This window comes from Acidimicrobiales bacterium (assembly GCA_035630295.1).
In the GTDB taxonomy this organism is placed as follows: domain Bacteria; phylum Actinomycetota; class Acidimicrobiia; order Acidimicrobiales; family Iamiaceae; genus Iamia.
In genome coordinates this window covers 56,011-112,696 of the sequence record DASQKY010000012.1, presented here as the reverse complement: position 1 = coordinate 112,696, position 56,686 = coordinate 56,011, and the positions used below count along the sequence as shown (strand labels likewise).

56 protein-coding genes (2 of these 56 running past the window's edge) are annotated in these 56,686 nt (G+C 75.1%); 44 read left to right on the top strand and 12 right to left on the bottom strand.

Annotated features, from left to right (window positions below):
- Positions 1-27 carry the start of a neutral/alkaline non-lysosomal ceramidase N-terminal domain-containing protein gene (locus VEW93_03645; protein HYI60882.1) on the bottom strand. 1,995 nt of this gene lie to the left of the window's left edge, so 27 of the gene's 2,022 nt are visible here — the first part of the coding sequence; its start codon is at positions 25-27; the stop codon falls past the left edge of the window.
- Positions 28-115: 88 nt separating this feature from the next.
- Here VEW93_03645 and npdG point away from each other — a divergent pair, with 88 nt between their 5' ends.
- From npdG to VEW93_03605, 8 genes are all read left to right on the top strand, one after another.
- Positions 116-817 carry an NADPH-dependent F420 reductase gene (gene npdG, locus VEW93_03640; GenBank protein HYI60881.1) on the top strand — a complete coding sequence of 234 codons (702 nt, stop codon included), beginning with the start codon at positions 116-118 and terminating at the stop codon, positions 815-817.
- Positions 818-834: 17 nt separating this feature from the next.
- Positions 835-1,956, top strand: a complete 1,122-nt coding sequence (locus VEW93_03635) for a cysteine--tRNA ligase (protein HYI60880.1) — start codon at positions 835-837, stop codon at positions 1,954-1,956.
- A gap of 92 nt (positions 1,957-2,048) precedes the next feature.
- Positions 2,049-2,894, top strand: coding sequence for a lysophospholipid acyltransferase family protein (locus VEW93_03630; protein ID HYI60879.1), 846 nt, complete (start codon positions 2,049-2,051; stop codon positions 2,892-2,894).
- Positions 2,895-2,943: 49 nt separating this feature from the next.
- Entirely contained in the window at positions 2,944-4,977 is a 2,034-nt protein-coding gene (gene thrS, locus VEW93_03625; GenBank protein ID HYI60878.1) for a threonine--tRNA ligase, read from the top strand.
- Positions 4,974-5,564, top strand: a complete 591-nt coding sequence (locus VEW93_03620) for an HIT domain-containing protein (protein HYI60877.1) — start codon at positions 4,974-4,976, stop codon at positions 5,562-5,564. The genes thrS and VEW93_03620 overlap by 4 nt, the downstream gene beginning before the upstream one ends.
- Positions 5,565-5,574: 10 nt before the next feature.
- A complete protein-coding gene (locus VEW93_03615) occupies positions 5,575-6,171 on the top strand; it encodes a hypothetical protein (GenBank protein HYI60876.1) in 597 nt (198 codons plus the stop codon).
- Positions 6,172-6,240: 69 nt separating this feature from the next.
- Positions 6,241-6,981, top strand: coding sequence for a CDP-alcohol phosphatidyltransferase family protein (locus VEW93_03610; GenBank protein HYI60875.1), 741 nt, complete (start codon positions 6,241-6,243; stop codon positions 6,979-6,981).
- Positions 6,978-7,889, top strand: coding sequence for a phosphatidylinositol mannoside acyltransferase (locus VEW93_03605; GenBank protein HYI60874.1), 912 nt, complete (start codon positions 6,978-6,980; stop codon positions 7,887-7,889). Before VEW93_03610 ends, VEW93_03605 begins: the two co-directional genes overlap by 4 nt.
- A gap of 35 nt (positions 7,890-7,924) precedes the next feature.
- On the opposite strand, the gene VEW93_03600 is transcribed toward VEW93_03605, so the two are convergent.
- Complete coding sequence (locus VEW93_03600; protein ID HYI60873.1) at positions 7,925-8,599, bottom strand: DUF4337 family protein; 675 nt, start codon at positions 8,597-8,599, stop codon at positions 7,925-7,927.
- Between the two features lie 124 nt (positions 8,600-8,723).
- On the opposite strand from VEW93_03600, the gene VEW93_03595 reads away from it, so the two are divergent.
- From VEW93_03595 to VEW93_03555, 9 genes are all read left to right on the top strand, one after another.
- Positions 8,724-9,797, top strand: a complete 1,074-nt coding sequence (locus VEW93_03595; GenBank protein ID HYI60872.1) for a glycosyltransferase family 4 protein — start codon at positions 8,724-8,726, stop codon at positions 9,795-9,797.
- A gap of 90 nt (positions 9,798-9,887) precedes the next feature.
- A complete protein-coding gene (locus VEW93_03590; GenBank protein ID HYI60871.1) occupies positions 9,888-10,445 on the top strand; it encodes a LemA family protein in 558 nt (185 codons plus the stop codon).
- Positions 10,446-10,452: 7 nt separating this feature from the next.
- A complete protein-coding gene (locus VEW93_03585) occupies positions 10,453-11,193 on the top strand; it encodes a M48 family metalloprotease (protein ID HYI60870.1) in 741 nt (246 codons plus the stop codon).
- A gap of 50 nt (positions 11,194-11,243) precedes the next feature.
- Positions 11,244-11,666 carry a hypothetical protein gene (locus VEW93_03580; GenBank protein ID HYI60869.1) on the top strand — a complete coding sequence of 141 codons (423 nt, stop codon included), beginning with the start codon at positions 11,244-11,246 and terminating at the stop codon, positions 11,664-11,666.
- Positions 11,666-12,088: a YbaN family protein gene (locus tag VEW93_03575; protein HYI60868.1), complete on the top strand. Its 423-nt coding sequence runs from the start codon at positions 11,666-11,668 to the stop codon at positions 12,086-12,088. The genes VEW93_03580 and VEW93_03575 overlap by 1 nt, the downstream gene beginning before the upstream one ends.
- A gap of 74 nt (positions 12,089-12,162) precedes the next feature.
- Positions 12,163-13,071 carry a pyridoxal 5'-phosphate synthase lyase subunit PdxS gene (gene pdxS, locus VEW93_03570; protein HYI60867.1) on the top strand — a complete coding sequence of 303 codons (909 nt, stop codon included), beginning with the start codon at positions 12,163-12,165 and terminating at the stop codon, positions 13,069-13,071.
- Positions 13,068-13,661, top strand: a complete 594-nt coding sequence (pdxT, locus tag VEW93_03565) for a pyridoxal 5'-phosphate synthase glutaminase subunit PdxT (GenBank protein HYI60866.1) — start codon at positions 13,068-13,070, stop codon at positions 13,659-13,661. The genes pdxS and pdxT overlap by 4 nt, the downstream gene beginning before the upstream one ends.
- Before the next feature lie 8 nt (positions 13,662-13,669).
- Entirely contained in the window at positions 13,670-14,422 is a 753-nt protein-coding gene (locus VEW93_03560; protein HYI60865.1) for a YebC/PmpR family DNA-binding transcriptional regulator, read from the top strand.
- A complete protein-coding gene (locus tag VEW93_03555) occupies positions 14,419-14,922 on the top strand; it encodes a peroxiredoxin (GenBank protein HYI60864.1) in 504 nt (167 codons plus the stop codon). Before VEW93_03560 ends, VEW93_03555 begins: the two co-directional genes overlap by 4 nt.
- A gap of 9 nt (positions 14,923-14,931) precedes the next feature.
- On the opposite strand, the gene VEW93_03550 is transcribed toward VEW93_03555, so the two are convergent.
- Together VEW93_03550 and VEW93_03545 are read right to left on the bottom strand one after the other, a co-directional pair.
- Entirely contained in the window at positions 14,932-15,756 is an 825-nt protein-coding gene (locus VEW93_03550; protein HYI60863.1) for an ABC transporter permease subunit, read from the bottom strand.
- Positions 15,753-16,817 (bottom strand): ABC transporter ATP-binding protein, encoded by a 1,065-nt coding sequence (locus VEW93_03545; protein ID HYI60862.1) that lies wholly within the window; start codon positions 16,815-16,817, stop codon positions 15,753-15,755. The genes VEW93_03550 and VEW93_03545 overlap by 4 nt, the downstream gene beginning before the upstream one ends.
- 76 nt (positions 16,818-16,893) lie before the next feature.
- Between VEW93_03545 and ruvC the strand changes: the two genes are divergently transcribed.
- The 15 genes from ruvC (at position 16,894) to VEW93_03470 (ending at position 34,912) form a co-directional block, all read left to right on the top strand.
- Entirely contained in the window at positions 16,894-17,394 is a 501-nt protein-coding gene (ruvC, locus tag VEW93_03540; GenBank protein ID HYI60861.1) for a crossover junction endodeoxyribonuclease RuvC, read from the top strand.
- A 17-nt stretch (positions 17,395-17,411) separates the two neighbouring features.
- Complete coding sequence (gene ruvA / locus VEW93_03535) at positions 17,412-18,029, top strand: Holliday junction branch migration protein RuvA (GenBank protein ID HYI60860.1); 618 nt, start codon at positions 17,412-17,414, stop codon at positions 18,027-18,029.
- On the top strand, positions 18,026-19,099 hold the full coding sequence (ruvB, locus tag VEW93_03530) for a Holliday junction branch migration DNA helicase RuvB (protein ID HYI60859.1): 1,074 nt from the start codon (positions 18,026-18,028) through the stop codon (positions 19,097-19,099). Before ruvA ends, ruvB begins: the two co-directional genes overlap by 4 nt.
- Before the next feature lie 9 nt (positions 19,100-19,108).
- On the top strand, positions 19,109-20,275 hold the full coding sequence (locus tag VEW93_03525) for a glutamate--cysteine ligase (protein HYI60858.1): 1,167 nt from the start codon (positions 19,109-19,111) through the stop codon (positions 20,273-20,275).
- The gene (locus VEW93_03520) at positions 20,272-21,519 is read left to right on the top strand and encodes an amidohydrolase (GenBank protein HYI60857.1); all 1,248 of its coding nucleotides are present in this window, start codon (positions 20,272-20,274) and stop codon (positions 21,517-21,519) included. Before VEW93_03525 ends, VEW93_03520 begins: the two co-directional genes overlap by 4 nt.
- The gene (queA, locus tag VEW93_03515) at positions 21,516-22,571 is read left to right on the top strand and encodes a tRNA preQ1(34) S-adenosylmethionine ribosyltransferase-isomerase QueA (GenBank protein HYI60856.1); all 1,056 of its coding nucleotides are present in this window, start codon (positions 21,516-21,518) and stop codon (positions 22,569-22,571) included. Before VEW93_03520 ends, queA begins: the two co-directional genes overlap by 4 nt.
- A complete protein-coding gene (gene tgt, locus VEW93_03510) occupies positions 22,568-23,692 on the top strand; it encodes a tRNA guanosine(34) transglycosylase Tgt (GenBank protein HYI60855.1) in 1,125 nt (374 codons plus the stop codon). Before queA ends, tgt begins: the two co-directional genes overlap by 4 nt.
- Before the next feature lie 162 nt (positions 23,693-23,854).
- Complete coding sequence (gene secD / locus VEW93_03505) at positions 23,855-25,867, top strand: protein translocase subunit SecD (GenBank protein ID HYI60854.1); 2,013 nt, start codon at positions 23,855-23,857, stop codon at positions 25,865-25,867.
- Positions 25,864-27,045: a protein translocase subunit SecF gene (secF, locus tag VEW93_03500; GenBank protein ID HYI60853.1), complete on the top strand. Its 1,182-nt coding sequence runs from the start codon at positions 25,864-25,866 to the stop codon at positions 27,043-27,045. The genes secD and secF overlap by 4 nt, the downstream gene beginning before the upstream one ends.
- A gap of 53 nt (positions 27,046-27,098) precedes the next feature.
- Positions 27,099-29,336 carry a bifunctional (p)ppGpp synthetase/guanosine-3',5'-bis(diphosphate) 3'-pyrophosphohydrolase gene (locus VEW93_03495; protein ID HYI60852.1) on the top strand — a complete coding sequence of 746 codons (2,238 nt, stop codon included), beginning with the start codon at positions 27,099-27,101 and terminating at the stop codon, positions 29,334-29,336.
- A 100-nt stretch (positions 29,337-29,436) separates the two neighbouring features.
- Positions 29,437-29,991, top strand: a complete 555-nt coding sequence (locus VEW93_03490; GenBank protein HYI60851.1) for a type 1 glutamine amidotransferase domain-containing protein — start codon at positions 29,437-29,439, stop codon at positions 29,989-29,991.
- Positions 29,992-30,139: 148 nt separating this feature from the next.
- Entirely contained in the window at positions 30,140-31,432 is a 1,293-nt protein-coding gene (hisS, locus tag VEW93_03485) for a histidine--tRNA ligase (protein HYI60850.1), read from the top strand.
- Positions 31,425-33,167, top strand: a complete 1,743-nt coding sequence (gene aspS / locus VEW93_03480) for an aspartate--tRNA ligase (protein HYI60849.1) — start codon at positions 31,425-31,427, stop codon at positions 33,165-33,167. The genes hisS and aspS overlap by 8 nt, the downstream gene beginning before the upstream one ends.
- Positions 33,168-33,206: 39 nt before the next feature.
- A complete protein-coding gene (locus tag VEW93_03475; GenBank protein ID HYI60848.1) occupies positions 33,207-34,538 on the top strand; it encodes a replication-associated recombination protein A in 1,332 nt (443 codons plus the stop codon).
- Complete coding sequence (locus tag VEW93_03470; GenBank protein ID HYI60847.1) at positions 34,535-34,912, top strand: hypothetical protein; 378 nt, start codon at positions 34,535-34,537, stop codon at positions 34,910-34,912. Before VEW93_03475 ends, VEW93_03470 begins: the two co-directional genes overlap by 4 nt.
- A gap of 178 nt (positions 34,913-35,090) precedes the next feature.
- On the opposite strand, the gene VEW93_03465 is transcribed toward VEW93_03470, so the two are convergent.
- A complete protein-coding gene (locus VEW93_03465) occupies positions 35,091-36,050 on the bottom strand; it encodes a hypothetical protein (protein HYI60846.1) in 960 nt (319 codons plus the stop codon).
- Positions 36,051-36,381: 331 nt separating this feature from the next.
- On the opposite strand from VEW93_03465, the gene VEW93_03460 reads away from it, so the two are divergent.
- The gene (locus tag VEW93_03460; protein HYI60845.1) at positions 36,382-36,771 is read left to right on the top strand and encodes a PadR family transcriptional regulator; all 390 of its coding nucleotides are present in this window, start codon (positions 36,382-36,384) and stop codon (positions 36,769-36,771) included.
- 181 nt (positions 36,772-36,952) lie between these two features.
- Here VEW93_03460 and VEW93_03455 read toward each other — a convergent pair whose 3' ends face one another.
- Positions 36,953-38,524 (bottom strand): DUF222 domain-containing protein, encoded by a 1,572-nt coding sequence (locus tag VEW93_03455; protein HYI60844.1) that lies wholly within the window; start codon positions 38,522-38,524, stop codon positions 36,953-36,955.
- 152 nt (positions 38,525-38,676) lie between these two features.
- Between VEW93_03455 and VEW93_03450 the strand changes: the two genes are divergently transcribed.
- The 8 genes from VEW93_03450 (at position 38,677) to VEW93_03415 (ending at position 47,204) form a co-directional block, all read left to right on the top strand.
- Entirely contained in the window at positions 38,677-38,988 is a 312-nt protein-coding gene (locus VEW93_03450) for a hypothetical protein (protein HYI60843.1), read from the top strand.
- A 94-nt stretch (positions 38,989-39,082) separates the two neighbouring features.
- Positions 39,083-41,701 carry an alanine--tRNA ligase gene (gene alaS / locus VEW93_03445; protein ID HYI60842.1) on the top strand — a complete coding sequence of 873 codons (2,619 nt, stop codon included), beginning with the start codon at positions 39,083-39,085 and terminating at the stop codon, positions 41,699-41,701.
- Between the two features lie 7 nt (positions 41,702-41,708).
- On the top strand, positions 41,709-42,164 hold the full coding sequence (ruvX, locus tag VEW93_03440; protein HYI60841.1) for a Holliday junction resolvase RuvX: 456 nt from the start codon (positions 41,709-41,711) through the stop codon (positions 42,162-42,164).
- 8 nt (positions 42,165-42,172) lie between these two features.
- Positions 42,173-43,249 carry an endolytic transglycosylase MltG gene (mltG, locus tag VEW93_03435; protein ID HYI60840.1) on the top strand — a complete coding sequence of 359 codons (1,077 nt, stop codon included), beginning with the start codon at positions 42,173-42,175 and terminating at the stop codon, positions 43,247-43,249.
- Positions 43,246-44,070, top strand: a complete 825-nt coding sequence (gene aroE, locus VEW93_03430; GenBank protein ID HYI60839.1) for a shikimate dehydrogenase — start codon at positions 43,246-43,248, stop codon at positions 44,068-44,070. Before mltG ends, aroE begins: the two co-directional genes overlap by 4 nt.
- Positions 44,071-44,143: 73 nt before the next feature.
- The gene (locus VEW93_03425) at positions 44,144-45,325 is read left to right on the top strand and encodes a DUF4388 domain-containing protein (protein HYI60838.1); all 1,182 of its coding nucleotides are present in this window, start codon (positions 44,144-44,146) and stop codon (positions 45,323-45,325) included.
- A 62-nt stretch (positions 45,326-45,387) separates the two neighbouring features.
- Positions 45,388-46,284, top strand: coding sequence for a 1,4-dihydroxy-2-naphthoyl-CoA synthase (menB, locus tag VEW93_03420; GenBank protein ID HYI60837.1), 897 nt, complete (start codon positions 45,388-45,390; stop codon positions 46,282-46,284).
- Positions 46,281-47,204, top strand: a complete 924-nt coding sequence (locus VEW93_03415) for a 1,4-dihydroxy-2-naphthoate polyprenyltransferase (GenBank protein ID HYI60836.1) — start codon at positions 46,281-46,283, stop codon at positions 47,202-47,204. The genes menB and VEW93_03415 overlap by 4 nt, the downstream gene beginning before the upstream one ends.
- A gap of 510 nt (positions 47,205-47,714) precedes the next feature.
- On the opposite strand, the gene VEW93_03410 is transcribed toward VEW93_03415, so the two are convergent.
- Positions 47,715-48,476: an alpha/beta fold hydrolase gene (locus VEW93_03410; GenBank protein HYI60835.1), complete on the bottom strand. Its 762-nt coding sequence runs from the start codon at positions 48,474-48,476 to the stop codon at positions 47,715-47,717.
- 47 nt (positions 48,477-48,523) lie between these two features.
- Between VEW93_03410 and menD the strand changes: the two genes are divergently transcribed.
- The gene (gene menD / locus VEW93_03405) at positions 48,524-50,311 is read left to right on the top strand and encodes a 2-succinyl-5-enolpyruvyl-6-hydroxy-3-cyclohexene-1-carboxylic-acid synthase (GenBank protein HYI60834.1); all 1,788 of its coding nucleotides are present in this window, start codon (positions 48,524-48,526) and stop codon (positions 50,309-50,311) included.
- A gap of 55 nt (positions 50,312-50,366) precedes the next feature.
- Positions 50,367-51,575, top strand: a complete 1,209-nt coding sequence (locus VEW93_03400; GenBank protein ID HYI60833.1) for an amidohydrolase family protein — start codon at positions 50,367-50,369, stop codon at positions 51,573-51,575.
- 67 nt (positions 51,576-51,642) lie between these two features.
- Here the strand turns inward: VEW93_03400 and VEW93_03395 are convergent, their stop codons facing one another.
- Together VEW93_03395 and VEW93_03390 are read right to left on the bottom strand one after the other, a co-directional pair.
- The gene (locus VEW93_03395; protein HYI60832.1) at positions 51,643-52,884 is read right to left on the bottom strand and encodes an isochorismate synthase; all 1,242 of its coding nucleotides are present in this window, start codon (positions 52,882-52,884) and stop codon (positions 51,643-51,645) included.
- On the bottom strand, positions 52,881-53,639 hold the full coding sequence (locus VEW93_03390) for a ubiquinone/menaquinone biosynthesis methyltransferase (protein HYI60831.1): 759 nt from the start codon (positions 53,637-53,639) through the stop codon (positions 52,881-52,883). Before VEW93_03390 ends, VEW93_03395 begins: the two co-directional genes overlap by 4 nt.
- Before the next feature lie 70 nt (positions 53,640-53,709).
- On the opposite strand from VEW93_03390, the gene yaaA reads away from it, so the two are divergent.
- A complete protein-coding gene (gene yaaA, locus VEW93_03385; GenBank protein HYI60830.1) occupies positions 53,710-54,429 on the top strand; it encodes a peroxide stress protein YaaA in 720 nt (239 codons plus the stop codon).
- Between the two features lie 7 nt (positions 54,430-54,436).
- Here yaaA and VEW93_03380 read toward each other — a convergent pair whose 3' ends face one another.
- The 3 genes in view from VEW93_03380 to VEW93_03370 are tightly spaced (at most 44 nt apart) and all read right to left on the bottom strand, a layout consistent with a single transcriptional unit that may run on beyond the window.
- Entirely contained in the window at positions 54,437-56,083 is a 1,647-nt protein-coding gene (locus VEW93_03380; GenBank protein HYI60829.1) for an AMP-binding protein, read from the bottom strand.
- 44 nt (positions 56,084-56,127) lie between these two features.
- Positions 56,128-56,586, bottom strand: coding sequence for a MaoC family dehydratase (locus VEW93_03375; protein HYI60828.1), 459 nt, complete (start codon positions 56,584-56,586; stop codon positions 56,128-56,130).
- Between the two features lie 27 nt (positions 56,587-56,613).
- Positions 56,614-56,686: the 3' portion of a hypothetical protein gene (locus VEW93_03370; protein HYI60827.1), read on the bottom strand. Its footprint extends 275 nt past the window's final position; 73 of the gene's 348 nt are visible here — the last part of the coding sequence; its start codon lies off the right edge, out of view — the gene reads right to left on this strand; the stop codon is at positions 56,614-56,616.

Genomic DNA, 56,686 nt, shown 5'->3' with positions numbered 1-56,686 from the left:
GAAGGGGGCGAGGATGTCGTCGGGCACGGGGGGAGTCTCGCGGCCGGCGCGCCCCCGGTCCGAAGCACCCGCGTCGCTTGACCGCGATCGCCGGCCGCCCAATAGGGTGCCGGCCATGCGCATCGGAGTCCTGGGAGCGACCGGCCCGGCGGGGAGCGGCCTGGCCGTCCGCCTGGCCTCGGTCGGCTACGACGTGGTGATCGGCTCGCGGTCCAAGTACCGGGCCATGGAGGTCGCCGACCGCCTGCTGAGCAAGTGGCCCGACCGCTCGCTGTCCATCGAGGCGGCCGACAACGAGGGGGCGGCGGCGGCCGACGTGGTCGTCATCGCCACCCCCTGGGACGCGGCGGGGGCCACCGCGGCCTCGGTGCAGGACGAGCTGGCCGGCAAGGTGGTCATCTCCATGGCCAACGCCCTGGCCAAGGTGGGCCACGAGTTCCAGCCCCTGGTCCCGCCCCGGGGCTCGGTGGCGGCGTCGGTCCAGGCCGCGGTGCCCCGCTCCAAGGTGGCCGCCGCCTTCCACCACGTGCCGGCCAAGGAGCTGGGCGACATCGCCCGCCCCATCGAGTCCGACGTGCTGGTCTGCTCGGACCACCCGAGCGCCACCGAGTGCGTGCTCGGCATCGTGTCCAGCATCCCGGACCTGCGGGGCCTGGACTCCGGCGAGCTGTCCAACGCCGCGCCCATCGAGGCCTTCGCCGCGGTGCTGCTCCAGGTCAACGTGCGCTACAAGACCAGGGTGGCGGTGCGCTTCACCGGCCTGGACGACGCCATCCCGCCACCGCCACCGGCACCGGCGCCCGCACCGGCGACGTGACCGGCGGCGGCCCGCCCATGCGGCTCTACGACACGGCCCGGCGGGAGGTCGTGCCGTTCACGCCCGGCGACGTCGTCACCATGTACACGTGCGGCATCACGCCGTACGACGCCACCCACGTCGGCCACGCCGCCGTCTACCTCACCTACGACGTGCTCCAGCGGCGCCTGCGGGACCGGGGCCACGACACCCGCTGCGTCCGCAACGTCACCGACGTGGACGACGACATCCTGCGCAAGGCCCGCGAGCTGGGTGTCCACTACCTCGACCTGGCTGCCGCCGAGGTGGCCCGCTTCGACGACGACATGGAGGCCCTGGACCTGCTCCCCGTGTTCAGCGAGCCCCGGGCCACCTCGGCCATCGCCGACATCCGGGGCTTCATCGGCATGGTCCTGGACCGGGACCACGCCTACGCCGCCGGGGGCGCCGTCTACTTCGACGTGTCGTCCTCGGAGCGGTTCGGCTCCCTGTCCGGCTTCGACCGGGACGAGATGCTGCGCCTGGCCGCCCTCCACGGCGGCAACCCCGACGACCCCCACAAGCGCGATCCCCTGGACTTCGTGCTGTGGCAGCCCTCGGCCCCCGACGAGCCGGCCTGGGACTCGCTGTGGGGGCCGGGCCGGCCGGGCTGGCACATCGAGTGCTCGGCCCTGGCCCTGCGGGAGCTGGGCACCACCATCGACCTGCACGGGGGCGGGGCCGACCTGGTCTTCCCCCACCACGAGTGCGAGGCGGCCCAGTCCGAGGCGGCCACCGGTGAGCCCTTCGTGCGCCACTGGATGCACCAGGCCATGGTCCGCATGGACGGCGAGAAGATGTCCAAGTCGCTGGGCAACCTGGTCTTCGTCAGCGAGCTGCGCAAGGTCGAGGACCCCCGGGCCATCCGCCTGGCCGTGGTGGCCCACCACTACCGCACGGAGTGGGAGTGGGACGGGTCCCTGATGCCCGAGGCCGGGACCCGGCTGGCGGCCTGGCAGGCCGCGGGGGCCGGCGATGCCGCCCTCGACGAGGTCCGGGCCGCCCTGGACGACGACCTGGACACCCCGGCCGCGGTGGCCGCCGTGGACACCGCCGCGGCCCGGGGCCGGGGCGTCTCCGACGCCGCCGCCCTGCTGGGCGTGGACCTCCTGCGACCCTGATCGCGCCACGCTCTGCGGTGGGTGTGGCAGCGGCCCGACACCGGGGTGTGACGGGCGCCCCGGGCGGGGATGGCTGTGGCAGCATGCGAGAGATGACGACCGGCCAGCGCGACGTGGGGCAGCTGTACCCCGTGGCCAAGGCCATCATCACGCCCACGTTCCGGTTCGCCTGGCGCTTTCACGTCCAGGGCCTGGAGAACGTCCCGACCGAGGGGCCGGCGCTCATCTGCCCCAACCACACCTCGGTGCTGGACTCGTTCTTCGTCCCCGTGGTGCTGCCCCGTCGCATCACCTACGTGGGCAAGTCCGAGTACATGGACTCGTGGACGACCAGGCACCTGTTCCCGGCCATGGGGATGATCCCCATCGACCGGGGGGGCGGCAGCGCCTCGGAGCGGGCGCTGGCCGCGGCCCAGCGGGTGCTGGAGCGGGGCGAGCTGTTCGGCATCTACCCGGAGGGCACCCGCAGCCGGGACGGGGTCCTGCACAAGGGCCACACCGGGCCGGCTCGCCTGGCCCTGCGCACCGGCGCCCCCATCATCCCGGTGGGCATCCGCGGCTCCCGGGAGGTCATGCCCCCCGACGCCCGGTTCCCGAGGCCGTTCCGGCCGGTGGTCATCCGCTTCGGCCCGCCGGTCCGGGTCGAGCGCTACCGGGACCGCGCCAACGACCGCCTGGTCCTGCGCCAGATCACCGACGAGGTCATGTTCGCCGTCCGGGAGCTGTCGGGCCAGGAGTACGTCAACGCCTACGCCACCAAGAAGGCCGAGGCGCTGCCCAGCGAGGTCACCCAGATCCCCTCGGCCCCGTCCGCCGCCGCCCCCCGGGCCACCCACCGCGGGGCCCCCGGCGCCGGTGCCGAGCAGCTCGACGGCGAGGCCCAAGAGCGCCCCAGCGCGGCGGCCGCCCTGGCCGGAGCCCGCCGCCGCAGCTCCTGACCTGAACCGACACGGGGGCGGCCCGGCCCCGCCGGTACTGTCGCGCCCCATGTCCGAGATCACCATCTCCCTCCCCGACGGCTCCTCGCGCCCGGTGGCGACGGGGACCACCGTCGGCGGCCTGGCCGCGTCCATCGGGCGTCGCCTGGCCAAGGACGCGGTGATCGGCGTGGTCAACGGCACCGAGCGGGACCTGTCCCACGAGCTGGCCGACGGCGACGCGGTGGAGATCGTCACCACCAGCAGCCCCCGGGGCCTCTTCACCATCCGCCACTCCACGGCCCACGTGCTGGCCCAAGCCGTGCTCGACCTGTTCCCGGGGGCCACCTTCGGCATCGGCCCCCCGGTGGAGGACGGCTTCTACTACGACTTCCAGCTCCCGGCCGGGGCCGACGGCGTGCCCGCCACCTTCGCCCTCGACGACCTCGAGCGCATCGAGGCCCGCATGCGCGAGATCATCGACGAGAGCCAGCCCTTCGTCCGCGACGACATCCCCAGCGACCGGGCCCGGGAGGTCTTCGCCGACCACCCGTTCAAGCTGGAGATCATCGACGGCGAGGCCGAGGACCCCACCTCGGTCACCGAGACGGGCGCGGCCCGCACCTACGAGAACCCGCCGCCGGCCCCCAAGGACCGGCCCCCGTTCCGCGGCTACCCCGGCTTCGTCGACCTGTGCCGCGGCCCCCACGTGCCCGACACCCGCACCCACCTGGGCCACTTCAAGCTGCTGCGCATCGCCGGGGCCTACTGGCGGGGCGACGAGGCCAAGCCCCAGCTCCAGCGGGTCTACGGCACGGCCTGGGCCTCGGCCGACGCCCTGGCCCAGCACCTGGAGCGCCTGGAGGAGGCGGCCAAGCGCGACCACCGCAAGCTGGGGGTGGGGCTCGACCTGTTCAGCTTCCCCGACGAGATCGGCTCCGGGCTCCCGGTCTTCCACCCCAAGGGTGGCCTGGTGCGGCGCCTGATGGAGGACTACTCGCGGCGTCGCCACGAGGCCGCCGGCTACGACTTCGTCTACACGCCCCACATCACCAAGGCGGACCTGTTCCAGATCTCGGGCCACCTCGACTGGTACGCGGACGGCATGTTCCCGCCCATGCACTTCGCCGACGAGGGCGGCCCGGAGGGCATCGACTACTACGTCAAGCCGATGAACTGCCCGTTCCACATCTTGGTCTACCGATCGAGCCTGCGGAGCTACCGGGAGCTGCCCATGCGGCTCTTCGAGTTCGGCAGCGTCTACCGCTACGAGAAGTCCGGCGTGGTCCACGGCCTGACCCGGGTGCGGGGCATGACCCAGGACGACGCCCACATCTTCTGCGCCAAGGAGCAGGCCCAGGCCGAGCTGGCCAGCGTGCTGGAGTTCGTGCTCGGCCTGCTGCGGGACTACGGGCTGGACGACTTCTACCTGGAGCTCTCCACCCGGGGGGACTCGGACAAGTTCATCGGTGCCGAGGAGGAGTGGGCCGAGGCCACCGCGGCCCTGGAGGCGGCGGCGGCCACCTCGGGGCTGGACCTGGTGGCCGACCCGGGGGGCGCCGCCTTCTACGGGCCCAAGATCTCGGTGCAGGCCCGCGACGCCATCGGGCGGACGTGGCAGATGTCCACCATCCAGGTCGACTTCCAGCTCCCCCAACGCTTCGGCCTGGAGTACGTGGGCTCCGACGGGGCCCGGCACCGGCCCATCATGATCCACCGGGCCCTGTTCGGCTCCGTGGAGCGCTTCTTCGGCGTGCTGCTGGAGCACTACGCCGGGGCCTTCCCCACCTGGCTGGCGCCGGTCCAGGTCCGGGTCCTGCCCGTGCGCGACGGCCACGACGCCTACGCCGTCCGCCTGGCCGACCGCATCCGGGCCGAGGGCTTCCGGGCCGACGTGGCCGAGGCCAGCGAGAAGCTGGGCAACCGCATCCGCAAGGCCAAGAGCGAGAAGGTGCCGTACGTCCTGGTGGTGGGGGACGACGACGTGGAGGCCGGCACCGTGGGTGTGAACCCGAGGGGGGGCGACGTCGAGCGGGGCGTCCCCGTCGACACCCTCCTCCAGCGGCTGCGGGTCGAGGTGCTGGCCCAGACCGGCGGCCGGTGACGGTCGCCGGACCGGCCGGGCGCACCGCGGCCGAGGCCGGGGGCGGCCCGGCGCCCGGCCTGGCCCGCCTGTGGGCCGGGTGGCGGGCCGACTACATGGAGCGGGTGTCCTCCGACGCGGCCGAGATCCGGCCCGACGAGGCCGGGCGCAGCCTCTTCGAGCGCATCCTGGCCTCGGGCCTGCCCGACGAGGAGGCCCTGGTGGTGTGGCGGGGCGACCGGGTGGTGGTGCTGCTCAACGCCTACCCCTACGGCTCGGGGCACCTGCTGGTCCTGCCCGTCCGGGCCGTGCCCGACCTGGCCGACCTGGACCCCGGCGAGGCGGCCGAGCTGTGGGCCACGGTGGCCGACGCGGTGGCCGCGGTGCGGGCCGCCTACCAGCCCGACGGCCTGAACGTGGGGCTCAACCTGGGGGCCGCGGCCGGTGCCGGGGTGCCCGACCACCTGCACGTCCACGTGCTGCCCCGGTGGGCGGCCGACGCCAACTTCATGACCACGGTGGCCGAGGCCCGGGTCCTGCCCGAGCCCCTGGCCGACACCTACCGCAAGGTGCGCGCCGCCTGGCCGGTGGGCGGGGGCGGTCGGTAGCGTGCCGCCCGTGGCCGACGACGAGCGCCCCGACGACGGCCCCGAGCCCGACGCCCCGGCGGACGACGCCGGGGCCGATGCCGAGGTGACCGACGCCCTCCCCGAGGACCTGGACATCTCCGGCTACGTGGGGCCCTACGTCTTCCCCGACAACAACCGCCGGCGGGTCCCGGGCTACCTGTACCTGGGGCTGGCCGTGGCCTGCGTGGCCGCCTGGGTGATGTGGCAGGGCGACGACGGCTCGGTGGTGAACGAGGGCCTGCTGTGGGCGGCGGCGGCACTGGTGGCGGCCGGGGCCTACTGCCTGCTCTCCGGCTTCGACCTCGACGTCGACGAGCAGGACGCCCTGGTGGTGGCCACCCGCACGGTGGGCTTCCCCGTGGGCCACGCCTCGGCCCAGATGGGGTGGCGGGGCCTGCGCAGCCGCCCGACCTGGCGGATCCTCTGCTACTCGGCCGAGAACCCGCCCACCCGCCGGGCCCTGGTCCTGGTGGACGGGGTCGACGGCGAGGTGGTCGACTTCTTCGTGGAGGACAACCCCGAGGACTGGTCGGACATGGACGGGGCCCTGACCGGCACCGGCACGCCGTTCAGGACGGGCGAGTAGCGGGCATGCTGTCCCTACCTGCGCGACGCTGCTAACTTCTGCAAGCGCACCCGCCCTCCGAGGAGTCCGATGTTCGACGGACAGTTCCGCAGCCAGGCCGAGAAGCAGCTCCGGCCCATCGGGACCAACCTGCGCAAGACCGGCATCACCGCCGACCACCTGACGGTCCTGGGCGTGGTCATGGCCGGCGTCACCGCCCTGGCCGTGGCCAACGGCGCCCTCCGCCTGGGCATCCTCCTGCTGGTGCTGTGCGCCGTGCCCGACGTGCTCGACGGGGCGGTGGCCAAGGCGTCCGGCACGGCGTCGCCCCGCGGTGCCTTCTTCGACTCGGTGTGCGACCGGGTGTCCGACGCCCTCCTGCTGGGTGGCGTGGCCTGGTACCTGTCCTCCCAGCCCGGCGCCGGCCGCATCGCCGTGCTGCCCCTGGCCGTCCTGGCCGCCTCGCTGGTCATCTCCTACGAGCGGGCCAAGGCCGAGGCTCTGGGCTACGACGCCAGGGGCGGGCTGATGGAGCGGGCCGAGCGCCTGGTGGCCATCGGGCTGGCCCTGCTGTTCCCCGGGTTGATGGTGGCCATCCTGTGGCTCACGCTGGCCCTCACGGTGGTGACGGCGGCCCAGCGCTTCGCCAAGGTCTGGCGCCAGGCCAGCAGCGCCGTGCCCCCCCGCCCGGCCACCGCCCGCGAGCGGGCCCGCCGCCAGGTCCGGGTGTCGCGCACCGCGGCCCGCCGCACCGCCGAGGGCCGCCGTAGCGCCCGTGAGCGCTTCGCCGCCCGCGACCGCTTCGGCTCCGGCCGGCGCAACGACCGCTGAACCTGCCCCACCCCGCCTACGCCGCCTTCCGGGTCGGCTCGGCCGCGGCCCGGGTCCTCCCGGCGGCGGCCATCCCGACCGTGTGCACCGTCGGCGGCCGGCTGGCCGCCCGGCAGATGCCGGCCCGGCGGCTCATGGTGGAGCGCAACCTGCGCCGGGCCCTGGGCCAGGACGTGGGCCCGGACGAGCTGGCCCGGAGGGTGGACGCCACCTTCGCCTCCTACCTCCGGTACTGGGTGGAGTCGTTCCGCCTCCCCGGCACGGCGGCGGCCGACCTCGACGCCGGCTTCCACAGCGCGACCATGGAGCACGTGGAGGCCGGCCTGGACGCCGGCACTGGCGTCATCCTGGCCCTCCCGCACCTGGGCGGCTGGGAGTGGGCGGCGTTCTGGCTCACCGAGGTGGTCGGGCACCCGGTCTCGGCCGTGGTCGAGAAGTTGGAGCCACCCGAGCTGGCCCGGTGGTTCGTGGGCCTGCGGGAGGCCCTGGGCATGGAGGTCATCACCCTCGACGGCGGGGCGGCCTCGGCCTGCGCCCGAGCCCTCAAGCAGAACCGCGTCCTGGCCCTGCTGTGCGATCGGGACCTGGGCGGCGGCGGCATCGAGGTGGAGATGTTCGGCGAGCGCACCACCCTGCCCGGCGGCCCGGCCACCCTGGCCCTGCGCAGCGGGGCGCCCCTGGTCCCGGCGGCCGTCTACCACGAGGCCGACGGCACGCACCTGGGCGTGGCCGGCCCGCCGCTGGAGGTGGCCCGGCAGGGGCGGCTGCGCGAGGACGTGGCCCGCATCACCCAGGACCTGGCCCACGCCCTCGAGGACCTGATCCGGCGGGCCCCCGACCAGTGGCACCTGCTCCAGCCCAACTGGCCCTCGGACCACGAGGCCCTGGCCGCCGCCGGCCTGGCCTGACGGCGGGCCGGGCCGACCGGCCCGCGGCTGAGGACCTACCCCAGGGCGCTCTGGCCGTCGAGCATGGCCATGATCCCCGGGACGATGACCAGGGCGCTGCCGATGAGGGCGGCGTAGCGCACGCCCTGGACCTTGAACAGGCTGGCCACGCCGGCCAGGAACAGGGAGATGGCCAGGAACACCGACGCCTGCTCGAACTTGTCCCCGGCCGAGTCGGCCTTGGCCGCCTCGGTGAACTGGGTCTCGGCGTCCGCGCTGAACTCGTTGTACTCCTCGAGCGCCGTCTCCTGGTAGGCGTCGACGTCCAGGGCGGTGGCCGGCCGCTCGTCCTCCGGCAGGTTCTCCCAGCTCGTCGTGGCGGCCTCCAGGTTGTCGTCGAAGAACAGGGCCCGCAGGCCCAGGCCCACCTCCGGGTCGTCGTTGGCGGCCAGCAGGTAGTCGCGAAACAGCTGCTGGTCGGCGTAGTAGGTCTGGGAGTAGTCGTCGTAGGAGCTGTTGGCGTCCGAGGTCGACTTGGCGGACTCGGTGTAGCCCTTGAGGGCGTCGCCGTCGGTGAGGGCGGCCTTGTAGGCCGAGAAGGCGGTCAGGGCCCCGGCGATGCCGAGGAGGATGGCGGCCACCACCTCGACCCGGTCGTGACCCTCCTTCTCCTTGGGCTTGGCCCGCGGGGCGGGCTCCGGCGCGACGGTCTCGTCCTGGGCGTCCGACATCTGTGCTGCTTCCCCGTTCCTGGGGGGCTCCCACGGCCCCGACCGGCGCTGTCTAGCACCCCCGGGCCCGGCGACGCCCGGCTGGCTGGGGCCGGGGCCGGGGCCGGGCCGTAGGCTCCGGCCCGTGCGGATCGGCCTCGTCTGCCCCTACAGCCTGACCATCCCCGGGGGCGTGCAGGCCCAGGTGCTGGGGCTGGCCCGGGCCCTGCGGGCCCACGGCCACCCGGCCCGGGTGCTGGCCCCCTGCGACGGCCCGCCGCCGGACGCCTGGGTGACCCCGCTGGGCAACAGCATGCCGATGGCCGCCAACGGCTCCATCGCCCCCCTGGCCCCCGACGTGGCGGCCCAGCTCCGCCTCATCCGGGCCGCCCGCGACGAGGGGTTCGACGTGCTCAACCTGCACGAGCCGCTGGGGCCGGGGGCGTGCATGACGGCCTGCGTGGTCAAGCCGGCCCCGCTGGTGGGGACGTTCCACGCCGCCGGGGTGTCGGGCGCGTACCGGGCCCTGGGCCCCGTGGTGCGCCGCCTGGCCGGCCGGCTCGACCTGCGGTGCGCGGTCTCCGCCGATGCCGAGGAGCTGGCCGCGGCCCACCTCGGCGGCAGCTACGAGCGGGTCTACAACGGCATCGAGATCCCCTTCTTCGCCGAGGCCGAGCCCACGCCCACCGACGGCCACCCCACCGTCTTGTTCCTGGGCCGCCACGACGAGCGCAAGGGCCTGGAGGTCCTGCTCGACGCCCTGGGCGACCTGCCCCGCGACGTGCGCCTGTGGGTGGCCGGCGACGGCCCCGACACCGACCGCCTGGCCCAGCGCACCTCCGGCGACCCCCGGGTCGAGTGGCTGGGCCGCATCTCGGACGCCGAGAAGGCGTCCCGGTTGCGGGGCGCCACCGCCTACTGCGCCCCCTCGTTGCGGGGTGAGTCCTTCGGCGTGGTGCTGCTGGAGGCCATGGCCGCCGGCACCGCCATCGTGGCCAGCGACCTGGCCGGCTACCGCCGGGTGGCCCGGCCGGACCACGACGCCGTCCTGGTCCCCCCGGGCGACGCCGCCGCCCTGGCCCGGGCGCTCCAGGCCGTGCTGGGCGACCCGGACTGGGCGGCCCGCCTGGTGGCCTCGGGCCGGGAGCGGGCCGAGGTGTTCTCCATGGACCGCCTGGCCCGGTGCTACCTCGACCTGTACGAGCGGGTGGCCGGCTGAGCCCGGTGGCCGGGGCGCCGGAGGGCGGGGTCTAGGCTCGCTCCGCCCGTCCCGGCGGGCGCCGCCCCCCGCACCCCGCCCGGAGGACCCGTGGGATCGATCATCGCCATCGTGGCCCTCGTCCTGGTGCTGGTCGTGGCCATCGGCCTGGTCGTGCTCTACAACGGCCTGGTCAGGCTCAAGAACCGGGTCGAGGCGGCGTGGGCCCAGATCGAGGTGCAGCTCAACCGGCGCCACGACCTGATCCCCAACCTGGTCGAGACGGTGAAGGGCTACGCGGCCCACGAGCAGGCCACCCTGGAGCAGGTAATCACCGCCCGCAACCGGGCGGTGGCCGCCTCGTCGCCGGCCGAGCAGGCCTCGGCCGAGCAGGCGGTGTCGGGCGCCCTGGCCAACGTGTTCGCCCTGTCCGAGGCCTACCCCGACCTGAAGGCCAACCAGAACTTCCTGGCCCTCCAGGAGGAGCTGACCACCAGCGAGGATCGCGTGGCCTACGCCCGGCAGTACTACAACGACGCCGTGAACCGGTACAACACCAAGATCGAGACCATGCCCTCGGTGTTCCTGGCCCGCATGGCCGGCTACGGCCCCCGGCAGTACTTCCAGGCCGAGGGCGACGCCCGGGGCCCCGTCGACGTGAGCTTCTGACCGGCCTGTGTACCAGCACCTCGTCCGCACCACGCGCCGCTCCGCCCTGCTGCTCGGCGCATCCGCCCTGCTGCTGGCGGTGGCGGTGGTGGCCATCCCGGCCTGGCTGGTCGGCCTGGGCCCGGTGGGCGTCGTCGTGGCCGTGGCGGTGGTCGGGGCGGCGGCCTTCGCTCTGTGGTGGACCGCGGAGCGGGTGGCCCTGTCGGCCAGCCGGGCCCGGCCCGCGGATCCGGGGGAGCACGCCCGGCTCCACAACCTGGTCGAAGGGCTGTGCGTGGCCAGCGGCCTGCCCAAGCCGGATCTCTACGTCGTCGACGACGAGGCCCCCAACGCACTGGCCCTGGGGCGCTCCCCGCAGCGCGCCGCCATCGTGGTCACCACCGGCCTGCTGGCGACGATGACCCGGGTCGAGCTGGAGGCGGTGCTGGCCCACGAGCTGAGCCACATCAAGCACGACGACGTGCAGGTGGCCACCCTGGCCGTCACCGCGCCGCCGCTGCGCCGGGTGGTGGACCGGGACCGCCACGCCCTGGCCGACATCGCCGCGGTGGAGGTGACCCGGTACCCGCCGGCCCTCGTCTCGGCCCTGGAGAAGCTGCGGGACGCCGCCGCCGTGGTCCAGGTCTCGTCGCCGGCCATCGCCCACCTGTGGATCGAGTCGCCCACGGCCCGGCCCGAGGGCGGGGACGGCCGGTCCGACACCCACCCGCCCATCGAGGACCGCATCGCCACCCTCCGGGAGCTGTGAGCGCCCGCTCCGGGTTGGCCGGTGGGGGACGGGGCTGCGAGCATGGCGCCGTGTCCACCGTGCCCACGGCCGCGCCCGAGCCCTCCCTGGCCGCGGCTCCGCCCGCCCCGGCCCGCTCCAGTGCCGACGAGCTGGCCCGCCGGGTCCTGCGCATCTCCGACGCGCAGCCCCGGCTGGGCGAGGACGCGCTGCGCAGCGCCTTCAGCCGCTCGATCCTGGTCTCGGCCACCCGGTGCATCCTCACCTACCTGGTGATCCCGTTCCTGGGGCCGGCCCTGGGCCTGGCCGCCGGGGTGGGGCCGCTGGTCGGCATCCCGGTCGGGGCGCTGGCCATCGTGTTCAACGTCAAGAGCATCCGCCGCTTCTGGCGGGCCGACCACCGCTGGCGCTGGGCCTACACCGCGGTGGGGGGCACGGTGATCGCCCTGCTGGTGGTCCTGATCGCCCGGGACCTCGTCGAGCTGTTGACCTAGTGCCCCCGGCCCCGAACCGCGCCTCCCGGGCGGCGTGGACGGCGCTCGGCTTCGTGGGGGTGGGGGTCGGCACCCTGGGCGTGGTGCTGCCCGGGCTGCCCACCGTCGGCCCCTTCGTGTTCGCGGCGTGGTGCTTCTCCAAGTCCAGCCCCCGCTTCGAGCGGTGGGTCCTGGACCTGCCCGGCGTGGGCCCCATGGTGCGTGACCACCGGGCCGGCCTGGGCATGCCCCGGCGGGCCAAGGTGCTGGCCGGCGCCATGATCGTGGTGGCCTGCTCGCTGAGCATCGCCCTGGGCGTGGACCGCCTGGCCGTGCGCCTGGCCATCGCCGCCGCCGGGGCGGTGGGGGTGGCCTGGATCGCCTGGCGGGTGCCCACCCGGGAGGCCGTCCTGGCCCGCCGGGGCGCCGGCGAGGGCCTCTGAGCGGTCCCGCCCGAGGGCCGATCCGTGGGCCAACCGGCTTCGGGGTCGGGGGAGGCCGGTCGTAGAGTGGACCCATGCCCGAGAGCCCCACGACTGCCTCCACCCCGCCCGAGACCGGGACGTTCCGGGTGAAGCGCGGCCTGGCCGAGATGCTCCGGGGCGGCGTGATCATGGACGTGGTCGACCCCGAGCAGGCCAAGGTGGCCGAGGACGCCGGCGCGGTGGCGGTCATGGCCCTGGAGCGGGTGCCGTCCGACATCCGCCGGGACGGCGGCGTGGCCCGCATGAGCGACCCGGAGATGATCGAGGGCATCAAGGCCGCGGTCACCATCCCGGTCATGGCCAAGGCCCGCATCGGCCACTTCGTCGAGGCCCAGATCCTCGAGGCCCTGGGCGTCGACTTCGTGGACGAGTCCGAGGTCCTGACCCCGGCGGACGAGACCCACCACATCGACAAGTGGGCCTTCACCGTCCCCTTCGTGTGCGGGGCCACGAACCTGGGCGAGGCCCTGCGGCGCATCTCCGAGGGGGCCTGCATGATCCGCTCCAAGGGCGAGGCCGGCACCGGCAACATCGTCGAGGCCGTCCGGCACCTGCGCACCATCCTGGGCGACATCCGCAAGCTCACCCAGGCCGACGGGGCCGAGCAGTTCGAGTGGGCCAAGCGGCTCCAGGCCCCCCTGCCCCTGGTCCAGGAGGTGGCGTCGGTCGGCCGCCTCCCCGTCCCCCTGTTCTGCGCCGGGGGCATCGCCACCCCGGCGGATGCCGCCCTGGTCATGCAGCTGGGGGCCGAGGCCACGTTCGTGGGCTCGGGCATCTTCAAGTCCGACGACCCGGCCCGCCGGGCCAAGGCCGTGGTCGAGGCCACCACCCACTTCGGCGACCCGGCCATCCTGGCCAAGGTGTCCCGGGGCCTGGGAGCGGCCATGCCCGGCCTGGAGGTCGGCGCCCTGGAGACCACCTTCGCCGACCGGGGCTGGTGAGCCCGGGGGTGAAGGTCGGCGTCCTGGCCCTGCAGGGCGCGGTGTCCCACCACGTCGACGCCCTGGCCGCCCTGGGGGCCGAGCCCGTTGCCGTCCGCACCGCCGCGGAGCTGGACACGGTCGACGCCGTGGTCCTGCCGGGCGGCGAGTCGACGACCATGTCGCTGCTGCTGGCCTCCAGCGGCCTGCACGAGCGCCTGGCCGAGCGGTTGGCCGACGGCCTGCCGGCCCTGGGCACCTGCGCGGGGATGATCCTGCTGGCCACCGAGGTGGTCGACGGCCGCCCCGACCAGCGCAGCCTGGGGGCCATCGACGTCACCGTGCGGCGCAACGCCTTCGGCCGCCAGGTGGACTCCTTCGAGGCCGACCTGGACGTCACGTGGGACGGCGCCCCCCTGGACGGCGGCCCGTACCACGCCGTGTTCATCCGGGCCCCGATCGTCGAGGCGGCCGGCCCCGGGGTCGAGATCCTGGCCGCGGTGGACGGTCGGCCCGTCCTGGCCCGACAGGGGGCGGTGATCGTGGCATCGTTCCACCCGGAGCTGACCGACGACCTGCGCCTCCACCACCTCTTCCTGACCAGCCTCTAGGAGGTCCGATGTCCGGCCATTCCAAGTGGGCCACCATCAAGCACAAGAAGGGCGCCGCCGATGCCAAGCGGGGGAAGCTCTTCGCCAAGCTCATCCGCCAGGTCGAGGTGGCGGCCCGCCAGGGCGGCGGCGACCCCGAGTCCAACCCGACCCTGCGCACCATGTTCCAGAAGGCGCGGGACTCCTCGGTGCCGCTCGACACCATCCAGCGGGCGGTCAAGCGGGGCACCGGCGAGCTCGAGGGCGTCATCTACGAGCAGATCACCTACGAGGGCTACGCCCCCCACGGCGTGGCCGTGCTGATCGAGGTGCTCACCGACAACCGCAACCGGACCGGTTCGGAGATCCGCACCACGTTCAACCGGGCCGGTGGGTCGATGGCCGAGCCCGGGGCCGTGGCCTGGCAGTTCGACCGCAAGGGTTCGATCCTGCTCGACCGCGCCGCCGACGAGGACGAGCTGATGCTGGCCGCCCTGGACGCCGGGGCCGAGGACATCGCCGATGACGGCGAGGCCTGGCGGGTGACCACCCCGCCGTCGGACCTGCACGCGGTGCGCAGCGCCCTGGAGGAGGCCGGCTTCGCGGTGGAGTCCTCCGACCTGGCCATGGTGGCGGCCAACCTGGTGCCCCTGGCCTCGGCCGGCGACGCCAGATCGGTCCTGGCCCTCATCGACGCCCTGGAGGACAACGACGACGTGCAGGCCGTGCACGCCAACTTCGACATCGCCGACGACGTGTTCGCGGCGTTGGAGGTGGGGTGAGCGAGGTGGCCGGGGTGGAGCCCGAGGGGCGGGCCAGCCTGCACCTGGGGGACGAGGCGCCCGACTTCACCCTGCCCGGGGTGGAGGGCGGGGAGCCGGGCACGTGGACCCTGTCGGCCCTGCGGGGCCAGCCGGTGGTCCTCGTCTTCTACCCGGGCGACGGGACGCCGGTGTGCACGCGGCAGCTGGTCAGCTACACCGACGAGATCGAGGCCTTCGCCGAGGTCGGGGCCCGGGTGCTGGCCCTCAGCCCGCAGTCGGTGGAGAGCCACCGGGCCTTCGCGGCCGACAACGGCGGCTTCGCCTTCCCCCTGCTGGCCGACGAGGACAAGGCCGTGGGCCACGCCTACGGCATCGTGGGCCCGCTGGGCTTCTACCGGCGCTCGGTGTTCGTCATCGGCCTCGACGGCACCATCGGCTGGATCCACCGGGCCGTGGCCGGCCTGGCCTTCCAGCCCTCCGACGACATCGTCGGGGCCATCGACCGGCTGACCGCCTGAGGCGAGGGCTCAGACGCCGTCGGCCACGCCCAGCAGGCGGGCCCGCTTGATGGTGGACATGCCCCGGGCCAGGGAGGCGAGGGCGATGACCCAGGCCACGGCGCCGATGTACCAGCCCAGGCTGGTCGCCCCGAACAGGGAGCCGCTGGCCTGGGCGTAGGCCAGGCCGATGAGGGGCAACGTGACCAGCCCCGAGGCCTGCTGGGCGGCGGCGGTGGAGCGCACCCGGGCCGACAGGCGCAGCACGATGGAGAGGGTGATGGCCAGGAACGGCGGCAGCACCCACAGCACCAGCACCCACCACTGCGGGGTGGGGAAGAACCAGCCGCCCACCTCGGGGCCCACCAGCAGGTTGACCACCAGGGAGTAGGCGCCGAAGCCGACCACGGTGGTCAGGTAGCCGGGGATGATGCTGGCCAGCACCTTGCCCAGGTAGATCTCCCGGGTGGCGGCGGGGGAGTGGGCCAGGAACTCGCCGGTGCCCCGCTCCCGCTCGCCGACCAGGCTGGCCGCCCCCACCGCGGTGGAGATGGTGAGGGGGACGACGATGGCCACCGGGGCCAGCAGGAACACGGCCAGGGCGTAGGAGGTGCGGCCGCTGGCGGCCACGTCGGGGATGGACTGCTGGGCCCCCTTGGGCAGCACGTCCACCGCCTTGGACACCTTGTTGACCACGTCCACGTCCCCGATGCGGGTGATGGTCAGGAACAGGACGGTCGGGATGACCACGAAGAACAGGCTGCCGAGGATCACCATCGGCCCCCAGAAGTCCCGGGCCTGGGCCAGCTGCTTGAGCTCGGTCCGGACCACGACGCGCACACGGTGCCAGCTCATGAGATCCCGGCCTCCTGGGGCTCGCTCTCGGGGCGGACGACGTCTGGCGCCACGGGGAGGCCCTCGGGGGCCAGCCCGTCGGAGGGCGACGGCGTGGTGGCCAGGTGGGGGCGCCGGACCGCGAAGTACAGCTCCTCCAACGATCGCTGGTGGGGGGTGACCCTGGTCAGGCGGGCCCCCCGGGTGGTGAGGGCGACCACGATCTCGGGCACCCGGCGCAGGTCGTCGACGTCCACGTCGACCTCGTGGCCGGCCCCCGGCACCGGCGTCACCCGGCGCACGCCGGGCAGCTCGGCCAGGCCGGCCATGGCGGCCGGGTCCTCGGCCCCCAGCCGCACCGAGTCGTCGGGCCAGTAGCGCCGCATCAGCTCGTCGGGGGGGCCGGAGGCGATGTCGAGGCCACCCTCGATGACCACGACCTGCTCGGCCAGCCCCTCGGCCTCCAGCAGCAGGTGGGTGCACATGATGATCGTCGTGCCGTCCTCGGCCATCTCCTTGATCATCCGGAGCACGGCCTGGCTGGACTCGGGGTCGAGGCCCGAGGTGGGCTCGTCGAAGAGCAGCAGGTCGGGCCGGTGGAGCACGGAGCGGGCCAGGGCCAGTCGGGTCTTCATGCCGGTGGAGTAACCGCCCACCTGGGCGTCCAGGCTGCCCTGGATGCCGAAGCGGGTGGCGGCCTCCACCACCCGCTGGCGGGTGGCCGCCGACCAGCCCATGCCGTACAGCTCGGCCGCGTAGCGCAGGTTGTCGCGGCCCGAGAGCCGGTCGTAGAGGGCGGGCTTGGCCGACACCACGCCGCACCGGCGCCGCACGTCCTCGCCGTGGGTGGGGTCCGAGGGGTCGACGCCGAACACCCGCACCGCCCCGCTGTCGGCGTCCAGGGCCCCGGTGACCATCCGGATGGCGGTGGTCTTGCCGGCGCCGTTGGGGCCGAGCAGCACGGTGATGGTGCCCGGGGCGACGGTGAGGGAGAGGCCTCGCAGGGCCTCGACCCGGTCGAAGCGGCGCCGGACGTCGGCCAGGGCCACGACCGGCGGGGAGGTGGGGACGGAGGGGGCCATCTGCCCTCCATCGGCGGGCCCCGGCCCGCTGTGAGGTCCCCGGCCCCCGCCCGGGGAGGGCCTAGAGTCCGAACCCGTGTTCGTCCTCGGCATCGACCCCGGCCTGTCGCGTTGCGGCTACGCCTGCCTGGAGCCCGGGCCCCGGGGCGCCCGCGCCCGGGCCGTGGGGGTGATCCGCACCGACCCGGCCACCCCCCTCCCGGCCCGACTGGCCGAGCTGCAGGCCGAGCTGCGGGCCCTGCTGGCCGAGACCGCACCGGCGGTGGTGTCCATCGAGCGGGTGTTCTTCCAGGTCAACGTGCGCACGGCCATGGCCGTGGGGCAGGCCAGCGGGCTGGCCATGGCCGAGGCCCACGCCGCCGGGGCCGAGGTCGTGCAGTACACCCCGACCCAGGTCAAGCAGGCCGTGGCCGGCGACGGGCGGGCCGACAAGGACCAGGTGGGGCGCATGGTCCAGACCCTCCTGGGGCTGGCCGAGGCGCCCCGCCCCGCCGATGCCGCCGACGCCGCCGCCCTGGCCCTCTGCCACCTGGCCCACGCCCCGCTGCGGCGGGTGGTCGCCGGTCCTCGGGGCTGAGCGCGACCATGGCCGGGATGATCGGATCGCTGCACGGCACCCTGGCCGAGAGGGGAGCCGACGGCGAGTTGCTGGTCGAGGTGGGAGGCGTGGGCTACCGGGTGGTGGCCGGGCCGGCGACCACGGCCCGGTTGGGGGACGTGGGCGCCCAGGTCCACGTGTGGACCCACCACCACGTGCGGGAGGACGCCCAGGTCCTCTACGGCTTCGCCACCCGTGACGAGCGGGTGGCCTTCGAGGCCCTGATCTCGGCCCACGGCGTGGGCCCGGCTCTGGCCCTGGCCATCCTCTCGGTGCACGAGCCGCTGGCCCTGCGCCGGGTCCTGGCCGACGACGACGTGTCGGCCCTGTGCCTGGTGCCCGGGGTGGGCAAGAAGACCGCGGCCCGCCTCCTGGTCGAGCTCAAGTCCCGGCTGGACCTGCCGGTGGGCGACGTGGCCGCCGCGGTGGCGGCCGGCTCGGGCGCCAGCAATGGGAGCTCGGTCCCGTCGGCCCGGGCCGACGTGCGCGACGCCCTGGCCGCCCTGGGCTACGGGCCCGACGAGATCGCCGAGGCCACCCGGGACCTGCCCGAGGGCGACGACGTGCCGGCCCTGGTCCGCGACGCCCTGCGCCGCCTGGTGGCCCGCCGGTGAGGGACGAGCTGCTGGGCGACGCCGCCGGCGACGGCGAGGCCCTCCTGGCCCCCGGCCCGGTGGAGGGCGAGGAGGCGGCCGAGGCCGGCCTCCGCCCCCGCCGCCTGGACGACTTCGTGGGCCAGGCCGAGCTCAAGGAGCACCTGAGCATCATCCTGGAGGCGGCCCGCCGCCGGGGCCAGGCCGCCGACCACCTGCTCTTCGCCGGCCCTCCGGGGCTGGGCAAGACCACCCTGGCCGGGATCGTGGCCGCCGAGGTGGACGTGGCCCTGCACGTCACGTCGGGGCCGGCCCTGGAGCGGGCCGGCGACCTGGCCGCCATCCTGAGCCAGCTGGCCGACGGGGACGTGCTCTTCATCGACGAGATCCACCGCCTGTCCCGGGCCGTCGAGGAGGTGCTGTACCCGGCCATGGAGGACTTCGTGGTCGACATCGTGCTGGGCAAGGGCCCGGCGGCCCGCACCATCCGCATCGACGTCCCCCGCTTCACCCTGGTGGGGGCCACCACCCGCACCGGCCTCATCACCGGCCCGCTGCGCGACCGCTTCGGCCTGGTGGCCCGGCTGGACTACTACGAGCCCGCCGACCTGGAGGCCATCGTGCTGCGGGCGGCCACCATCCTGGACGTGGTCATCGACCCCGAGGGGGCCCGGGAGATCGCCGGCCGGGCCCGGGGCACGCCCCGCATCGCCAACCGCCTGCTGCGCCGGGTCCGCGACTACGCCGATGTGCGGGGCTCGGGGGCCGTCGACCTGGCCGCGGCCCGCACCGGCCTGTCGGTGTTCGGGGTGGACGAGCGGGGGCTCGACAAGGTGGACCGGGCCGTGCTCACCGCCCTGTGCACCCGCTTCGGCGGGGGACCGGTCGGCCTCTCGACCCTGGCCATCAGCGTGTCGGAGCCCACCGAGACCGTCGAGGACGTGCACGAGCCCTTCCTCATCCGCGAGGGCCTGCTGATGCGCACCCCCCGGGGCCGGGTGGCCACCCCGGCGGCCTGGGCCCACCTCGGCCTGGTCGTCCCTCGCTCCGCCCCCGGCGACCCGACCCCGCCCCCCGGCCTTTTCGGCTAGAGAGAGCCGGTGGACATCGACTTCAACAGCTCGCCGGGGCCCAGCCTGGGCGTCGAGGTGGAGCTGGAGCTGGTCGACGCCGTGACCGGGGAGCTGGTCAGCGCGGCCACCCCCATCCTGGCCGAGCTGGGGGCCGGCCACCCCGACGGGGCCCACCCCAAGGCCAAGCACGAGCTGTTCGAGTGCACCGTCGAGATCATCACCGGGGTGTGCGGCTCGGTGGCCGAGGTCCGGTCCGACCTCCAGGCCACCCTGGACGAGGTGACCGCCGCCGCCGAGCGCCGGGGCCTGGCCGTGATGTGCTCGGGCACCCACCCCTTCTCCTCGTGGCACGACCAGCAGGTCAGCCCCGATGCCCGCTACGACCGGCTCATCGAGGAGATGCAGTGGATGGCTCGGCGCCTGCAGATCTTCGGGGTCCACGTGCACGTCGGCGTCCGGAGCCGGCAGAAGGCGGTGGTCATCGCCAACGCCCTGGCCGGCACCATCCCCCACCTGCTGGCCCTCACCGCCTCCAGCCCGTTCTGGGAGGGGCGCGACACCGGCCTGGCCTCGTCCCGCAGCAAGGTGTTCGAGGGGTTGCCCACCGCCGGCCTGCCGGCCGAGCTGGAGAGCTGGGAGGAGTTCGAGCAGTTCATGGAGACCCTCGTCTCCTCGGCCGCCATCTCCACCGTGCGGGAGGTCTGGTGGGACATCCGCCCCCACCCCGACTTCGGCACCATCGAGCTGCGCATGTGTGACGGCATCCCCACCCTCTCGGAGATCACCGCGGTGGCCGCCCTGGCCCAGTGCCTGGTCACCGACCTCGACGACCGGTTCGATCGGGGCGAGCCGCTGACCCGCCCCCGCGAGTGGGTGCTCCGGCAGAACAAGTGGCGGGCCGGCCGCCACGGCCTCGACGCCGAGATCATCGTGGACGAGTCCGGGGCCCAGCAGCCGATGCGCCAGGCCGTGCGCGACCTGGTGGCCCGCATGGCCCCGGTGGCCGACCGGCTGGGCTGCGGGCCCGAGCTGGCCCGGATCGAGGAGATCGTCGCCGGCGGGGCCAGCTACGCCCGGCAGCGGGCCGCGGTGCCGGCCGGGGCCATGGGGGCCGGCGGCCTCCAGCCGGTGGTCGACCTCCTGGTGGCCGAGCTGGCGTCGGACACCCCTGGCGTGCTGCCCTCGATCCCGTGACCCCCTCGCCGGCCGAGCTCCCCCCGCCCGGGCCCCGGGCCCTCGAGCACCCGGCGCTGGCCGCCGCCGTGGCCGAGGTGGAGGCCGAGCTGGTGGCCCTGCGCCGCGACCTGCACGCCCACCCGGAGCCCTCCTGGGAGGAGCACCGCACCACCGAGGTGGTGGCGGCCACCCTGGCCGCCGCCGGCCTGTCCCCGGTCCCGGCGGCCACCCCCACCGGGTTGCTGTGCGACGTGGGCGACCGGCCCGAGATGGGCACCCCGCTGGTGGTGCTGCGGGCCGACCTCGACGCCCTGCGCATGCCGGACGTGAAGGACGTGCCCTACCGGTCGACCGTCCCCGGGGTGTGCCACGCCTGCGGCCACGACGTCCACACCGCGGCGGCGGTGGGGGCGGCCATGGCCCTGGCCCGGGTCCTGCCCCCCGGGTGCGGGCGGGTGCGGGTGGTGTTCCAGCCGGCCGAGGAGTCCATCCCGTCCGGGGCTCGGGCCCTGGCCGAGGCCGGGACCGTGGCCGGCGCCGGCGCCGTGTTCGCCCTCCACTGCGACCCCCAGGTGCCGATCGGCCAGGTCGGCCTGTCGGCCGGCCCCATCACCTCGGCCTCGGACATGGTGGAGATCACCCTCCGGGGCCCCGGGGGCCACACCGCCCGGCCCCACCGGACCGCCGACCTGGTCAACGTGGCCGCCCGCCTGGCCGTCGACCTGCCGGCCGCCCTGGACCGGCTGACCGACCCCCGGGACGGGGTGAACCTGACCTTCGGCGCCCTCCTGGCCGGCGACGCCGCCAACGTCATCCCGGCCGAGGCCGTGCTGCGGGGCTCGCTGCGGGCCACGGCCCGCTCCGGCTGGGAGCAGGCCGCCCGGCTGCTGCCCGGCCTGGTGGCCGGCGTGGCCGACACGCGGGGCGCCACCTGGTCGCTGGACCACCGGGTGGGGTCGCCGCCCATGGAGAACGACCCGTGGGCCACCGAGGTCATGGGCCGGGCCGCCGGGGCGGTCCTGGGCGCCACCCGGGTGCGACCCACCCGCCAGAGCGGCGGCGGGGAGGACTTCTCGTGGCTGTGCGAGGAGGCCCCGGGCGCCTTCCTCCGCCTGGGCGTGACCGCGCCGGGGGTCGAGCCGGTCGACATCCACACCGCCGCCTTCGACGTGGACGAGGCCGCCGTCGGCCTGGGTGCCCGCCTGCTGGCCGGCGCGGCGGTGGAGGCCCTCGTCGCCCTGGCGGCCGCCCGCCGCCCATGACCCCGGTCGAGCGGTTCGCCTACCCGCTGCCCGACGACCGCATCGCCCAGGTCCCCCTCGAGCCCCGGGACGCGGCCCGCATGCTGGTCGACCGGGGGCCCCGGACCCCGCCCGGGCACCGGGGCGTCCGCGACCTGCCGTCCCTCCTCGACCCCGGCGACGTGCTGGTGGTGAACGACACCCGGGTCCTGCCGGCCCGGCTCCGGGCCCGCAAGCCCAGCGGCGGGGCGGTCGAGGTGCTGCTCCTGGAGCGCGAGCCGGCCGGCACGTGGCGGGCCCTGGTCCGCCCCGGGCGGCGGGTGGCCCCGGGCACGGTGGTGACCGCGGGCTCGCTGGCGGTGACGGTGGGGGCCGAGGTGGGCGACGGCGTGCGCCGGGTGGCCCTGGACGTCGGCGGCGACCCCGGGCCGGGCCCGGACCCCACCGCCGCCGAGCGGGCCGCCCTGGAAGCGAACGGCGAGGTGCCCCTGCCGCCCTACGTGCGCACCGCCCTGGCCGACCCCGAGCGATACCAGACGGTCTTCGCCCGGGTGCCCGGCTCGGTGGCCGCCCCCACCGCCGGCCTCCACCTGACCGAGCAGGTGCTCGACGCCTGCCGGGCGCGGGGGGTCCGGGTGGAGGCGGTGGAGCTGCGGGTGGGCCTGGGCACGTTCCGGCCCATCGACGCCGAGCGGGTCGAGGACCACGTCATGCACGCCGAGGCCTATCGGGTCGCCCCCGAGGTGCTCGACGCGTGCCGGCGGGCCCGGGCCCACGGCCGCCGGGTCACCGCGGTGGGCACCACCGTGCTGCGGGCCCTGGAGGCGGCGGCGACCACCGGGCAGGTCGAGGGCCGGACCGACATCTACGTCCACGGCGACCACCCCTTCCAGGTCGTGGACCGGCTGGTCACCAACTTCCACGTGCCCCGGTCGTCGCTGCTGGTCCTGGTGGACGCCCTGGTCGGTCCCCGGTGGCGCGCTCTCTACGACGTGGCCCTGGCCGACGGCTACCGGTTCCTCAGCTTCGGCGACTGCTGCCTGCTCGACCGGGCCTGGGGGCGGGCGGCGTGAGCGGCCACGTGGTCGAGGTGGAGGCCACCGATGGGACGGCCCGGGTGGGCCGGGTGGTGACGCCCCGGGGCAGCTTCCCGGTGCCGGCCTTCATGCCGGTGGGCACCCGGGGCTCGGTCCGGGCCCTCTCCGCCGCCGACCTCGACGACCTGGGCCCCCCGGTGGTCCTGGCCAACACCTACCACCTGATGCTGCGGCCCGGCGCCGAGGTGGTGCGCGACCTGGGCGGCCTGCACCGCTTCAGCGGCTGGGACGGCCACACCCTCACCGACTCGGGCGGCTACCAGGTGTTCTCCCTGGCCCCGAAGGTGGACGAGGAGGGGGCCACCTTCCGGTCGACCTACGACGGCAGCCGCCATCGCCTGACCCCCGAGGGGGCGGTGGCCGTCCAGGCCGACCTGGGCGCGGACGTCCAGATGGTGCTGGACATCTGCCCCGGCCTGCCGGCCCCCGACCGGGTGGTCCGGGAGGCGGCCGAGCGCACCGCCCGCTGGGCCGAGCGGGGTCGGGCCGCCTTCACCGCCCGGGACGGCCAGCCCGCAGCCGGAGGCGTGCACCAGGCCCAGTACGGCATCGTCCAGGGCGGCGTCGACCCCGCCCTCCGGGCCGACAGCGCCCGGTGGACCACCGACGTCGGCTTCGACGGCTACGCCGTGGGCGGCCTGTCGGTGGGGGAGTCGCGGGACCAGATGCTGCCGGCCCTGGCCGCCGCCGTGGGCGGCCTGCCGGCCGAGCGGCCCCGGTACCTGATGGGCGTGGGCGACCCGGCCAGCATCGTGGAGGCCGTGGCCCTGGGGGTCGACATGTTCGACTGCGTCCTGCCCACCCGCCTGGCCCGGCACGGCACGTTGCTCACCGACACGGGGCGGCTCAACCTGCGCCAGGCCCGCTACCTCCGCGACCCCGGCCCCATCGACCCGGCGTGCCCGTGCCCGGTGTGCGCCCGGTGGTCACGGGGCTACCTCCGGCACTTGCTCCAGGTGGGGGAGCCGGCGGCGGCCCGCCTGCTCACCCTCCACAACGTGGCCTGGCTGCTGCGGCTGGTGGAGCGCACCGCGGCCGCGGTGCGGGCCGGCGGCCTGGCCGCCTGGAGGGCCGAGGTGCTGGCGGTGTGGGGCTGAGGGCCGGGGTGTGACGCCAGTGACAGGGCGTGCGCCTACTAGGGTTCCCCCGCTCTTTCTCGCATCGATAGGACGCCGCGTGCCTGGCTCGCTCCTTCCCTCCGCAGCCCTCGCGTCGGTGCTCCCGGCGCGCCCGGGCGCCCCCCTCCCGGCGGTGGCGTCGTGACCCGCCGCCGCACCGCCACGTCCCGGGCCGTCCTCGGGTTGGTGGTGGTGGCCTGCGTGGCCCTGGCCGTCTTCTCGGCCCTGACCGGCTGGCCCGAGACGTTCTGGGGTTGGGTCCTGCGGGCCGGCGTGCCGCTGGCCGTCCTGGCCCTGGCCTGGCGGGACTACGCCCGCCAGACGGGCCGGCTGGCCCGGATGCGCAACCGGGGCCTCGGAGCCCTGGCCCTGGTGCTGGGCCTGGCCGCCCTGTCGCTCACCGTGGTGGCCGCCAACCGGAGCACGCCGCAGCTGGGCCTCGACCTGCAAGGTGGCTTCTCGGTGGTGCTGACGGCCAAGGGCGACCCGGCCGACGACACCATCGACCAGGCCATGGAGATCATTCGCCAGCGCATCGACGGCCTGGGCGTGGCCGAGCCCGAGGTCACCCGCCAGGGCGACAACGTGGTGGTCGAGCTGCCGGGCGTGAAGGACCGGGCCCGGGCCCAGGAGGTGGTGGGCACCACGGCCAAGCTGGAGTTCCGGCCCGTGCTCCAGCCCAACATCACCTACTCCCAGGAGGCGGCCGACGCCGGTCGCGACCCGTGCCTGCCCCCCGAGGGCGCGGCGCCGGCTCCCGCCGCCGACCCGGGGGCCGCCACCACGCCGGCCGACCCGGGTGCCACCACGCCGGCCGACCCGAGCGCCACCACCGCCCCGGGGGCCACCACGGCGCCGCCGGCCACCACCGCGACGGGCTCGGCCGAGACCACGGCACCTCCGGCCGACGAGCAGGGCGCCCCCGTCCCGGGGCCGCGGCCCGCCACCGGCGTGGTCGACGGCGAGAACGCCGGCCCGCCCATCCCCGGCCGCCAGACGCCCGACCCGTCCAGCACCACCGCCCCCTCCACCGGGTCGACGACCGCCCCGCCGGCCTCCACCGCCCCGGGCCAGACCACCGCCCCGGCCGGGAGCACGGCGCCCGCCGCCCCGGCCGCGCCCGCCCCCGGCTCGGTGGTCCTGCCCCTCGAGGGCGGGGGCGCCTGCATGGCCCTCGGGCCGCCGGCCTTCGAGGGCGCCGCCCTCAGCAAGGCCACCGCCGCCCTGGGCCAGGCCGGCCAGTCGGCCTGGACGGTCAACGTGACGATCAAGGGCAACCAGCGCGACGCCGCCAACGACATGTTCAACGCCTGCAACCGGGCCGAGGACACCTGCCCGGCCGCCGGCCAGGGCGGCAAGGGCCTGGCCGCCATCGTGCTGGACGACCAGGTGGTGTCGGCCCCCGAGGTCAACAACCCCGACCTGGCCAACGGCGAGTTCACCATCAGCGGCGGGGGCACGGCCGGCTTCACCGAGGGCCAGGCCAAGGACCTGGCCCTCAAGCTGCGCTACGGCGCCCTGCCCGTCGAGTTCACCCGCAGCGCCGAGCGCCAGGTGTCGCCCACCCTGGGCGACGACTCGCTCCGGGCCGGCGTGCTGGCCGGTGGCATCGGCCTGGTGGCCGTGGCCCTGTACCTGCTCGCCTACTACCGGGCCCTGGGCGTGGTGGTGGTGCTGGGCCTCGGCGTGTGGGGGGCTCTGATGTACGGGGTGGTGTGCTGGCTGTCCTCCACCCAGGGCCTGACCCTGTCCCTGGCGGGGGTGGTCGGCATCGTGGTCTCGCTGGGCACCACGGTGGACTCCTACGTGGTCCACTTCGAGCGGCTCAAGGACGAGGTCCGCCTGGGCAAGTCGGTCCGCAGCTCGACCGAGAAGGGCTTCCAGAAGGCCTTCCGCACCATCCTCACCGCCGACCTGGCCTCGCTGATGGGCGCCGCCCTGCTCTGGTACCTCACCGTGGGCGCGGTGCGGGGCTTCGCCTTCTTCCTGGGCCTGTCGGTGGTGCTCGACCTGTTCGTGGCCTACTGCTTCGACCGGCCCGTGGTGGCGCTGCTGGCCCGCAGCTCGTTCTTCACCGAGAACCGCATCTTCGGCGTCGCCCGCGGCCTGGGCCGCAGTGACGGTGGCGCCTCGACCGTCGGAGCACGCTCGTGACCAGCCCCATCACCGACCCGACCGAGGAGAAGCGGGGCCTGCTGCGCCGCCTCTACCACGGCGAGACCGAGTTCAAGATCATCGGCCGGGCCCGGCTGTGGTTCGCCATCTCCGCCGCCATCATCCTCGTCGGCGTGATCGGCTTCCTGGGCCGGGGCGGGCTCAACCTGGGCATCGACTTCACCGGCGGGGCCCAGTGGGAGGTGCGGGCCAGCGGCACCACCGTGGCCCAGACCGAGGAGACCATGGAGGATCTCGGCTTCCCCGAGGTCGAGGTCCAGGAGGTCGGCGACGACCTGCGCGTCCAGACCCCGGAGATCGAGGGCACCGACGCCCAGCGCCAGGAGCGCAACGACGAGGTGGTCGAGGCCCTGGCCGAGCTGGCCGGGGTCGAGGCCGAGGACGTGGTGGTCAGCAGCGTGGGCGCCTCCTGGGGGCAGGAGATCTCCGAGAAGGCCCTGCGGGCCCTGGTGTTCTTCCTGATCGCCATCGTCATCTACATCACCATCCGCTTCGAGTTCCGGATGGCGGTGGCCACCCTCGGGGCCCTGGTCCACGACATCCTGGTGGTGGTCGGGGTCTACGCCGTGCTCCAGCTCCCGGTCACCCCGGCCACGGTCATCGCCATCCTGACCATCCTGGGCTTCTCCATCTACGACGGCATCGTGGTCTTCGACCGGGTCGACGAGAACACCCGGCTGCTCACCGCCAACGCGCGCATGACCTACAGCGAGATGATGGACCTGTCGCTCAACCAGGTCCTGATGCGGTCCCTGAACACGCAGATCACCGCCATCATCCCCATCATCTCGGTGCTGCTGGTGGGCTCGCTGGCCCTGGGGGCCACCACCCTCCAGGAGTTCGGCCTGGCCCTGTTCATCGGCCAGATGTCGGGGGCCTACTCGTCCATCTTCATCGCCTCGCCCCTGCTGGCCATCCTCAAGGAGCGCGAGCCCCGTTACCGCACCCTGCGGGCCCGCCTGGCCGAGAAGGGCGAACGGGCCGCGATCACCGCCGCCGACCTGCAGCCCGAGGCGGCCGGCGACGGGGACGGCGCCACCTCCGGTGATCCGGTGCCCCGGCGCCCGCCCCCGACCCGGCCCACCAGCGGCAAGGTCGGCACCTCCACCCTGCGCACCCACCCGCCCCGGCCCCGCAAGCAGGGCAAGCGCCGCTGACCCGACCCCCGTTCCCCGCGGCAACGCGTGGAACGGGCCCGGCACGCGCCACAATGGCGCCTGTGCCGACCGTCGACCGGGTGCTGCCCTGGAGGCGGTCGGCCGCGCCCCGGGACGAGGCCCTGGCCCCGCTGCTGGAGGACTACCGGGAGCGCCACCCCAAGGGCTCGACCGCCCTCATCACCCAGGCCTACGACGCGGCCAAGGTGGCCCACGCCGGCCAGGTCCGCAAGACGGGCGAGGCGTACGTCACCCACCCGCTGGCCGTGGCCCGCATCGTGGCCCACCTGGGGCTCGACGACGTCACCATCGCCGCCGCCCTCCTCCACGACGCGGTGGAGGACACGGCCATGTCGCTGGGCGACGTGGAGCGCGTGTTCGGCTCCCAGGTGCGCCACCTGGTCGACGGGGTCACCAAGATCGAGCGGCTGAACTTCGACTCCAAGGAGGCCCAGCAGGCGGCCACGGTCCGCAAGGTGCTGGTGGCCATGGCCCGCGACCTGCGGGTCATCATCATCAAGCTGGCCGACCGGCTCCACAACATGCGGACCCTGGCCGCCCTGCCGGAGTGGAAGCAGCAGCGCATCGCCCGGGAGACCTTGGACGTCTACGCCCCCCTGGCCCACCGGTTGGGCATGCAGGACCTGCGCCAGCAGTTGGAGGACCTGGCCTTCGCCACCCAGCACCCCAAGCGCTACGCCGAGATCGACCACATGGTGTCCATGCGGGCCCCCGAGCGGGACCTGTACCTGACCCAGGTGCTGGAGGACGTGCAGGCCCGCATCAAGGAGCTGCGCATCGACGCCGAGATCACCGGCCGGCCCAAACACTACTGGAGCATCTACGAGAAGATGGTGGTGAAGGGCCGGGCCTTCGACGACATCTTCGACCTGGTGGGCATCCGGGTCCTGGTCGACGCGGTGAAGGACTGCTACGCGGCGCTGGGCTCCATCCACGCCACCTGGACGCCGGTGCAGGGCCGGTTCAAGGACTACATCGCCCACCCCAAGTTCAACCTCTACCAGTCGCTGCACACCACGGTGGTGGGGCCCCAGGGCAAGCCCCTGGAGGTGCAGATCCGCACCCGGGAGATGCACAGCCGGGCCGAGGTGGGCGTGGCCGCCCACTACTCCTACAAGGAGGCCGGGGCCGACGCCGACGCCATGGTGTGGCTCAACCGCATCGTCGACTGGCAGCAGGAGATCACCGACCCCGAGCAGTTCTACAACGCCCTCAAGGTCGACCTGGACCAGGACGAGGTCTACGTCTTCACCCCCAAGGGCCGCATCATGACCCTGGTCAACGGGGCCACGCCCATCGACTTCGCCTACGCCGTGCACACCGAGGTGGGCCACGCCTGCGCCGGGGCCAAGGTCAACGGCCGCCTGGTCTCGCTGGACCACCCGCTCCACTCCGGTGACACCTGCGAGATCGTCACCTCCCGCACCCAGGGGGCGGGGCCCAAGCGGGACTGGCTCCAGCTGGTCAAGACGCCGCGGGCCTCCAACAAGATCCGCCAGTGGTTCTCGCGGGAGCGGCGGGAGGACGCCCTGGCCGCCGGGCGGGAGGACCTGGTCAAGGCCCTGCGCCGCGAGGGCCTCCCGGTGCGGGGCGTGAGCCACACCCTCCTGGACGAGGTCGCCCGGGAGATCAACCACACCGACGTCGACGCCCTGCACACCGCCATCGGCGAGCACCACGTGTCGCCGGAGTCGGTGGCCAGCCGCATCGCCAAGCGGCTCCGCAGCGGCGACCCCGACGAGGAGGACCAGCTCCCGACCACGGCCCGCACCCCTCGCCGCCCCCGGGCGGACCGGGCCGGCATCGGCGTCCACGTGGAGGGCCTGGACGACGTCATGGTGCGCCTGGCCAAGTGCTGCACCCCGGTGCCGGGCGACGAGATCATGGGCTTCGTCACCCGGGGGCGGGGCGTGTCGGTGCACCGCACGGACTGCGCCAACGCGGTGTCGCTGTCCACCGGCCAGGGCGGCCGCCTCATCGAGGTGGAGTGGGACGAGGACGGGGCCGGCTCCTTCACCGCCGGGGTGGAGATAAAGGCCCTGGATCGGCCCCGCCTGCTGGGCGACACGTCGTCGGCCTTCGCCGACCACAACATCAACATCCTGGCCTGCGACTCGCGGTCCGGCCCCGACCGGGTGACCATCATGCGCTTCGACGTCGAGCTGGGCGACCCCTCGCACCTGGAGTCGGTGCTGCGCTCGGTGCGGGGCATCGACGGCGTCTTCGAGGCCTACCGGGTCATGCCCGGCCGTCAGGGCAACGGGGGATAGGGCCCGACCGCGGCCGGCCCGCGCCCTGGCGCGTGGTGGTTGAGGTGCGGCGGCGTGGGTAGCGGGGCGCCGTCCCGAACGACGATCCCGGGAGGATCCGGTGACCGACGAGCTCGCAGGCAAGACCATCGCCTTCCTGGTGGCCATGGAGGGCATCGAGCAGGTGGAGCTGACCGAGCCGTGGAAGGCGGTGGAGGAGGCCGGCGGCACGCCCGTGCTCCTCGCCCCCGAGACGGGCAAGGTCCAGGGGTACGACCACCTCGACAAGGCCGACACCTTCGAGGTCGACCGGGCCGTGGGCGAGGCCCAACCGGCCGACTACGCCGCCGTCGTCCTCCCCGGCGGGGTGGCCAACCCCGATCAGCTCCGCACCGTGCCCGAGGCGGTGCGCTTCGTCCACCAGGCCGCCGACGCCGGCACCCCGATCGCCGCCATCTGCCACGCCCCGTGGACGCTGATCGACGCCGGCGTGGCCAGCGGCCGTCGCCTCACCAGCTGGCCCAGCCTGTCCACCGACCTGACCAACGCCGGGGCCGAGTGGGTCGACGAGGAGCTGGTGGTCGACCGCTCCGGCCCGGGCCCCCTGATCACCAGCCGCAAGCCCGACGACCTGCCGGCCTTCTGCCGGGCCCTGGTCGAGACGGTGTCGGGCTGAGCTCCCGGCCCGGGCGAGGCGTGGCCGGCCCGGGCCGCCGGATCCGGTGGGGCGCCGCTCGTGGGACGCGGCGCCCCACCTTCTCCTGCCCGCCCAGGGCGGACATGGAGGCCGGCGCCGCAGGGGGTGACCGCTAGCCTCGCCGGCCGTGGCCGACCGTCCGTCCTTCCGCGCCCCGAAGGGCACCCAGGACGTCCTGGCCCCCGAGTCGGCCCGCTGGCAGGAGCTGCTGGCCACCTTCGCCGGCCTGGCCACGGCGTCGGGCTACGGGCTGGTGCAGACCCCGATGTTCGAGGACATCGGCGTGTTCCGTCGCCTGGGCGAGGGCACCGACGTGGTCACCAAGGAGATGTACGACTTCCAGGACAAGGGCGACCGCCACATCGCCCTGCGGCCGGAGGGGACGGCCTCGGTGGTGCGGGCCTTCGTGCAGCACCGGCCCCCGACCCCGTGGAAGGCCTGGTACGCCACGCCCTGCTTCCGCTACGAGCAGCCCCAGTCGGGGCGCCTCCGCCAGCACCACCAGGTGGGGGTGGAGGCCCTGGGATCGGCCGACCCGGACCTCGACGTCGAGGCCATCACCCTGGGCCACGACTACCTGCGGGCCCTGGGCCTGCGCCGCTTCACCCTGGTGCTCAACAGCATGGGGACCCGGGCCGACCGCGTGGCCTACACCGACGTGCTCCGGGCCTGGCTGGCCGGCCGGGTCGACGACCTGGCCGAGGACGACCGGCCCAAGGTGGCCGCCAACCCCCTCCGGGTCCTCGACAGCAAGCGGCCCGCCACCCGGGCCGCGGTGGCCGACGCCCCCCGCATCACCGAGTCGCTCTCGGAGGAGGCCCGGGCCCACATCGAGCGGGTCGAGGACGGGCTGGGCGCGGCCGGCATCGACTACATCCGCGACCACCGGCTGGTACGGGGCCTCGACTACTACACCCACACCACCTTCGAGGTGCAGAGCGACGCCCTCGACGCGGCCCAGAGCACCATCCTGGGCGGGGGCCGCTACGACGGCCTGGCCGAGGACCTGGGCGGCCCGCCCACCCCCGGGATCGGCTTCGGCTCCGGCATCGAGCGGGTGTTGCTGGCCTGCGCCGCCGAGGCGGCCGGGCCCCCCGCGGCCGCCGGCCTCGACGCCTTCGTGGTCGACGTCACCGGGGGCGACCACGCCCGCGACCTGACCCGCGACCTGCGCCGGGCCGGCCTCCGCGTCGACCGGGCCTTCGACGGGCGCTCCATGCGGGCCCAGATGAAGGCGGCCGACCGTTCCGGCGCCGAGGTGGCCCTCATCGTGGGCGAGCAGGAGGTGGCCGACGGCGTGGTCACCATCCGCCCCCTGCGGGGCGAGTTCGGCGCCGAGCAGCGCGCCGTGGCCCGGGCCGACCTGGTCGCCGCCCTCCGCACCCCCCGTCATCCCCAAGGGAGCCCGTCCCATGCCTGAGGCCGCCGGCCTGCGCACCGTCTACTGCGGCGAGGTCCGCCCCGACCACGTCGACCGGGAGGTGTCGGTGTGCGGCTGGGTCGGGCGCCGCCGCGAGCACGGCGAGCACCTGGCCTTCGTCGACCTGCGGGACCACACCGGCATCGTCCAGTGCGTGGTCGACGGCTCGGTCGACGTCCGCAGCGAGTACGTGGTGCGCATCACCGGCACCGTGCGCCGCCGGCCCGAGGGAACGGTCAACACGAAGCTGCCCACCGGCGAGGTCGAGGTGCAGGACTGCACCGTCGAGGTCCTCTCGGCGGCCGAGCCCCCGCCGTTCCCCGTGGACGAGCGGGCCGACGACGTGGACGAGATGGTGCGCCTGCGCCACCGCTACCTGGACCTGCGCCGGGGCCGCATGCAGCGCAACCTGCGGGTCCGCGCCGCGGTGAACTCGGCCATCCGGCGCTCCATGGAGGACCAGGGCTTCGTCGAGGTCGAGACGCCCATGCTCATGCCCTCCACCCCGGAGGGGGCCCGGGAGTTCCTGGTCCCCAGTCGCCAGCGCCCCGGCGCGGCCTACGCCCTGCCCCAGAGCCCCCAGCTCTACAAGCAGCTCCTCATGGTCGGCGGGCTGGACCGCTACTTCCAGATCGCCCGCTGCCTCCGCGACGAGGACCTGCGGGCCGACCGCCAGTACGAGTTCATGCAGCTCGACCTGGAGGCCAGCTTCGTCACCCAGGACGACGTGCTGGCCTTCACCTCGGCGGCCGTCACCGCCGCCGTCGAGGCGGTGACCGGCGAGGCCCCGCCCCCCATCGAGCAGATCACCTGGCACCAGGCCATGGACCGCTACGGCATCGACAAGCCCGACCTGCGCTTCGGCCTGGAGCTGGTGGAGCTCACCGCGGTCTTCGCCGAGACGGGCTTCAACGCCTTCAAGGCCTCGTCCGTCAAGGGCATCCGGGTGCCGGGCGGGGCGGGGGACTTCGGGCGCAACAAGCTCGACGCGCTGACCGAGCGGGCCAAGGGCCTGGGGGCCAAGGGCCTGGTCTGGATGAAGGTGGAGGACGGGCCCACGCTGGCCTCGCCGGTGGCCAAGTTCCTCTCCGACGACGAGCAGGCCGCCCTGGTGAGCGCGTTCGAGGCCGAGCCCGGCGACCTGCTGCTCATCGTGGCCGACGAGTGGGAGCGCACCTGCGAGGTGCTGGGCACCCTCCGCAACGACCTGGGCCGCCCCCCGGTGCACGAGGGCCCCTACCGCTACGTGTGGGTGGTCGACTTCCCCATGTTCGTGGGCCGCGACGGCGCCGGGAACCCGCAGCCGGCCCACCACCCCTTCACCCGCCCCCACCCCGACGACCTGGGCCGCCTGGAGTCCGACCCCATGGCCGTGCGGTCCCTGGCCTACGACCTGGTCCTCAACGGGTGGGAGCTGGGCTCGGGGTCGATCCGGATCCACGAGCCCGACCTCCAGGCCCGCATCTTCCGGCTGCTGGGCATCTCCGAGTCCGAGGCCGACCGCCGCTTCGGGTTCTTCCTGGCCCCGTTCCGCTACGGCGCCCCGCCCCACGGGGGGTTCGGGCTGGGGATCGACCGGCTGGCCGCCATCCTGGCCGGCGAGGACAACATCCGGGAGGTCATCGCCTTCCCCAAGCCCCAGTCCGGCGTCGACCCCATGACCGACGCCCCCACCCCGATGGAGGCGGCCCAGCTCGGCGACCTCGGCCTCCGGGCCCTGCCCCCCAAGGCCTGACCGGCTCGGGAGCCCAGGGGATCCGGGTACCCTCGGCCGGTGCCCGACGACCTCTTCGCGGCGGCGGCCTCCGAGCGCCTGGCGGCCCGGGCGCCCCTGGCCGACCGCCTGCGCCCCACCTCGCTGGACGAGGTGGTGGGCCAGGACCACCTCCTGGGCCCGGGCAAGCCCCTCCGGCGGCTCATCGAGGCCGACCGCCTGTCCTCGGCCATCCTGTGGGGCCCGGCCGGCACCGGGAAGACCACCCTGGCCCGGCTGGTGGCCCGCACCACCGAGAAGTCCTTCGCCGCCCTCTCGGCCGTGGACGCCTCGGTCAAGGACGTGCGGACGGTCATCGCCCAGGCTCGCCAGCGGCTGGGGGAGCGGGGCCAGGGCACCATCCTGTTCCTGGACGAGGTCCACCGCTTCTCCAAGTCCCAGCAGGACGCCCTGCTGCCGGCGGTGGAGGAGGGCCTGCTGGTCCTCATCGGGGCCACCACCGAGAACCCCCACTTCACCGTCAACCCACCCCTCATGAGCCGCTCCACCCTGTTCCGCCTGGAGCCCCTGGGGGCCGAGGCGGTGCGGGAGCTCATCGAGCGCGGCCTACGGGCCGAGGAGGCCGAGGCCGACGACGAGGCCATCGACCACCTCATGACCCGGGCCGGGGGCGACGGGCGCCAGACCCTCACCGCCCTGGAGGTGGCGGTGGCCCTGGCCGAGGGCCGGCGCCGTGACGCTGAGGGTGGGGCGGGGGCCGAGGGCCCGCCGGTCGTGCGGGTGGACGACGTGGAGGCGGCCCTGGGGGTCAACGCCCTGCGCTACGGGCGGGACGAGCACTACGACGTGATCAGCGCCTTCATCAAGAGCATCCGGGGCTCGGACCCCGACGCCGGCCTGTGGTGGTTGGCCACCATGCTCGAGGCCGGCGAGGACGCCCGCTTCATCGCCCGCCGCCTGGTCATCCTGGCCTCCGAGGACGTGGGCATGGCCGACCCGCTGTCGCTGCTGGTGGCCGACGCCGCGGCCCGAGCCGTGGAGCACGTGGGCCTGCCCGAGGCCCAGCTCAACCTGGCCCACGCCGTGGTCCACCTGGCCACCGCGCCCAAGTCCAACCGGGTCACCGTGGCCCTGGGCCGGGCCCAGGCCGACGTGCGCGAGGGGCCCACCGGGCGGGTGCCGGCCCACCTCCGCGACGGCCACTACCAGGGAGCCAAGGGCCTGGGCCACGGCGAGGGCTATCGGTACCCTCACGACGACCCCCGGGGCTGGGTGCCCCAGCAGCACCGCCCCGACGAGGTGGCCGACCGGGTCTACTACGAGCCGTCGGAGCACGGCCGGGAGGACGCCGTGCGCCGCCGCCTGGCCGAGCTGCGGGGGGGGACGGGGTGAGCGCCGCCGACCTGGCCGCGGTGATCGGCACGGTGACGGCCCTGGCCGTGGTGGCCGTGCTCACCGTGGTGGTGACCCGCCTGGCCCGCACCGTGCGGGACGTGGCCGCCGCCCTGGACGAGGTGCGCGGCGAGGCCCTGCCCGCCCTGCGGGAGGCCACCGAGGCGGTGCGCCGGGCCGGGGAGGAGACGGCCCGGGTCAACGAGATCCTGGATGCCGCCGAGGCCGTCTCGTCCCGGGTCGACGGCGCCTCCCGGGCCGCGTACGTGGCCCTGTCCAAGCCGGTCATCAAGACCGCGGCGGCGGCCACCGGCGCCCAGCGGGCCGCCCGCAAGCTCCGCGGCCGCGACGAGCCCCCGCCCCGCTCCCGCTAGGAGGGCGCGGCCCCGCCCCCGTTAGGGCGCCGGCCCCGGCCATCACCGTCTTGCCGCGCCGGCTGCGAGCCTGGGCGATCAGCATCGGCTCGGTGCGAGTGGGTGGTGACGGCGAGAGCAGATACCAAGGTTGGTGGCCTCGATGATCCACTCACCGTCCGGTCCGGATGCCAGTGAGCTAGCCCGAGGTCCCGCCGTCGTCCGGGCCTGCACCATGCTTGACCAGATCCAGTTCGGACGGACCGGGGGGGTTCTTGCCGAGCAGGGCGAATACGCCCGCAGCGCCGATGAAGGCCGTAGCGCCGAGGAGAGACGAGGAGATGAAGAGCCCGGTGATGTCGCTCTGGTGCGTCATCAGCTCGCACATGGTGGCCGCGGCGCAGAGAACGGCGCCACCCATGATCCACCGTCCAAGCCAAAGCTGGCGCCACCCCTCATAGGTTCCAGCCCTCAGCCAACGCCGGATGGGTGCGGCCCCGCCGACGGTCGCTGCGACCAGGCCGGCGGTCCCGAGGGCCGTGGCCGCAAGCGAGCCCTCTGACCACCCATGGCCCAAGAGCAGGGCCAACAGGGAGCCTAGCGAAACGATCCTGACGGCCACCATGAATGCGCCGAGCGACCCGCTCTCATTGTCGATCGTGGGTCTCTTGTTGTCGCCGACCCGGGCCATGGAGATGGTGACCAGAGCCATCACGTATGGCGTGGTCAGGTGGCCCATGGCGGCGCCATTGGCATGCGTCCACGACATGAGACTGCCAGCCAACCAGCCGAGGACGGAAACCAGTAAGGCCCAAAGAGCGACTGCTGGCGGGCGCACGACTCGGGTCCGTAGGAAACCGAACGTCTCCGCCCGTCCCTGGCTTGCCGTGGCCGGGTCCAGGAGGAGGGGCCGGAGCCGTTCGTCGACCGCGTCGACCGCCTCAGTCACCGTGGAGCACAGGTATCCGAGAGTGATGAGGGCACCGAGCATGATCCGGTCGCAACGATGGGGGATATCCCGCATTGCCCACCGCATTTGGCGACCCCGCACGAGTCCGGGGAGTTCCATCAGGCGCCATAGCACTCCACTCTGTCGGCTCAGGATCCACAGGAGAGGAAGCGGCCCGAGTGCTAGCAGGATCTGGATGACTTCCTTCATTGTTGTGGACTCCCTCGCGTTGTGGGTCCTGGGGGCCACCACAAGTGCATGACCTCGGCCACAGCGACTCTAGTTCATGGTGAGACAGATTGCGAGCACGTGTCTCACGAGGGCCGCAAACCCATGCAGAACAAGTGCTCGTCCCCGGCACTCGTGTGGGTGTACACTCGGTGCAACTCAACTTTTGAGTTACACCGACATCTCAACACCCACGATATGGAGAGGACACATGAACAATCTCACCATCCCCGCCCCGAGGTGGGGGCGGACCCATACCGCCCCGAGCTGGAGGCAGAACCGTACCGCCCCGAGTTGGAGGCGGACCCGGCTGTTGGCGGCGATCACCGCCTGGATCCTGATCCCGATCCTCGCCTTTGCGACCGACCCTCGACGTGGGGACCTCTATGGCGAACTGCACGACGCCGACCTCCGATCGTCCATGAAGAGGGCGCGCCTCAACCGAAGTGCAGCTCTGGGCAAGATTCTGGAGCTCCTCATCGCGAATCCAGATCGAGAGTTCCGGGCGATCGACTTCACCCACGAGGCCGACCTGTCACCTGGAAGTGTTCATCCCATTCTCGACAAGTTGCACCGAGCCAAGGTCATCGAGGTGATCCGCCGCGGTGAGCCAGCACCAGCTTCCATCAAGACGTATCGCCTAACTGACCTGGGCGCACGGTTCGCTCTCAGATACAAGGCAGCCATGGGGGTCACCGTGTAGCGCAAGGCGTAGCCGGCCCACCGAAGGCATCCAACTCTGGGCACGACCCAGATCATTGGGCGTCCGGTTCAGCGAACCGGACGCCCCTTCGCGGGTCCACGCCGCTTGTCGTCGCGAGATACCGTGATTCCGACCTCTCGTCTCCACTCCAAGAGGAGACCCCGACAAGGTCTAGGTGAGGCTAAGGCCCTGGCGGAGGCTGCCAGCCGCGAGGCATCGTGCAGCCAATCGCGACGATCTCACCGCGTTGGCGGCGAGCCTGGACCACGAGGGCGTCGATCCGTTCTCGGGTGGCGCGAGTGATCTGGAGAGCTTCGGACTCGGGGGCGGAGTCGGGGTCGACGCTCCGGGGGTGGCGGCGCCCGGACGGTGGTCGGTGCCGGTGGAGGGGTGATGTGGTGTGCGGGCGGTGGCCGGTCACCGGCGTGTCGTCCGGGCGGATCGTGCCCAGGTGGCCGTCGGGTCCTCGGGCCAGGGTGAAGCCGCCCTCGTGGACGAGGCGGTGGTGGTGGCGGCACAGGAGGGTGAGGTTGGCCAGGTCGGTGGGGCCGCCGTGCTCCCAGTGGGTGAGGTGGTGGGCGATGCAGTGCTCGGCCGGTGCGGTGCACCCGGCGAAGGTGCAGTGCTGGTCGCGGATCCGCAGGGCCCGCCGTTGGGCCCGGGTGGCGAGGCGGCTTCGGCGTCCCATGTCCAGCGGCGTCCCGTCCCGGGCCACGGTCACGGGTACCACGTCGCCCTCGCAGGCCATGCGCCGGATCGTCTCGGGCGGTACCGGCCCGGAACGTGACAGCTCTGAGAGGGCCAAGATCACTGACCCCTCGGGCGTCACCAGTTCATCGAAGGCCGCGGGCGGGTCGATGGTGGCGGGGTGGGTGGTCGCTGGCTCGGGGCGACAGGGACCACCTTCCCGAGGGGCGGGCGCTCGGCCATGGAGGGTGGCGGTGTCGGTGAGGGCGAGGACGAGGGGGCGGGCGGTGCTGTCGCCGGTTCCGCCGTGGGTGCCGCGGGTGAGGACCTCGACCAGGGCGCGGGCTCGGCGTTCGGGGGCGGTCATGCCGTCCTCGGCGGTGAAGGCGCCGCGGTCCCACATGGCTTGGACCTGGTGGTCGACCGCGGTGGCCAGGATCTCGCCGTCCTCGGCTTCGAGGTCGAGCGACCCGAACCAGCGGCCATCCAACCCGGTGGCGAGGGTGACCTTGGAGCGGCCGGTGCCCTCCGTCGGGGCCGCGCCGTCGAGCTCGTTGACGCCGAGGCGGGCGCGGACGTCGGCCACCCAGCGACGGAGGTAGCACCAGGCGCCGGCCACGGTGGTGCCGGTCACCTCGGTGACCAGTTGCTCCTCGCACAGCGCGAACGCCTCTTCCAGGCCGGGTTGGCGGGCCCAGGCCAGCGCTCGCACCTTCTCCCGGCCCAGGCGCCCGGTCACCGCCGCGACCTCCACCGCCGGCATGTCCCGCACGGCCCGGGCCACCCGCACCTCCGCCGACGCCGACGAGCGTGACGCGTCGGTCCGAGCCGCCACCCACCCGGCCGCGTCCCGAGCGCCATCAGCGGCCCACACGCACCGGGCATCGAACGAGCCCACGAGTCCGGCGGCCACACCGTCCAGGCGGGCGCGGAGACGATCGACCATCACCAATGCCTGGCGCAGCTCCTCCTCGCTCGACGCACCCGGCACCAGGGCGACCAGCGCGTCGAAGTCCGCACCTCCGACCACGGCCGCCGGCACCGGCCACACCCGTGACCGTTCCATGCCCCGACCCTACGCAGGGGGTGTGACGGTGGGGCCGGCGGTGCCGCCACCCGCCGCCTGCATCCGGGCGACGGAGCACCTGCCCCGCCGGCGCCCTCCCTCCCGCTCGGTAGGGTGCGGGGTCGCCCGTCGGCCCCGGAGGAGGACGTCCCATGCCCAAGCGCACGTTCTGGTTCGTGACCGGCACCGCGGCCGGGCTCGGGTCGTCGTTGTGGGTGCAGCGGCGGGTCAAGGTGGCCGTCGAGCGGTACGTGCCCGAGAAGGTCCAGGAGCGGGCCACCGACGCCGCCCGCCGGGTCGGCCCCGCGGTGCGCGACGCCCTCACCGAGGGGGTCGACGCCATGCGCTCCCGCGAGGCCGAGATGCGGGCCCAGGTCGACCAGCGGTTCCGGCGTCCCGGGCCGGACGGGCCCACCGGGCCGGACGAGGCGGCACCCGACCGCCCCGAGCGTCGCGCCGGCTGAGCGGTCGCACCGGCGAGCACCCGCCGAAGAGGGCGGGCGGAGTGCGAACCGGTCCCGGGACCAGGGGTTGCGGCCAGTACGCTGGCCCGCGCCTATGCACGCCGACGACCTGCGCCGAACCTGGACCGACTTCTTCGCCGAGAAGCAGCACACGGCCGTCCCGTCGGCGGGCCTGATCCCGCACCACCCGTCGGCCCCGATGTTCACCAACTCGGGGATGATGCAGTTCGTGCCCTACTTCCTGGGCGAGGAGCAGGTGCCGTTCGACCCGCCCCGGGCCTCGTCGGTGCAGAAGTGCGTGCGGGCCGGGGGCAAGCACAACGACCTCGACGCCATCGGCCGCAGCCTCCGCCACCTCTCCTTCTTCGAGATGCTGGGCAACTTCAGCTTCGGGGACTACTTCAAGGACGAGGCCATCCCCTGGGCCTGGGAGTTCGTGACCGAGCGGCTGGGCCTCGACCCCGACCGCATCTGGGTCACCATCCACACCAGCGACGACGAGGCCCACCAGATCTGGGTCGACGGCGTGGGCGTGGCGCCCGAGCGCATCCAGCGCCTGGGGGCCGACAACTTCTGGGAGATGGGCGAGGTCGGCCCCTGCGGCCCCAGCTCCGAGCTGTTCTGGGACTTCGGGCCCGACCTGGGCCCCGAGGGCGGCCCGGCCAACCCGGAGGCCGACCGGCGCTACGTCGAGTTCTGGAACCTGGTGTTCCCCCAGTACTACCGGGGCGCCGACGGGGAGCTGTCCGACCTGGCCTCCAAGGGCATCGACACCGGGGCCGGGTTCGAGCGGGTGCTGGGCGTGCTGGCCGGCAGCCCGTCGCTCTACGCCGCCGACTCGGTCAGCCGCCTGGTCGACGCGGCCCAATCCCTCACCGGGCGCCGCATCGGCGACACGGCCGAGAGCGACGTGGCCCTCCGCCTCCTGGCCGACCACGCCCGCACCATGACCTTCCTCATCGCCGACGGGGTCATCCCGTCGAACGAGGAGCGGGGCTACGTGCTCCGCCGCATCATCCGCCGGGCGGTGCGCTTCGCCTACCTGTTGGGGGTCGAGAAGGAGATCACCGTGCCCCTGGCCGGCCACGTGGCCGAGGTCATGGGCGACGCCTACCCCGAGGTCCGCTCCGGGCTGGACGTGGTCCAGGGCGTGCTGCAGCGGGAGGAGACCCAGTTCCGGCGCACCCTCCGCAACGGCCTGGGCATCCTGGAGGCCGAGATGGCCGACCTGGCCGACAGCGACACCCTCTCGGGGCAGGTGGCCTTCACCCTGCACGACACCTACGGGTTCCCCTACGAGGTCACGGCCGAGATCGCCGAGGACCGGGGCCACCCGGTGGACCGGGCCGCCTTCGACACGGCCATGGACGAGCAGAAGCGCCAGTCCAAGGCCGGCGGGCGCAAGAACAAGGGGGCCGAGCGGGGCGACGCCCAGGCCACCTACCAGGCCCTGGTGGCCGAGCACGGCCCCACCACCTTCACCGGCCGGGACGAGGAGTCCACCGACGCCACCGTGCTGGCCGTGGTGCCGGCCGGGGGCGACGACCCGGCCCTGGTCGACGTGGTGCTGGACCGCACCCCGTTCTACGCCGAGTCCGGCGGCCAGGTGGGCGACACCGGCACCCTCACCGGTCCCTCCGGCTCGGCCGAGGTGCTCGATACCACCTTCGCGGTGCCCGGCCTGCACCGGCACCGGGCCCGGATCACCGACGGCACCCTCACCGAGGGCGACCGGGTCACGGCGGCCATCGACGCCCCCCGCCGAGCCGCCATCAAGCGCAACCACACCGGCACCCACCTGCTCCACTGGGCCCTCCACGAGGTGCTGGGGCCCCACGTGAAGCAGCAGGGGTCGCTGGTGGCGCCCGACCGGTTCCGCTTCGACTTCAGCCACTACGAGCCGGTCACCCCCGAGCAGATCACCCGCATCGAGGACCTGGTCAACGAGGCCGTGCTGGTCAACGACCCGGTGCGCCACTACGAGGCCACCAAGGAGGAGGCCCTGGCCAAGGGGGCCATCGCCTTCTTCGGGGAGAAGTACGGCGACGTGGTCCGGGTGCTGGAGGCCGGGCGCCACTCGGTCGAGCTGTGCGGCGGCACCCACGTCACCGCCACCGGCGACATCGGGCCCATGAAGGTCGTGTCCGAGAGCTCCATCGGCTCCAACCTGCGCCGCATCGAGGCCGTCACCGGCACCGGGCCCATCGACCGCCTGCGGGCCGAGGAGGCCACCCTGGGACGGGCCGCGGAGCTGGTCGGCGTGCCGGCCGGCGAGCTGCTGGAGGGCATCGAGAAGCGGCTGGGCGAGCTCAAGGCCCTGCGCGACGAGGTCAGCGGGCTCAAGGCCCAGGTGGCGGCCGGGGGCGCGTCCGAGATGGCGGCCCAGGCCGTGGACGGCGTGGTCGTGGCCCGGGCCGACGGCCTGGACCGCGACGCGGTGCGGACCCTGGCCCTGGCCGTCCGCGACCGCCCCGGCATCCGGGGCGTGGTCCTGGGCGCCGCCCCCGAGGGCGGGGGCGTGGCCCTGGTGGCCGCCGTGGCCCCGGGGTCGGGCCTCCACGCCGGCGAGCTCATCGCCGAGGCGGCCCGCACCGTGGGCGGGGGCGGGGGCAAGGGCGCGGACCTGGCCGTGGCCGGCGGTCGCCACCCCGAGGCCCTGGACCAGGCCCTCGACCAGGCCCGGGCCGCGGCCGGCCTGGTCGCCCAGGGCTAGCGAGCGGGTGCGGGCCCTGGGGATCGACCCCGGCACGGTCCGGGTGGGCCTGGCCCTGAGCGACCCCGAGGGTCGCCTGGCCAGCCCCTACGAGGTGCTGGAGCGCACCCGCGACCGGCCCCGGCTGGTCCGCGACATCGCCCGCATCGTGGCCGAGGAGGAGGTCGAGGTGGTGGTGGTGGGCTACCCGCTGTCGCTCGACGGGAGCGAGGGCCCCGCGGCCCGGTCGGCCGTCGACGAGGCGCGGGCCGTGGCCGCGGCGGTGGCGGTGCCCGTCGTCCTCCACGACGAGCGGTTCACCACCGTCACCGCCCACCGCCTCCTGGCCGAGGCGGGCCTCGACGAGCGGGCGCGTCGTAGGGTGGTGGACCGCGCCGCCGCCGCCGTGCTCCTCCAGGCTTGGCTCGACGGCGGCTGCCCCATGACGCGACGCGTCGCCCCACCCGGCGACGCCGAGGAGTGACGCCCCCCATGCCCCGAGCCGACGACGACATCGTCGACATGCCCCGCGAGCGGGCGGGACTGCCCAAGGTGCTGGTGGTGCTGGGCCTCATCGTGGTGCTGTTCGGGGCCCTGGCCGTCGGGGGCCGGAGCTGGTACCAGCGCCAGGTCGACCCGCCGGGCCCGCCGGGGGCGGTGGTGGACGTCACCGTGCCCAACGGGGCCCGCCTCACCGACCTGGGCTCCCTGCTGGGCGACGCCGACGTGGTGGCCAACGCCACCATCTTCCGGTTCTGGATCCGGGACAAGGAGATCGACCTGCAGGCCGGGATCTACCAGTTCCGGCGCAGCTCGTCCTTCGCCGAGGTCGAGACCGTGCTGCGGGCCGGCCCCCGGTCGCCGGTGACCACGGACGTGACCATCCCCGAGGGCTTCACCGTCGAGCAGGTCATCGCCCGCATCCACGACGAGGTGCCCCGGTTCACCCTCGAGCAGATCCGGGCCGCCCTGGCCGACGCCGGGATCCGCTCGCAGTACCAGCCCGCCGACCAGACCTCGCTGGAGGGCACGCTGTTCCCCTCCACCTACGAGGTCGGGCCCCTCGACACCCCCCGCTCGCTGGTCGAGCGCATGGTCGACACCCTCGACGCCGAGGCCCAGCGGGCCGGGATCGCCGAAGGTGTCCGGGGCGACGACGTCCCCCCCGGCCTCACCCCGTACCAGGTCCTCACCGTGGCCTCCCTCATCGAGCGCGAGACCGGCAACCCCCAGGAGTCGCCCAAGATCGCCCGGGTGATCTACAACCGGCTGCTGGCCGGGGAGCCGCTGGGCATCGACGCCACCAGCCGGTACCTGTCCGAGATCAGCGGCCTGCCCATCGACTTCGAGAGCGACTCGCCCTACAACACCCGCCGCCAGGCCGGACTGCCCCCGACCCCCATCGCCGCCCCGGGCCGGGCCTCGATCGAGGCGGCCCTCACGCCGGCCACGGGCGACTGGTTCTACTACGTGCTGGAGACCGAGGACCAGCACTTCTTCACCGCCAGCGAGGACGAGTTCCTGGCCGCCAAGCAGGCGTGCGAGGACGCCGACCTGGGGTGCGGGTGAGTCACCCGCGGGTGTGCTGGGTCATCGGCTCGCCGGTGGAGCACTCGCTGTCCCCGGTGATCCACAACGCCGCCTTCGACGCCCTGGGGCTGGACTGGAGCTACTTCGCGGTGGCCGTCCCCCCCGGGCGGGCCCCCGCCGCCCTGGCCGCCATGCGCAGCCTGCGGCTGGGCGGCCTGTCGGTCACCATGCCCCACAAGGAGGCGGTGGCCGCCGCCGTCGACGTGGTGACGCCCCGGGCCGAACGCCTGGGCGCGGTGAACTGCGTGGCCTGGCGGGGGACCCAGCTGGAGGGGGACAGCACCGACGGGCCCGGCTTCCTGGACGCCCTGCGGGTCGACCACGGCTGGGACCCGGCCGGCCGGCGGGCCCTGGTGGTCGGGGCCGGGGGCGCGGCCCGGGCCGTCATCGCCGCCCTGGCCGCCGGGGGGGCGGCCGCGGTGGGCGTGGCCAACCGCAGCGCCGAGCGAGCGGCCCGGGCCGCGGCCCTGGCCGGCCCCGTGGGCCAGGTGGCCGGCCCCGAGGCCGTGGACGGTGCCGACCTGGTGGTCAACGCCACGCCCCAGGGGATGGGGGGCGACACCGCCCTGCCGGTCGACCCGGCCCGCCTGGGCCCCGGCCAGGTGGTGGCCGACCTGGTCTACGACCCGGTGGAGACGCCGCTGCTGGCCGCGGCCCGGGCCGCCGGCGCCGTCCCCGTGACCGGCGTCGGCATGCTGGTCCACCAGGCCGCCCACGCCTTCCGGCGCTGGACCGGCGAGGACCCGCCGGTGGAGGTCATGTCGGCCGCCGCGGTAGCCGCCCTGGCCGCCCGCCACTGACCCGCGGATCGGGCCTCAAGGCCGGGGTCGGCCTGCCGATGGGGACCGGTCCCGTTCGACATGGAGGTGGGCCATGGCCCTGCAGGGCACCCTCGACACGTTCGCTCTCGCCGACCTGGTGCGGCTGCTGGCGACGACGACCAAGACGGGCGAGCTGTCCATCGACGGCGACCGCGGCTCGGGCCGCCTGTGGTTCGTCGACGGCGACCTGGTCGGGGGTGACCCGGGCGGCGCCGAGAGCGCCCTGTTCGCCCTGCTGCGCCTGACCGACGGCACCTTCCGCTTCGAGCCCGACGGCGGGCCCGACGAGCCCGTCGAGGCCCTCGACGCCCTGGACGTGCTGGCCGGCGCCGAGGCCCGGTTGGAGGCGTGGCGCCCGGTCGAGGCCCTGGTGCCGACCCCGGACGTGACCCTGCAGCTGCGGGCCGAGCTCGACACCGACGAGGTGGCCATCGGCCGCGCCACCTGGCGCCAGCTCATGGCCATCGTCCCCCGCACCACCGCCCGGGACTTCGCCGCCGCCCTCGGCTTCGACGAGGTCGGGGCCGCCCTGGCCCTCAAGGACCTGGTCGACCTGGGCCTGGTCGAGGTGGGGCCGGCCGAGCGGGACGAGCCCGACGACGCCCCCGCCGCCGAGGTCGAGCCCGTGGCCGCCGAGGCCCCGATCGCCCCGGTCGAGGCCGTGGACGTGCTCCCCGCCGGCGACCCCTTCGCCCGCGATCCCTTCGCCCCCGGCCCGGTCCCGGACGAGGTGCCGGTGGACGACGAGGTGGCCGCCCCCGGCGACGCCCCGTCACCGGTCGGGGCCCTGGCCGACCTCCTCGCCCCCTACGACGCCGAGCCCCTGGCCCACGACCCCTTCGCCCTGGACCCGCCGGTGGCGGTGGACGCCAGCCTGGCCGTCGACCTCGACACGCCCCCCGGGGGCCCGGTCGGCGACCACCGCTACCTGGGCGGGGAGGCCTCGACGCTGCCCGAGGCGCTGCCCGAGGCCCAGCCGGAGCCCCAGCCGGAACCCGCTCCCGAGCTGGTGGCGGGGCCCGAGGGCGCCGCCCCCGACGGCGGCGCCGAGGGCACCCCGGACTGGCCCACGCCGTCCATGGACGAGGACGACCTCGCCCTCCAGCTCGAGGCCCTGAGCCCGGCCGCGGCCCGAGCCGTGGCCGCCGCCGCTTCGGCCGAGGGCCGGGAGGCCGAGGAGGGCGACGCCGGTCGCCGGGTCCTGCGCCGCATCATCAGCTCCGGCCGGGGCTGAGCCGGGCCGCCGGGCCGCGGCGGAGGTGCGTCCGAGGGTGGCGCTGGGCGAGACTCGCCGCCATGGCCGATCCCGCCGACGCCGACCGCACCATCGTCCCCGCCCTGGCCTGGGAGCCGGCGGGGGAGTGGACCGACATCCGCTACGAGACGGCCGAGGCCTTCCCCGACGGTGACGGCGGCGGGCGCATCGCCAAGATCACCATCGACCGGCCCGAGGTCCGCAACGCCTTCCGCCCCCACACGGTGGAGGAGCTGATCGCCGCCTTCACTCGGGCCCGTGAGGACCCCGACGTGGGCGTGGTGGTCCTCACCGGCGAGGGCCCCCTGGCCTTCTGCAGCGGCGGCGACCAGCGGGCCCGGGGCGACTCGGGCTACGTGGGCGACGACGCCGTGGGCCAGCGGGGCGTGGGCCGGTTCCTGGTCACCGACCTGCACGTCCAGATCCGCCGCCTGCCCAAGCCGGTGGTGGCCATGGTGGCCGGCTACGCCATGGGCGGCGGCCACGTGCTCCACGTGCTGTGCGACCTGACCATCGCTGCCGACAACGCCACCTTCGGCCAGACCGGCCCCCGGGTCGGCTCCTTCGACGGCGGGTTCGGGGCCTCGGTCCTGGCCCGCCAGATCGGCCAGAAGCGGGCCAAGGAGATCTGGCTGCTGTGCCGCCGCTACGACGCGGCCCAGGCCCTGGACTGGGGGCTGGTCAACGCGGTGGTGCCCCTGGAGGAGCTGGAGGCCGAGACGGTGCGCTGGTGCCGGGACATGCTGCACCTCTCGCCGTTCGCCCTGCGCCTGCTGAAGGCCAGCTTCCACGCCGAGGAGGACGGCCTGGCCGGCATCCAGCAGCTGGCCCACGACACCAACCTCCTCTTCTACGGCTCGGAGGAGGCCCAGGAGGGCCGGGACGCCTTCAAGGAGAAGCGCCGGCCCGCCTTCGAGCGCTTCCCCAAGCGCCCGTGACCGCGACCTCGCCCCCCGCCCCGGCCCGCCCCCAGGGGTGGCGCCTGTGGCTGGCCGGGGCCCGGCCGCGGACCCTGCCCGCCGCCGTGGTCCCGGTGGCCGTGGGCACGGCCTGCGCCGTGGGCCAGGTCGAGGGGGGCCTCGTCTGGTGGCGGGCGGTCGCCGCCCTGGTGGTGGCCCTGGCCCTCCAGGTGGCCACCAACTACGCCAACGACTACAGCGACGGCATCCGGGGCACCGACGCCGACGAGCGGCGGGTCGGCCCGGTGCGCCTGGTGGGCCAGGGCCTGGCCCGCCCCGGGGCGGTGAAGCGGGCCGCGGTGGCCGCCTTCGCCGTGGCCGGGGTGGCCGGCGCGGCGCTGGCCCTGGCCGTGGGGCCCGAGCTGCTGGTGGTGGGGGCCCTGGCCATGGCGGCCGGCTGGTTCTACACCGGGGGGCCCCGGCCCTACGGCTACGCCGGCTTCGGCGAGGTGTTCGTGTTCACCTTCTTCGGGGTGGTGGCCACCGCCGGCTCGGCGTACGTCCAGACCGGGGGGCTCGACGGCCTGGCCCTGGCCGCCTCGGTGCCGGTGGGCCTCCTGGCCACCGCCCTCCTGGTCACCAACAACCTGCGCGACATCCCCGGCGACACCGAGGTGGGCAAGCGCACCCTGGCCGTGCGCCTGGGGGACCGGCGGACCCGGGGCCTCTACGTGGGCCTGGTGGCCGGGGCCTTCGTGCTGGTGCCGCTGGTGGCCGGGCTCGGGGGCCGGCCCTCGGGGGGCGTGGCCCTGGTCGCCGTGCTCCTGGCCCAGAAGCCGGTCACCGCGGTGCTGGGCGGGGCTCGGGGGCCGGCCCTGATCCCGGTGCTGGTGGCCACCGGCCGGGTCCAGCTCGTCTTCGGCGTGGCCTTCGCGGCCGGGCTGGCGGCCTGGGGTTGAGCCCCGTACGGCTGTTCGGGGCGGCCGGCGCGGGGGTGTGGGCGATGCTGTGGGTGGACGGTGGACGACGGGGTGCCTCCCTGGGGACCAGGGCGGTGGCGCGGGGGACAACCCTGTGGATCTCGCGAACCTGGCCCGAAGCCCTTGACCCCGTCGCGCTGATCGCGCAAAGTCCCCGTACTGCAGCGGCACGGAAGCGCCGAGGGACACGGAGCACGACCACGGGGTTCGCCCCGGGGCACCGACACCGGGGACCGAGGAGCCGACCACCGCCGTGGAGGACGAGATCTGCCGCCCGCCGCGCCGGGGGCCTTCGGGCCACCTGCGAGGCCGGGTAACGGGCATCGCCCGCCGGAGCTTCGGCTCCGACGGGCGATGTGAGTGATCAGAGCGAAGCTAACGCTGCGCACCGATCGCATGGTGGATCCTCGTCCGCCCGGTGGCCCCGGCCGCCGCCCGGCTTCGGCCGGACGGCGCCGGGGTCGCTACCGTTTTCGGGCCGGGTCGCGCTCAGGGCAGGGCGGGACCGACGGCAGCCAGGAAGCCGTCCGGGTCCTCCAGGTGGCAGGCGTGGCCGGTGCCGGGGACCATGACGGTGGTGGCCGTGGGCCCGATGCCGTCGGCCAGGCGGGCCCCCAGGGCCCGGAAGCGGTCGTCGTGCTCCCCGGCCACCACCGTGACCGGGACGCCGGCCCGGCCCAGGGCCGGCAGCTCGTCCCACCACGGCGGGTCCATGGTGCCGGTGCCCGAGCGGCGCAGCGAGGCGGCCAGGCCGGCCGCGGTGTTGGCCCGGCGGGCCTCCCGGCCGGCCCGCTCGGGGTCCAGGGTGGCGAACAGCGGTTGGGCCAGCCACCGGTCCAGGAAGGCGTCGACCCCGTCCCGCTCGACGGTGCGGGCCAGCTCCTCGTCGGCGGCCCGGCGGGCGGCCCGCTCGGCGGGGTCGTCGAGGCCGGCCGTGGCCCCCACCAGGACCAGGCCCTCCACCGCCTCGGGGTGGTCGAGGGCCAGGCGCAGGGCCACCCGGCCCCCCATGGAGTAGCCCAGCCAGGTGGCCGGCCCGAGCGGTCCGGCCAGGGCCGCGGCGGTGTCGGCCAGGTCGAGCTCGAGGTCTGCGGAGCCGCCGTGGCCGGGGAGGTCCACCCGGTGGACCCGGTGCCGGGCGGCCAGGGCCGGCACCAGTGGGTCCCACGACGCGCCGGTCTGGGTGAAGCCGTGCAGCAGGACCAGGGCCGCCCCGCCCTCGGGGCCCACCGGGGGGGCGACGTGCAGCACCCGGCCACGGTACCGGGGTCCCCCGGCGCCGCTCCTACGCTGCCCGTGTGACCGACGGAGCCCCTCTCCCGCAGGACGTGGCCGCCACCTTCTGCGCCACCGTGGTCGACGAGTGGGCCCGGGCCGGGGTCACCGACGCGGTGGTGTGCCCGGGCAGCCGGTCCACGCCCATGGCCCTGGCCCTGGCCGCCGAGGAGCGGATACGGGTGCACGTGCACCACGACGAGCGGGCCGGGGCCTTCACCGCCCTGGGCCTGGGCCTGGCCACCGGCCGTCCCGCCGTGGTCCTGACCACCAGCGGCACGGCGGCGGCCGAGCTCCACCCGGCGGTGGTCGAGGCCCACCACGCCTGGGTGCCCCTGCTGGCCGTGACCGCCGACCGGCCCCCGGAGCTGGGCGACGTGGGCGCCCCCCAGACCATCGACCAGCACCGCCTGTTCGGGCCGGCCACCCGCTGGTCCCACGCCCCCGGCGTGCCCGACCCGGCGGCCCGGAGCACGTGGCGGGCCGTCGCGGCTCGGGCCGTGCTGGAGGCCACCGGGACGGGCGGAGGTCCCGGGCCGGGGCCGGTGCACCTGGACCTGGCCTTCCGCGAGCCGCTGGTGGGCACGGCCGGGACCCTCCCCGAGGGGCGGGCCGGCGGCGCCCCGTGGACGACGACGGCCCCCCGCCGGATCGGGCCCGACCTCCGGGCCCTCGATGCCGTCCTCCGCACCGCCCGCCGGGGCGTGGTGGTGGCCGGGGCCGAACCGGGCGCTCCGGTGTCCGGGCCCGGCAGCGTGGCCAACGCCGCCCCCCGCATCGCCTCGGCCCTGGGCTGGCCCCTGCTGCTGGACGCGAGGGTGCGGGCCGGCCTGGAGGGCCACGGCGTGCGGGGGGCGGCCGTGGTGGCGGCGGCCGACGCCCTGCTCCGGCACGGGCCCACGGCCGAGGCCCTCCGGCCCGACGTGGTGCTCCACCTGGGGGCGCCCCCGGCGTCGCGGGTGGTGGCCGAGTGGCTGGCCGGCAGCGGGGCCACCCACGTGCGGGTCCAACCGGTGGGGTGGTCCGACCCGGCCCTCGACACCGCCCTCCGGGTGGCGGCCCCGGCCGCCGGCCTGGTCGAGGCCATGGGCGCCGCCGACGGGGCGGGCGTGCTGGTGGCCCCGGCCACCGAGCCGGGCTGGCCCGAGCGGTGGGCGACGGCCGAGGCCGCGGCCCAGGGCGCCATCGCCGCGTGCCTGGCCGGCCACCCGGAGGCCACCGAGCCCGGGGTGGCCCGCGCCGTGCTGGCCGCCCTGGCCGACGGCGACCAGCTGGTGGTCTCGTCCTCCATGCCGGTGCGGGACCTGGAGTGGTACGGCCGGCCCCGCAGCGGGGTGCGGGTGTGGGCTAACCGGGGGGCCAACGGCATCGACGGGGTGGCCTCCACCGCCCTGGGCGTGGCCCTGGGCACCGGGCGGCCCACCGCCTGCCTGGTGGGCGACGTGGCCCTCCTCCACGACGGCAACGCCCTGCTGGGGGCGGCGGCCCGAGGCGTCGACCTGACCGTGGTGGTGGTGGACAACGACGGCGGCGGCATCTTCTCGTTCCTGCCCCAGGCCACCGAGCCCGGCGGGCCCACGTTCGAGGCCCTGTTCGGCACCCCCCACGGGGTCGACCTGCGGGTCCTGGCCGCGGCCCACGGCCTGGTCACGGTGGAGCCGGCCGGCGCCGCCGAGGTGGGGCCGGCGGTGGTGGCCTCCCTGCGGGCCGGGGGGGTCCGCCTGGTCCGGGTGGTCACCGACCGGGCCGCCAACGTCGAGGTCCACCGCCGGGTCCACACCACGGTGGCCGCCGCCCTCGACCCGTCCTGAGGCCCGCCGCCCGGGTGCCGAGCACGGGCGGGACCGCGTGGCCAGACTGGCGGGCATGCCGTACAGCAGCGGGCGCATCGTCCACGACGCCGACGCCCACATCATGGAGACGCCGACGTGGCTGCGCGACCACGCCGACCCGGACGTGCGGGACCGCATCGCCCCCCTGCGCTACCCGGGGGGCAACGAGCTGCGCCAGACCGGCGACCCCGAGGCGCAGCAGCGCGACCTCCGGGCCGCCTTCGACCAGCTGGCCCAGCGCCACCGCTCCGACGCCTACCGGGCCGAGGAGGAGGCCGAGATCATCCGGCGCAAGAACTTCGCGGCCACCGGCTCGTTCCTGGCCGAGGACCGGCCCCGGGCCCTGGACCTGCTGGGCTTCTCCAGCCAGCTGGTGTTCAACACCTTCCACAACCGCCGCCTGCGGGACTGGGAGCACGGCGGCGACCTGGACCTGGCCTACGGCACGGCCCGGGCCCACAACCGGGGCATGGTCGAGTTCTGCTCGGTGGATGATCGCCTCCTGCCCACCTGCTACGTGCCGCTGGTCGACCTGGACCGGGCCGCGGCCATGGCCGAGGAGGCCATCGCCATGGGGGCGGCCGCCCTGCTGGTGGCCTCGGGCTGCCCGCCGGGCCACTCGCCCAGCCACGTCGGTCTCGACCCGGTGTGGGCCCGGGCCCAGGAGGCCGGCCTGCCGATCGTGTTCCACGTGGGGGGCACCGGCGACCTCATCGATCCCGCGTACGTCGAGAACGGGTTGCCGGTCCCGCCCGACTTCCACGGCGGCGAGGAGAACTTCCGCTCGGTCGACTACATGGGCATCCCCGGCCCGCCGGCCCAGACCCTGGCCACCATGATCTTCGACGGGGTGCTGGAGCGGTTCCCCGACCTGCGCTTCGGGGTGATCGAGCAGGGGGCCGTCTGGGTGCCGTCGTGGACCCGGCAGATGGAGTCGGCCTTCGAGGCCTTCGGCCGCCACGAGGAGCGCCTCCGGGCCCTGTCGCTGCGGCCCACCGAGTACGTCCGGCGCCAGGTGCGGGCCACGCCGTACCCCACCGAGGACGTCGGGTGGATCATCGAGCAGTCCGGCGCCGAGGTGTGCCTGTTCTCCTCCGACTACCCCCACGTGGAGGGCGGGCGCCGGCCCATCGAGCGCTTCGAGGCCTCGCTGGGCGACGCCTCGGAGGAGGTCCGCCGGCGCTTCTACTGCGACAACCTGCGCGACCTCATGGGCTCGGCCGCCGCCCCCCTGGCCGCCTGAGGGGCCGATCCGGCCAGGCCCGCTCCGGTTGGGCCTGATCCGGTCGGGCCAGCTCCGGTCAGGACGGTCAGGGCCGGACCAGGACCGAGAGCATGGCCTGGAGCTTGGCCCGGGTCTCGATGAGCTCGGTGGGGGGATCGCTGTCGGCCACGATGCCGTTGCCGCCGAACACCCGGGCCTCGGCCCCGTCCACCACCGCGCTGCGGATGGCCACGGCCCAGGTGCCGTTGCCGTGGCGGTCGGTCCAGCCCACGGCCCCGGCGTAGGGCCCCCGGGCGAAGCCCTCCAGCTCGGCGATGGCGGCCAGGGCCGCGGCCCGCGGCCGCCCGCACACCGCCGGGGTGGGGTGGAGGGCGGCCACCAGGTCCAGCACCGAGGCCGGGGGCGACGACAGCACCCCCGACACCGTGGTGGCCAGGTGGGTCACGTTGGGCAGGGCCACCACCGACGGCTCGGCCTCGAAGTCCAGGAAGGAGCAGAACGGCACCAGGGCGTCGTACACGGCGTCGATGGTGACCTGGTGCTCGTGCCGGTACGAGGGCGAGGCCAGCAGGCCGGCCACGGCGTCGGCGTCGGCCACCGGGTCACCCCGCCGGGGGGCGGTGCCGGCCATGGGCTGGGACCGGACCCGGTCGCCGTCCCGGCCCACCAGCAGCTCGGGGCTGGCCCCCACGAACCCGTCGACGGACCACAGGTGGCAACCGGGGAACCCGAGGGCCAGGCGGCGCAGCACGGCGGCCAGGTCGAAGGGGGCATCGGCGGTGACCCGGACCTCGCGGGCCAGCACCACCTTGTCCAGCCCACCGGCCCGGATGCGGGCCGTGGCCTCGGCCACCGCGCCGCACCAGTCCGACGGCGACCGGGCGCTCTCCACCGCGAACGAGCCGGGCCCGGGGCCCCGCACGTCGGGAGCCCGGAGCCGGGCGCCGTCGAGGGTGGCCGGGTCGGCGGGCGGGGCGTCCTCGGTGCCCACCGTCGTCACCCAGGCCGTCCCGTCGGGGGCCCGGCCCACCACCAGGGCCGGCACCACCAGGGCGCCGGCCTCGTCGGGGTGGAAGGGCAGGGCGCCCAGGGCCACGGGGCCGGTGCCGGGCCGGCCCACCGGGTCCTCGACCCGGGCCGCGCCCAGCAGGGCGGCGGCGTCCTCGGGCCGGACCCGGGCCGCCTCGCCCCGGCCGGCCAGCGCCTCGCCCCCCGGGGCGCTGAACAGCAGGCCGTCGCCCCCGGCCACGGCCAGGGGCTCGGGGGCCACGTCCAGGCGGGTGGTGCGGGCCACCAGGCGCCCGCCGGCCGGGGCCGGGGCGGTCACCGGGCCCCGTCGGGCGGCAGGCGGGTGGCGGTGACCAGGCGGGCGATGCCCACCGACAGGAGGTCGTGGCGGGCCTGGCCGAAGCCGACCTGGTCCAGCATCCCCAGCATCCGGTCGCCGGAGGGCAGGTACGACACCGACCGGGGCAGGTAGCGGTAGGCCGCCGGGTCCGACAGCAGCCCCCCGATGCGGGGCACCACCTTCCCGAAGTACAGGCCGTGACCCCACCGGAGCAGCGGGTTGGGGGGCTCGGCCACCTCCAACAGGGCGATGCGCCCGCCGGGTCGCACCACCCGGGCCAGCTCGGTGAAGAAGCGGGGCAGGTCCTCCAGGTTGCGCAGGGCGAACCCGCAGGTGACCCCGTCGACGGCCCCGTCGGGCACCGGGAGGCCGAGGACGTCGGCGTGGACCAGCGGGGCCCGGGTCCGGGCCGCCACCAGCATCCCGAACGACAGGTCGACCCCCACGGGCCGGTGGCCGGAGCGCACCAGCTCGGTGCACAGGTCGCCGGTGCCGCAGGCCAGGTCCAGCACCCGCGAGCCGGCCGGCAGGGCCAGGGCCCGGACGCTGCGCCGTCGCCACCCGACGTCCATGCGGAAGGTCATGACCCGGTTCACCAGGTCGTAGCGGGGGGCGATGGTGTCGAACATGGCCCGCACGGCCCGGACCTTCTCCTCGCCGGTGGGCAGGTGGTCGGCGTCGGGCAGGGCGCCGCGGGACAGCGGGCGGCCCGAGCGGGTGACGGGGGTGCTCACGACGGCGAGGATACGGGCGGGCCCGGGCCGGCGACGGACCGGGGGGGCGCCCGTGCCAGGATCGGCCGCCGTGGCCCGCGCCTTCGCCATCCTCCTGCCGCCGTCCAAGGCCACCGCCCCCGGCGGGTCGGGCCCGCCGTGGCAGCCCGGCGCGGGGGCCCTGCCCGAGCTGGACGGGGCCCGGGCCGAGGTCCTGGCCGCCCTCGACCCGGGCGGCCGGGCCGTGGCCGCGGCGCCCACCCGGCCGGCGCTGGAGCGCTACGCGGGGGTGCTGTACCGGGAGCTGGACCCCGGCTCGCTGCCGGCCCCGGCCCGGCGGCGGCTGCGGGCCACCGCCCTCGTCTTCTCCGGCCTGGGCGGGGTGGTGGCCCCGGCCGACCCCGTGCCCGACCACCGGCTGGAGATGGGCGCCCGCCTGGCCCCCCTGGGCCGGCTCTCCACCTGGTGGCGGCCCCGGCTCACCGCCGCCCTGGCCGACCGCCTGGCCCGCCGGGTGGTGTGGGATCTGCTCCCGGCCGAGCACGCCGCGGCGTGGGACCCGGGCGCGGTGCCCTGGGCCCGGCGCATCACGGTCCGGTTCGTCACCGCCGAGGGGGCCACGGTGAGCCACTGGAACAAGCTGCTGAAGGGGGCCCTGGTCCGCCACCTGGTGGCCACCGGCCTGGACGACCCGGCCGGCCTGGCCGCCTTCGACCACCCGGCCGGCTACCGCCTCGACCGGCGGGCCTCGAGCCTCGACGGGCCCACGGCCGCCGTCGTCCTCCGGGCCCGGGGGGCGCCGGGGGGCTGAGGGCCGGTCAGGAGCCGGTGGGGGCCTCGTCGCGCGGGGCGGGACCGGTGCGGGCCACGGCCCGGACCCAGGCGTGGTCGGCCTTGCCGGAGGGGAGGCGCCGCACGGCGGCCACCTCGACCAGGCGGCGCGGCACCTTGAAGGCGGCCAGGTGGTCGCGGCAGTGGGCCTCCAGGTCGGCCCGGTCCAGGGTGGCACCGGCGCGCGGGGCCACCACCGCCGTCACCCGCTCGCCCCACCGCTCGTCGGGCACGCCGACCACGGCGGCGTCGAAGACGGTGGGGTGGGCCTTGAGGACGGCCTCCACCTCGTCGGGGAAGACCTTCTCGCCGCCGGTGTTGATGGAGCTGGCCCCCCGGCCCAGCAGGGTGACGGTGCCGTCGTCCTCCACCCGGCCCAGGTCGCCGGGCACCGCCCACCGCACCCCGTCGAGCACCGGGAAGGTCTGGGCCGTGCGCACCGGGTCGTTGCGGTACCCCAGGGGGATGTGGCCCCGGCGGGCGATGAGGCCGATGCGCCCGGTGTCGATGCCCGGCACCAGGGGGCTGCCCTCGTGGTCGAGGACGGCGGTGTGGTCGCCCAGGGGGAACCGGGTGCGCTCGGCCGCCGGGCGGCCCGGCCACCACACGGCGTTGCCCTGGCCACCGGTCTCGGAGGTGCCGTAGCCGTCGACGATGGCGGCCCACGGGAGGTGGGCGCTGAGCTCGTCGCGCACCGCCGGGGACAGCACGGCCCCGCCCGAGACCACGGCCACCAGGGCGCCCAGCTCCCAACGGTCGGGGTGGGCGGCCAGCGCGTCGGCCAGAGGGCGGCCGAAGGCGTCGCCCACGATGACGACCAGCGTGGCCGCCTCGGCCGCGGCGTGGTCCCAGAGCTGGGCCGGGTCGAAGGTGGAGTCGGGGATGGTCAGGACCGTGCCCCCGGCCAGCAGCGTGGCCAGGGCCACCCACTGGGCGGTGCCGTGGATGAGCGGCGAGGCGGGCAGGCAGCGGGAGCGTCCGGCCGCCGCCTGCTGGACCATGGCGGCCGGCGTGGCCGGCCGGCGCGGGGCGCGGCCGGCGTCGACCATGGCCCCCGAGCCGGCGCCCATGGCCGCCACCACGATGTCCTGGTGGCGCCACTCCACGCCCTTGGGCATGCCGGTGGTGCCGCCGGTGTAGAGCAGGTACAGGTCGTCCCCGCGGCGCCCGGCGCCGTCGGGCCGGGCCGGGTCCGCGCCCGCCAGCCGCTCCTCGTGGGGCGCCCCCCGGCCCACCAGCGGCGTCACCGCGTCGCCGGCGGCCCGGCGCTCGGCCACCGCCGGCTCGACGGCCTCGCCCAGGTCGGGCCCGTGGAGCACCACCCGGGGCCGGGCGTCGGCGAACAGGTAGGCCATCTCCGCCGCCGTGTAGCGGTAGTTGACGTTGAACGGCACCGCCCCCAGCTTGTAGGCGCCGAGCAGGCTCTCCAGGTGCTCGTGGCCGTTGCGGAGGGCCAGGCCCACCCGGTCGCCCCGGGCCACGCCGTGGGCGGCCAGGACGTGGGCCAGCCGGTTGGCCCGCTCGTCCAGGTCGGCGTAGGAGAGCCGGGTGGCGGGGGAGACCACCGCCTCGCGCTCGCCGACCCGATCGACCACCGCCTCGAAGAGGTCAGCCAGGTTCCACGTCCCGGCCATGCGCGGTGACGGTAGCCAGGGGCCCGGACCGGGCGGGAATCCGCCTACTCGTAGTAGCGGAAGATGATGCTGGCCACGCAGGAGGGCTTGGACGCGCCCTCGACCTCGAAGGTGAAGGTCATCGAGACCTGGGCCCCGCCGGCGATGCGCTCGACCCCGTCGAGGGTGGCCCCGAGGCGGAGCTTGGCGCCGACCGGGACCGGCGACGGGAACCGCACCTTGTCGCAGCCGTAGTTGACGCCCATGGCCACGCCCTCGACCCGCATGATCTGGGGGGCCAGGGTCGGTCCCAGCGAGAGGGTGAGGTAGCCGTGGGCGATGGGGCCGCCGAAGGGCGACTCGGCCTTGGCCCGCTCCGGGTCGACGTGGATCCACTGGTGGTCGCCGGTGGCCTCCGCGAACGTGTTCACCTGCTCTTGGGTGATCTCGATGGGGTCGGAGTAGCCGAGGTGGGTGCCCACCAGCTCCTCGAGGCCGGCGATGCCCTGGATCGTCGTGGTCATGGGGGCATCATGGCCCACGTGGCCCGCCTAGGAGAACCAGACCTTCTGGTGCCTCCGGCTCTGCGGGTGGACCAGGAGGGCGAGTTGGGCGCCGGCGAAC

Excerpts from the sequence above, each read along its gene's own strand:
- npdG (HYI60881.1), top strand. The coding sequence starts at position 116 with ATGCGCATCGGAGTCCTGGGAGCGACCGGCCCGGCGGGGAGCGGCCTG.
- VEW93_03635 (HYI60880.1), top strand. The coding sequence starts at position 835 with ATGCGGCTCTACGACACGGCCCGGCGGGAGGTCGTGCCGTTCACGCCC.
- VEW93_03630 (HYI60879.1), top strand. The coding sequence starts at position 2,049 with ATGACGACCGGCCAGCGCGACGTGGGGCAGCTGTACCCCGTGGCCAAG.
- thrS (HYI60878.1), top strand. The coding sequence starts at position 2,944 with ATGTCCGAGATCACCATCTCCCTCCCCGACGGCTCCTCGCGCCCGGTG.
- VEW93_03610 (HYI60875.1), top strand. The coding sequence starts at position 6,241 with ATGTTCGACGGACAGTTCCGCAGCCAGGCCGAGAAGCAGCTCCGGCCC.
- VEW93_03600 (HYI60873.1), bottom strand. The coding sequence starts at position 8,599 with ATGTCGGACGCCCAGGACGAGACCGTCGCGCCGGAGCCCGCCCCGCGG.
- pdxS (HYI60867.1), top strand. The coding sequence starts at position 12,163 with ATGCCCGAGAGCCCCACGACTGCCTCCACCCCGCCCGAGACCGGGACG.
- VEW93_03560 (HYI60865.1), top strand. The coding sequence starts at position 13,670 with ATGTCCGGCCATTCCAAGTGGGCCACCATCAAGCACAAGAAGGGCGCC.
- VEW93_03550 (HYI60863.1), bottom strand. The coding sequence starts at position 15,756 with ATGAGCTGGCACCGTGTGCGCGTCGTGGTCCGGACCGAGCTCAAGCAG.
- VEW93_03545 (HYI60862.1), bottom strand. The coding sequence starts at position 16,817 with ATGGCCCCCTCCGTCCCCACCTCCCCGCCGGTCGTGGCCCTGGCCGAC.
- ruvA (HYI60860.1), top strand. The coding sequence starts at position 17,412 with ATGATCGGATCGCTGCACGGCACCCTGGCCGAGAGGGGAGCCGACGGC.
- queA (HYI60856.1), top strand. The coding sequence starts at position 21,516 with ATGACCCCGGTCGAGCGGTTCGCCTACCCGCTGCCCGACGACCGCATC.
- VEW93_03495 (HYI60852.1), top strand. The coding sequence starts at position 27,099 with ATGGCGCCTGTGCCGACCGTCGACCGGGTGCTGCCCTGGAGGCGGTCG.
- aspS (HYI60849.1), top strand. The coding sequence starts at position 31,425 with ATGCCTGAGGCCGCCGGCCTGCGCACCGTCTACTGCGGCGAGGTCCGC.
- VEW93_03465 (HYI60846.1), bottom strand. The coding sequence starts at position 36,050 with ATGAAGGAAGTCATCCAGATCCTGCTAGCACTCGGGCCGCTTCCTCTC.
- VEW93_03455 (HYI60844.1), bottom strand. The coding sequence starts at position 38,524 with ATGGAACGGTCACGGGTGTGGCCGGTGCCGGCGGCCGTGGTCGGAGGT.
- VEW93_03450 (HYI60843.1), top strand. The coding sequence starts at position 38,677 with ATGCCCAAGCGCACGTTCTGGTTCGTGACCGGCACCGCGGCCGGGCTC.
- alaS (HYI60842.1), top strand. The coding sequence starts at position 39,083 with ATGCACGCCGACGACCTGCGCCGAACCTGGACCGACTTCTTCGCCGAG.
- mltG (HYI60840.1), top strand. The coding sequence starts at position 42,173 with ATGCCCCGAGCCGACGACGACATCGTCGACATGCCCCGCGAGCGGGCG.
- VEW93_03425 (HYI60838.1), top strand. The coding sequence starts at position 44,144 with ATGGCCCTGCAGGGCACCCTCGACACGTTCGCTCTCGCCGACCTGGTG.
- menB (HYI60837.1), top strand. The coding sequence starts at position 45,388 with ATGGCCGATCCCGCCGACGCCGACCGCACCATCGTCCCCGCCCTGGCC.
- VEW93_03400 (HYI60833.1), top strand. The coding sequence starts at position 50,367 with ATGCCGTACAGCAGCGGGCGCATCGTCCACGACGCCGACGCCCACATC.
- VEW93_03380 (HYI60829.1), bottom strand. The coding sequence starts at position 56,083 with ATGGCCGGGACGTGGAACCTGGCTGACCTCTTCGAGGCGGTGGTCGAT.
- VEW93_03375 (HYI60828.1), bottom strand. The coding sequence starts at position 56,586 with ATGACCACGACGATCCAGGGCATCGCCGGCCTCGAGGAGCTGGTGGGC.